Raw genomic sequence first — 57,671 nt, forward strand, 5'->3', positions numbered from 1 at the left:
ATGAAAGTGGGCGCATAGCTCAGCTGGATAGAGTACCTGGCTACGAACCAGGCGGTCGGAGGTTCGAATCCTCCTGCGCCCACCACTTTCAACTCTCACTTAGAGTTTAAATAAGTAAATATGAAAGTGGGCGCATAGCTCAGCTGGATAGAGTACCTGGCTACGAACCAGGCGGTCGGAGGTTCGAATCCTCCTGCGCCCACCATACTTTACTCTCTTTTAGAGAACGCTCTGCTTAGAGTTAAAACAAGCAAAATGAAAGTGGGCGCATAGCTCAGCTGGATAGAGTACCTGGCTACGAACCAGGCGGTCGGAGGTTCGAATCCTCCTGCGCCCACCACTTTCATAAATAAGCCGACATTAAGTCGGTTTTTTTATGTCTGAAATTTGAGAAAGCTTTCAGATATCAGTTAAACCTAATGATACATACTGCCAAATCTTCCATTCAGTCACTTCTCTAAAAGCGCAGCGCCTCTTAACCACTTTGTGAATAACGCCCTTAAAAACCTAAATGCACAAAGAGAAATGAAAGAGGAGTAAATGAGAAGTTCAAAATCACCATGAGTATTTAAACGCCTGTAAGCTACGGTCTATAAATAATATCACCACAACGTTTTAATGTAGACGAAGAGCTTGCTTGCTCACGTAGATGTACCGTTTCTTCTAGCTACGAATCAGGCAGTCACAGGTTCACCCTTACAAGAGATATCCTGCGTCTACCGCTTTTATAAATAAGCCGACACTAAGTCGGTTTTTTTTGTGTCTGAAATAGAGTCAAAAGGCTAAACTACGAGGAAAATATTTGAGGTTTATCTGGCTTTAGCTTCAAAAATTAGAAGGTGATTTCGGTTTGTATTATATCTAACTCGTCTTGGCGTATTTGACTAGTAATAAAAATAATCGATATGGATACTATGAGACTGTTAAATAAAAGTAACAAAGTTTAACGTTTACACACACATCCAAAAGGTCAAACATGCACACAATAAATAAAACAGCACTATCAATAGCCGTTGCGTTGGCTTGTTCAATGCCATTGAATGCTCAAGAAGCTTCTACGGATAAAGAGCAAGCGTCAGAAAAAGAAACAGTTTCATTAGAAATCATTTCGGTAACAGCAACTAAGCGCAAAACAAGATTAATGGAAACACCTGTTGCCATTACAGCATTAACTGAAGCTGAGCTGAAAAGAAACGGTGTTAATAGCGTTAAGGATATTGCTAACTTAGTCCCTGGCTTAGATATTTCAACTGCAACAGATCAAGCTGCGCCGGTTATTTCAATGCGAGGTGTACGCTCTACTAATATTACTGAGCTTGGCGATCCGGCTGTGGGTGTTCACCTTGATGGTATTTACTCACCACGTATGCAAGGTGCCCTTGCATTGATGTACGACATAGACAGGGTTGAAGCTCTAAGGGGTCCACAAGGCACCCTATTTGGTCGTAACTCAACGGTGGGTAGTATTAATGTTATTTCAGCAAAACCAGAGTTTACCGGTTTATATGGCAACGTCAGTATTGAAGCGGGAAACTTTAATAGTAAAAATATTGATGCAGTCTTAAATATTCCTATTAATGATGAATTTGCCGTTAGGTTTTCAGGAAAAGGCTTGAAACGGGATTCTTATTTAGAAGGGTATTACGATCCTAACCAATATGACTCAAGACGCTTAAGCGACGATATTCTTAATGCGCCAGTAATCTCTGAAGACTCTTATCAAGGCGTGGGTCAAACAATTACCCAACGAGAAAACTGGTGGATAGATGGCGCTGGCACAGATCCAGAAGCGCAAAAAGTTCGCGCGCTAACACCGGCTGATAAAAGCAATTTTTACAATAATGCTGATGAATATTCATTTAGAATTAGCACCTTGTGGGAGCCTTTGGACGGCAATTTTTCAAACCACACTGTTTTTCAAAAGTATGTAAATGACAGCAATAACAACCTAGATTTAGTTAACTGCGATAAAATTCGTGGCAGAAGTGCTGAACTAGGGGGAGACTGCACTAACTTTTTACCCAGCGATAATACTTATCAGGCGGTTGTAAATGTGCCCGGTAAGCTTAATTTAGATATCACGTACTTAAGAAACACCCTTAATTACAACATAAACGATGAATATTCACTTGTCTGGTTATTGGGCTATGAAGATATGGAACGCTCTTCAGCACAAGATAGTGAAGTAGGTTTAGACCCTTGGGATGGCGCAACTTACTTTTTAGACGGCACTGGCGCAGAGTCTTTTTCAACTGAGCTGCAAATACAATCTGATGAATATGGCGACTTTATCTGGATTGCAGGTATTAATTACTTTCATGAAAGAACAAAAACCTTAGGTTATTACGATAATCCTATGGATGACAAAGCGTTTTGGGATCAACCCGATCGTTCTACCGACGCCCTCGCATTATTTGGTCAAGGTACATACAACTTAACTGAAAAGTTACACCTAACACTTGGCTATCGATTTAGTGATGAAACAAAAGAAGATAAAGGCGGAAAAACCTATCGCTGTTCTAATGCTGATGGCTGCGCCGTAGGTTGGTTAAATAGAACTGATTTAAATAACCTTCCTGTTGACTACTACGAAGATCCTTCTATTTATGCGTCATACTTTGAAAACGACAATAAGGGAAGTTGGAAACACCATGATTTTCGTGTTGGTTTAGATTATGACATTTCACCTGAAACCATGGTTTATACCTATCTTGCCAGTGGCTTTAAAGCCGGTGGTATTGGTGATGTTTACGAAGTGGTAAATGACAGAACCGGTGACGTTACTCGTTTTGAAACCAAGTTCGACCCAGAAGAAGTACTAACATGGGAATTGGGTGCTAAATCGAGCTTTTTTGATAACTCATTAAACCTAAAAGCCGCATTTTTTTACACAGATTACACCGACATGCAATACGCATCAGTGGGCTCTATTGGTAACGTAGAGCGTTTATCTGTGGTAGAAGATGAAGATGGCTCTCCCGTTTTAGACGGTAATGGCGAGCCTGTACTCGATTTTCAAAACAAGCCAGTTATAGCTTACTACACACAAAATGTCCCTGGCTCAACAATAAAAGGGATTGAGCTTGAGTTTGATTGGAAGCCGTATCCAAATGGTCGAATTAGTGGTTACGTAACGTGGACTGATGCAAAAGTTACTGAAGATTGGAATACTAAATGGGATTACGACGCGGAGTATCTGTTTGATATTTCTTATGAAGAATCAAAAGATCCTGAAAATACCCTGTTAGCTACCAATCTTAAGGGGAATAATTTAGCAATGACCCCTGAGTTTACCGCCAATATCAGTTACACACATACACTCAACTTAGGAGAGTATGGTTTTGTTCACGCATGGTTAAATGCCAGTTGGAAAGATGAGTCGTACTCAACGGTATGGAATGTTGATAAACATTTAGATGACATGGATTTTCAAGTGCCAGATGAAGCAACAAAATATATCGATGATAGCCGCGATGCGTTTGCCGTATTTAATGCCTCTATTAAGTATGAGCCGCAAGGACAAAACTGGTTTGCAGAAGTGTTTGTTAATAATGCTTCAGATGAAACTATTCAATACTGGAATAATACTGGTAAGGGGATCCCAAAAGGCAGCTTTGGTATGCCGAGATACTACGGTATGAGAGCGGGTTTTTCATTCTAAATAACCGAGTAAAAGTTACCCTCCTACAGGCTAGAGTACTGTAGGAGGTGCTTGATTAAATAAGGATTTAATAATGAAAACGAAGTTAATTTCAAACTTAGTTGCTGGCCTTATAGTTATTTCACCCGCCACATACGCTAACTATTTTAAAGACGATTTTTCGTGGGGATTTGACACAACTCTTTGGAGTGCACGTAGTGGCGATAATGGCTCACCTTTTGGCTGCGAATTTGTCCCAAGAATGATTAACCCAAGTCAACACGGCATCACCCTTTCTCTGTCACAAGGTGCATGCGCTGAGCTGCAAAGTAATCACTTTTATAGTTTTGGTAAGGTACAAGGCAGTGTTAAGTCGGGCAATATCGCCGGTACCGTGTCTTCTATTTTTACTTATACCTCATGGTGGGATTCGCCAGGACGCGCATGGCAAGAAATAGATATCGAACTATTACCTTCTTTAGGCAATGTTGTTCATACCAATGTGATTTACCAGCCCCAAGGAGGCACGTATCAAAGTTGGGAAAAGGATATCGATTTAAGCCAGTTTGGGCTTGATTACAGAGAAAACTTATTAACCATTGGCTTTGATTGGTCAAGCTCATCAATTCGTTGGTATCTGTACGACTCACAAGGAAACGAGAAAACAATTAGAGTGATGTACAAAGACAATGGGGATGGCGTAATAGCCGATAATGAAATTCCCGGCTATGCATGGCCAATTGATAAAACAAAAATAATGATTAACCAGTGGAATGGTGACAACTCGACTCAAGGGAATTACTTTCCGGGTCAATACTACGACAGCCCTTCATGGGCATATTATGATTTTATTGAATATATTCCACACTAAATTAATCAGTCCGTATTTTATAAAACAGTATTTAATCTCGAAGGTTTTAAATGTCGAAAATAAAACACCCTAAATTATTACTTTGCTTATTGCCTGTTTTTGGCATGTTCAACTGTCAAAATGTATTGAGTGCAGACAATCAGCAAGTTAACTGGCCTTATGTGAATACGCAACTTAAGCGTGATCCAGCCGTTGAAAAACAGATTGATAAACTGCTCGCAACAATGACTTTAGAGCAAAAAGTTGCGCAAATGATCCAGCCAGAAATTGGTTATTTAAGTGTAGAGCAAATGAAAAAGTATGGATTTGGCTCTTATCTAAATGGCGGAAATACTGCCCCTTACGGAAATAAACGAGCGGATCAAGCTACTTGGTTAAAATACGCAGATGAAATGTACCTAGCCTCTATGGATTCGACCATAGATGGTATTGCGATCCCGACGGTATGGGGAACCGATGCCATGCATGGGCATAGTAATGTGTATGGCGCTACGTTATTTCCGCACAATATTGGCTTAGGAGCTGCGCATGATGCTGATTTAATTAAACGCATAGGCCAAGCAACAGCAAAGGAAGTATCTGCTACAGGGATTGAATGGAGTTTTGCGCCTACTGTTGCTGTAGTTAGAGATGATCGCTGGGGCAGAACTTATGAAAGTTACTCAGAAGACCCTGAATTAGTTAGGTTGTATGCAGGTAGTATGGTTACCGGTATTCAAGGTGACATAGGCGCTGACTTTTTAAAAGGCAGTAACCGTATTGCCACCGCTAAGCACTTTGTGGGTGATGGTGGCACTGAGCGAGGCGTTGATCGCGGAAATACGCTTATCGATGAAAAAGGATTAAGAGATATTCACAGCGCAGGTTATTTTTCTGCTATTAATGAAGGCGTGCAATCAGTGATGGCATCCTTTAATAGTTGGAATGGCAAACGTGTACATGGCGATAAGCATTTATTAACGGATGTACTTAAAAACCAACTTGGTTTTGATGGGTTTGTAGTAAGCGACTGGAATGCGCATAAGTTTGTAGAGGGCTGCGATTTAGAGCAATGCGCCCAAGCCATAAACGCAGGTGTTGATGTAATCATGGTGCCAGAGCATTTTGAAGCGTTTTATCATAATACTGTTAAGCAAGTGAAAGAGGGGGTAATAGCCGAATCAAGAATAAACGATGCGGTTAGACGCTTTTTAAGGGCTAAAATCCGCTGGGGGGTGTTTACAAAGGGTAAACCATCAGCACGACCTGAATCACAACACCCGCAGTGGTTAGGCGCTAATGAGCATCGCACTTTGGCAAGAGAAGCGGTTCGCAAGTCACTCGTTCTATTAAAAAACAACGAAAACGTTTTGCCAATTAAAGCGCATAGCCGCATCTTAGTTGCCGGTAAAGGCGCCAATGCAATCAATATGCAAGCAGGTGGCTGGAGCGTTTCTTGGCAGGGCACAGACAATACTAATAGCGACTTTCCAAATGCGACCTCTATTTATGCAGGTTTAAAGTCGCAAGTATTAAAAGCAGGCGGTGAAATAAGCTTAAGTGAGTCTGGTGACTATAAAACCAAGCCAGATGTAGCCATTGTTGTTATTGGTGAAGAACCTTATGCTGAGTGGTTTGGTGATATAGAAATGCTAGAGTTTCAGCATGAAAGCAAACACGCTCTTGCACTGCTGAAAAAACTTAAGGCAGACAATATTCCGGTAGTCACCGTATTTTTAAGTGGTCGCCCGCTTTGGGTCAATAAAGAGCTCAATGCATCAGATGCCTTTGTTGCTGCATGGTTACCAGGCTCTGAGGGTGAGGGAGTTGCAGACGTATTACTAACAGATAAAAACGGTAACAGTCAGTTTGATTTTAGCGGTAAGTTGAGTTTTTCGTGGCCTAAATACGACGACCAATTTAGCCTTAACTTAGGCGATGTAAATTACGACCCGCTCTTTGCCTATGGCTACGGGCTAACTTATCAAGATACAGTAAACATACCTGTTGTGAGTGAAACTACAAGCCCTAAAAAAATCGTTAAAAGCGATGCACACCCATTGTTTGTAAAAAGTTTAGCTAAAAATCTCACTTGGGCGTTAGCTGATATAACAGCAAAGGTTTTAACTAGTGGTTCATCGGCCACCAGTGGCGATAAAAAAAGTTTGTTAATGCAATCGGTTAATTTATCGTATCAAGAGGATGCAAGGCAGTTTAAGTGGCAATCTCAATCCTCAGATGCAACGCTTAGCCTAAGTTACTTAAAACCTACGCTACTCGAACGCAAATTTAAATCAGGTTACCTTGAACTAAAGATGCGATTAGATAAAGCTCCAGAGCAAGGTGCCCAGTTACAAGTAATGTGTAATTTAGATAACTGTTTAAGAAGTATTGATTTTTCATCGTTTGAAAAAACAATGGCAGATAAGCGCTGGCATACTTTATCAATCGCACTCAATTGCGCCGATAGCGAACTGATTGAACAATCTATGTCAGATGTAATTCGTATTTCAGCTCAGCGTTTAAGTTTAGCAGTTGCAGATATCGCGTTGACTGCAAAACCTAATAATGACGCATTATCAATCACGTGCTCAAAATAAATAAGGCAAAGGCAGTTGATAATAAGTAAGCTATTCAACTGCCTTTAAAGTTGGACGTATTAATTTGAATTCCAAAAATCCCAGAAGTCATCTTTTCTGGTTGTTTCAGAGCTGCGGTTGGATTGTGTATGCAATGCTGACCGAGCTAATGATAAAAATACCAAGCGACGAGCCATGGTCGATACATATTCCGCATTTAGTTATTGATGTAGCGTGTGGCTTTTTAATCACCTTGCTTTTAAGAAGGGCTTATAACTGCTCAAATAGGCAAGGGATTAAAGTTAAAATAGCACTGCACCTAGTGCTGCTGTTAACTGCCACATTAATTTGGACACAAATTAAATGGGCGTCTTTGCAGTGGTTATATGGCAATTGGTGGCTTTCAATGACATGGTTTGACTTTGGTACATGGACGTCTGCATCGTTAACTATGCTCTCAACGTGGACTGCTTTTTATTACGGGATCAAAATATATCTCGACAATTTAGAGCAAACTCAAAAAGCCGCAGAAGCGACACATCTAGCTAAAGAGTCGCAGCTTAAAATGCTTCGATATCAGCTTAATCCGCACTTTATGTTTAACAGCATTAATGCTATTTGCACCTTAATCTTAAAAAAAGAAAGTGTGCAGGCAGTGAATATGCTCGAAAAGCTTTGTGATCTTCTGCGCCATAGTTTGTATACCGATCCGCTTGAAAAAGTAGCGATTAAAGAAGAAATTGCCATTTTAAAAACCTACTTAGATATAGAGCAATGTCGATTTACTGACCGGTTAGAGGTTAATATTAACGTTGATGAACCATGCAACGATTTATTAATACCTTCTTTATTAATTCAACCATTGGTAGAAAACGCGTTAAAACATGGTATGCGAGCAGATCAAAAAATGGTGATCACAATTAAAGTTGAAAAAACAAAAACCGCATTGCTCATTAAAGTTGCAGATACTGGTAAAGGGTTTGACGATAATAAAAAATCGAAAAGGGGCATTGGCTTGGCTAATTGCGAGCAACGCTTAAAATTAATGTATGGAAATAGCCATCGCATTGAGAAAGGCAATGGCAAATCAGGCGGCGCATGGCTTTGTATTTCTCTTCCTATTAATGGTTTGCAATAATGATTCAATTAAAAACATTACTTGTTGACGATGAATACAGCGCTATTGAAGGGTTGCGTATTCGTTTAGAGGCCTTTGCTGAAATTGAAGTGATTGGCAGTGCACAAAGTGTTGATGAAGCTATTAACGTACTTAACAAACATGACGTTGATTTAGTGTTTCTAGATATAGAAATGCCAACAAAATCAGGCTTTGAACTAATTAAATATTTTCAACCAGAAAGCTGTCCAGCGGTTATTTTTGTTACTGCGTTTCACCAGCATGCCGTTAAAGCATTTGAGGTAAGAGCCCTTGACTACTTACTCAAGCCCGTTAAGTTAGCTCGCCTTGCAGAAGCCATAGAAAGAGTAGTAAAAACAGAGCAACTCCACAGAAAAAATACATTGATTGAAGTACACCAATCGCTGATAGAAAATGAACATCAAGAATTAGAAAGCTCAAAAAACTCAGAATATAAATTTGAAGCCGAAAACTTAGTCATCCAAGATGCTAAAAACCCAATTCAAATAATTCCGTTTAAAGATATTTTATGGATTGATGCCGCAGGCGATTATATGTGTGTTCATACACTGGCTGAAACCCATGTAATGCGTGCGCGTTTAAAAGATCTTGAAAAAAATACCTTACCAGAAGACTTCTTACGCATACATAAATCAACCATTGTTAATTTAAGCCATATCAAACAGCTCAACCCATTACGTAATTCTGAATATATGGCGGTGTTAGATAACGAAAAAACACTCAAGGTAAGTAGAACATATAGTAAAAACTTAAAGAGCTTAATAAAACAATAACGGTGGTTTTTTAGTCACATCATCGTCAACATTATCAATGTGGACGGAGAGCTTGCTTACGTTAGAAGCGCAGCTTCTGATTTATAATGTTTTAATCACTTCTCTAAAAGCGCAGCGCCTCTTAATCTCTTTGTGAATAACGCCCTTACAAACTTAAATGCACAAAAAGAAATGAATGAGGGGTAAATGAGACGTTCAAATCACCATGAGCATTTAAACGCCAGCAAGCTACATTCTACAAATAATATCATCGTCTATTTTCAATGTGGACGTAGAGCTTACTTACGTTAGAAACACAGCTTCTGATTTATAAAGTTTTAATCACTTCTCTAAAAGCGCAGCGCCTCTTAATCTCTTTGTGAATAACGCCCTTAAAAACTTAAATGCACAAAGAGAAGTGAATGAGGAGTAAATGAGACGTTCAAAATCACCATGAGCATTTAAACACCAGCAAGCTACATTCTACAAATAATATCACCGCAATTTTTCAATGTGGACGTAGAGCTTACTCACGTTAGAAACACAGTTTCTCATTGCTAAAACCTAAAACCTGCGCGAGGTAAACTCCCGCCTACAATATAAAAATTGCGCTTGCAAAAGGCTCGGTGTTTTATTTTTATTACCTGACCGCTGACCGCTGACCGCTGACCGCTAATTCTTAAAACCTAAGCTGCTCTTTAAACTTAGCTGTGTTATTTTAAATGCCTTGTTTAAAAGGATCTTGCTGTATGTTTAAAACCGTGTTTTTTACCTTCTTTTTTATACTAAGTGCACTTTTTACCGTTGCTACACATGCAAATGAGACTAAACATGCAATCGCCGTAGGTGCAGAGCGATTTGCTTTGTATGCACCCCAATTAAAAAACAAACGTGTAGGGCTGGTGGTTAACCAAACCTCTCTTGTGGGGCAAACGCATTTAGTTGATAGCTTGCTGGCTAAAAACATCAACATCACTAAAATTTTTGCACCTGAGCATGGCTTTCGAGGCGATCACGATGCCGGTGCTCATGTACGAAACGCCGTTGATAGCAAAACCGGTATTGCGCTTATTTCTATTTACGGTAAAAACAAAAAGCCAACCCCCGAGTCATTGCAAAATGTAGATGTAATTATTTTTGATATTCAAGACGTGGGCGTACGTTTTTATACCTACATAAGCTCTATGCATTACATGATGGAAGCCGCGGCCGAGCAGGGTGTTGAATTTATAGTACTCGATAGGCCAAACCCAAATATTGCTTATGTTGACGGCCCATTATTAGAACCAGAATTTAAATCGTTTGTGGGTATGCACCCAATCCCTGTACTGCATGGTATGACGGTAGGCGAGCTTGCTAACATGATCAAAGGTGAGGGGTGGATCAATCAGGCTCGTGATCTAAAGCTAAACGTGATCCCTGTTGCAGACTACACCCGCACAACGCCATACAGTTTGCCGGTAAAGCCAAGCCCTAATTTACCCAACGATCAATCAATTGCGCTTTATCCATCACTTTGCTTTTTTGAAGCCACTCCTATTAGTATAGGTAGGGGAACTGACTTTGCATTTCAGGTTATTGGTTATTCACCAGTATCACTTGGGGACTTTAGCTTTACCCCTCGTTCAATAAAAGGCGCAGCGCTTAATCCAAAGTTTAAAAACCAAATGGTGAAAGGGATTGATTTACGCCATAGTGATACCACAGGCTTAAACTTAAATTATTTAATTAATGCTTACCAGCAGCTTACACAGGCTAAACAGCTGTTTTTTGAACGTGCCGATTTTATGGATAAGCTCGCAGGTACCGATAAATTAAGGCTCGCCATAGAAGCAGGGCACTCAGTTGAGGAAATTAAACAAAGTTGGCAAGCCGGGCTTAAACAGTTTAAACAGCAAAGAGCGCCTTATTTGCTGTATTAATAAAAGGGATGCGTGCATTGGGCTTTAAAAATGATAAACAATAAAACGTACTATAAAGTAGTTATATTGCTGCTGAGCATTATTATTGCGGGCTGTAGTCGCTCTACAGCAATTAAATCAGAGCGCCCTTTAACGGTTAATCATATCAACGCGTTAGCTAATGTGCAGGTGATTGCTACCTTTCCTGAGCCAAATCCCAGCAGCAGAGAATATGTAAATAACCGCGGCACTTTTAAAGCCTACCGGGGCCGAGGACAACTATTGCTACAAAATGTCAGTGCGGTTAGCGCCGATATATACATCAATAATAAAAAGCTCTCACTTAATGAGCCTTTACGCGCTAACACCGAGTACGACTTTAATTTAGGGCACTATACGCATAACGGCGTGAACACCTTTAAGGTAGAGAATATTCAACCTGCTGGCGGCAGTTTAACCCTGCGCTTTGCATTTGCTACCTTAGAAAATAGCGCCACAAAAGAAATCGACTTTAGCCAAGTTGATACCTTAATTGAAAACGATATAAAAGCAGGCTTTCCAGGAGCGGTATTAGCGGTTGTTAAAGCGGGTAAGGTATTAAAATTAACTGCGTATGGCGATGCAAAACAATATCAGCAAAGTGATTTAATGCTTCTGCGCCCAGAGCCTATGCAAACCAATACCTTATTTGACTTAGCCTCAAATACTAAAATATTTGCTACTAACTTTGCATTAATGAAGTTGGTCAGCGAGGGGCAGTTAAACATAAATCATACGGTGCATTCATACCTAAAAGAGTATCAGGGTAATGGCCGAGAGCACCGCCAAGTAAAAGACTTACTAACTCATAGTGCCGGTTATCCGCCAGTGTTTGATTTTCATCGAAAAGACACCGCTTACGGCGATGCGTTTTTCTCACAAACAAGCGAAACCACGAAACAGCTATTATTAACAAGTGTGCCATTAACCGCTGAACCTACAGCGCCGCATGTTTACTCTGATATTGATTACATGATTTTAGGTGTTTTAATTGAGCGAATTAGCGGCCAACCACTCGATGAATACCTAGAGCAGCATATTTACGCGCCTTTAAAACTCAATAACACCTTATTTAACCCGCTTAAAAAAGGCTTTAATCGTCAGCAGTTTGCTGCCACGGAGCTTAGCGGTAATACTCGAGATGGGCGTATTCATTTTGATAATATTCGCACCAATGTACTGCAAGGGCAGGTGCATGACGAACGTGCTTATTATTCGCTTGATGGTGTTGCAGGCCATGCGGGGTTATTTAGTAACGCCCCCGATTTAGCTGTGCTGTGCCAAGTGCTGCTTAACAAAGGCGGATATGGCGATACGCAAATTTTTAACGCTAGTAGCTTAGCGCAATTTTTAACGCCACAAAGCAGTGATGAAACCTACGGGTTAGGCTTTCGTTTAGCGGGTAATAACCAAGCAAGGCGCTGGCACTTTGGCCCTTATGCCAGCGCTCAGGCCTATGGCCACACAGGGTGGACAGGCACAGTCACCGTTATTGATCCGGCTTACGATTTGGCCATTATTTTACTCACTAATGCGCGGCATACTCCTATTAAAGGCACTGAAAAGCGCTATCAATTTGTAGGGAAAAATTTTGAAACAGCGCAATACGGCTCTATTGTGTCGCTTGTTTATGAGGCATTGTTAAATCAATAAGCGTTAGTAAGTGACTTAAGTGCTTATATCTATTAAGTTAAGTAAAGCGTCGTCATTATAAAAAAATAAGGTTTGTTTATGCATTGGTATTCTATTTTACCGCCACTGATTGCCATTGCTATCGTGTTTTGGCGTAAAGAAGTGATTATGGCACTTTTGGTGGCAGTGGCTTCATCAGAGTTTTTACTGGCCATTCAGGGCGAAGGAAATAGCGTATTTAATACATTTTTAAATACCATAGAGCGCATTATTTCGGTAGCAAGCTCGCCAGGTAATACCCGTATACTCATATTTAGTATTTTAATAGGCGCATTACTGGCCTATATTCGCGAGTCTGGCGGTGTTGCTGCTACCGTTAATTTGCTGATGAACAAAGGCGTTGCTAAAAGTAAGCGCCAAGTGGGATTTTTAACTATGTTTACCGGCGTAGCGGTATTTATAGAGTCAAACTTAAGTGTGCTTACCTCGGGTATTTTATCTCGCGGCCTGTTCGACAAATTTAAAATGAGCCGCGCGCGGTTAGCCTACATAATCGATAGCACCAGCGCCCCTGTGTGTATTTTAATATTACTAAACGGCTGGGGTGCATTTGTACTGGGCTTGTTAGGTAATTATGAATTAGGTGAGTCGGCCGTATCGGTGCTGTGGGGCAGTGTAGGCTATAACTTTTACGCCATAATCACCTTGGTTATTGTTTTTTACACTATTGCCTTTGATAAAGTTCATGGCCCAATGAAAGTGGCTGAACAAAAACTAGAGCTACAAACAACCGAGCTAAAAGAAGAAGTAAAAGGCTCTAAAGCACGCTTTATGCTAGTGCCACTGTTAACGCTAATTGTTAGTATGGTTGGCTTTATGTTTTATACCGGTAACGGCGTACTTGCCGAGGGCAGCGGTTCAAAATCAGTATTGTACGCCACGGTACTGGCTATTGTTGTGGCCTATTGCTTAATGATTAGCTCACGCCAATTTACCCATCACCAACTTGTTGATACCGGCTTTAAAGGCATGGGCGAATTACTCCCACTGGTAAGTATTGTATTGCTCTCGCTGACCTTGGGCGCAAGCTTAAAAGAGCTAGGTACAGGCGTGTTTGTCGCATCTTTGGTTGGCGATTACTTACCAATATATTTAATAGTGCCAGTGCTATTTTTAACCGGTGCGGTTATGTCGTTTACTACGGGTACATCGTGGGGCACGTTTGCCATCCTCATCCCTATTGGCGTACCGCTTATTCAAGCGCTTGGTTTACCGCCATCGCTGGTGGTAGGCGCTATTTTAGGTGGCGGGATATTTGGCGATCATTGTTCCCCTATATCCGACACCAGCGCCGTATCGGCCATTGCATCAGGTTGTGATTTACTCACCCACGTTAAAACTCAATTACCCTATGCATTAGTAGGCGGTGGCCTAACGTTTGTAGCTTACTTAGTAACGAGCTTAATTGTGTTGTAGGTTGGGTAGAGCGTAGCGAAACCCAAAAAAGTGAGTGAATTAAAAGCCTGTAAATCTGCAGGCTTTTTTGTTTGTCATAGCAGCAATAACACTGCACTCACTGATGAATTAACTTTTTATATTTGGCGGGAGTTATTTGCAAAATTGCATTGAACTCATTATTTAGATGAGATTGATCAGCAAAACCGCATTCAAGAGCGAGTTGTGCCAAACTTAGCTGTGGGCTTTCTTTTATCAATTTTTTGGCCTGCCTGACTCTGTAAATACGTGCTAAGTGTTTGGCGGTAATACCGCAGGTATTTTTTACGTAACGCTCTAATTGCCGTTTGCCTTTTGGGCTATCATCGTAAGCAGTAGTAAGTGGGGTAAGATTGATTATTTTATGGATCAGTGTTTGTGTATGCTCAATAGTGTGATGATGTACTTCTGGTGCATTGAAGTGTGCTGATAATAAATCAATAAATGAATCTAAACTCGTATGTTGATTAAGTGCTTGTGCAATACCTGTTAAAGTGGTTGAGGCAACAAGGGAATGATTAACCTTTTTTAGGTGAGCAAGCCCTGCAGGCTTAAATCTAATCCCACAAAAAATGGAGCCTGCAGTAAATGTCACTTTTTCTGATTGAGTTGATATGGTTTGCATGGAATAGGGGAGGCTTAATGGTTTGCCAGCTAAGTTAAGCTGCCCAGAAATTAAAAATATCACCCCTTGGGCACCATCGCAGGGTAGCCAGCTCTCACCTGAAAATTGGGCGCGAGCAAACCAAAGTGCTTGTACATAATTTGCGATATTGCCCGTTGGACTATAAAGCTCAAGTAATAGTTTATCGTTCATTAAACTCAACAGTCGGTTTAAACATTTTCACCATGCGATTCCAGCTATTTATAGCATTGATTGCCACTGTGAGGGTAACTAAATTTGGTTGATCAAATAACTCGGCAAGAACAAGATAAAAGTCATCATCAATGTTCTGTGACAAGGTTAACTTTTCGCAAAACGCTAATGCAGCACGCTCTTTCTCGTTATAAAGAGGCGTGTCTTGCCACGCATTGAGGGCAATAATACGGTTAATACTTTCGCCATACTCCAGCGCTTGTTTGCTATGCATTGCCAAGCAATACGCACATTGGTTTAACTGTGATGTTCTTAGTTTTAGCAGCTCCCAAATTGTTAATCCAAAGCTCGCTTCGACTTTCCGTTTGATCAGTGCTTCTTGATTAATCAAGTAGGTCATTAACTCGGGTTCAACTGTATAGTAATTAGCTCTTTGCATAATCGTTCCTAATAGGTAAATAACAGCTATCTAGTTTAGTGACGAGTAAATAAAAATAATTGCAAAAAAGCGACTTTCGCTAATAAGTTAATGGTAAAAAAGCTCTGGTAATAGCAAGGATCAGTGTATTAGGTTTTAAAGCTTACCCTTTGGCTCTATACGGTAAATACCTATGGCGTCGATCCCAAGATACAAATCACCATTTGGGTGGCTAGAGTACAACGATAAAATCACTAGGGGATTGTTTAAATTGTAGAAGGAGTAAAAGCGAATTTCACCACTCAGGGCACAGAAGCGCTTCGCTGCACAGAGGTTAAATATTGGTAGTAGGAGATGGCTTTAGCCACTAAGGATTTATCACCTGTGATAGGTTAACCATCATAGGTACTGAGCTTTCTGGCACGTGTTACAAACTGTGTAAAAAACCTTATTCAAGGTTTTGTCGCGCTGGCGACCACAGCCAAAGAGGGGCTGCCGCTTGCCCCTCTCTGGACTCTCCCAGCGCCACCCGAGCATCACGCTTAATCCTTCAAAACATAATTGATGTGAACGTAAACGGCGAAGATAGGCCATCCATGGCCTAGTTTCGCCTTAACGCGCATCCATGCGCGATATTACTCATCAATTACTTATTTTCAGGGCGTGATGACGGGGGAAGGGTGTAAAGTGTGAGGCTAGTGTATTCGTTTGGTAAGAAACAAACTTTAGTCTATGTATTTTTACCAATAGGGTTAATATAGTGTAAAGAAAAAAGTTTTCAAAATGTAGAGGTAAACAAGTTAATTATAAAAAATTTACTCTTGAGTTTATTTATAATCATAAATTTTATGGTAGATTGGTTTTTAAACAAATACATAGAACTTTTTAATAAAGCACTGAAAAAAGGAATTTAAATGCCAAATAATCCTGGTAATAAGTCAACATCATTAATTTCGTATACAGGCAAAGACGGCGTAGATATGGGAGTGCTTAGTGATGGAACTCCATACTTAGGAACTCGTGGTTTAGCACTCTTATGTGGTACTACAGAAGCAGATATAACTAATTTGATTAAAAACTGGGATGAACAAAAACATACAACGAAAGGAAAAGTTATTAGGGAGTTAATTGAGTCCCAAGGTCAAAGTTCGGTAGGGTTATATATACCCACTCCAATAAATGGAGATATGTACGATGTCATAAATGATATTAATTGTATGGCTATACTTGAATATTACGCGTTTGAGGCTCCTTCGCCATTAGAACAAGCTAAAGCTAATTATAGAAATTTAGCAAGGTTAAGTCTTCGCACTTATATTTATCAACGTACGGGTTACTCACAAAATGATGGTGTGCCTGATTACTGGCAAACATTTCACGAGCGTATAACTCTGAACGAATTACCTTCCGGTTATTTTAGTGTCTTTTCCGAGATCGCGAATATTCTAATAACAAGCATTAGGAAGGGTATGCCATTGGATTCCCAAACGATGCCTGATATTAGTGTTGGACAAGCTTGGAGTAAAGAATGGATTGCCCAAGGTTATGATGAAAAGTTTGGTATAAGGATTAAATTTCAGCATAAGTTTCCCGACGATTTCCCTCAAAAAAATCCAGATGCTTGGATATACCCTATTGATTCTTTAGGAGAGTTTAGAAGGTGGTTGGATGATACCTATTTACGAACTAAATTCCCTAAATATCTCGCGGGAAAAATCAAGAGAGGGCAACTTCCAAATTTAGACCTCAAAAGTTTAATTGAAGAAATTCAACCTATAAGAATAGAAAGTAAAAAATAAAATCTTATTTATATTAAATTGATTAACTAAATCATCATTATTTTAATGGAATAAATATGAAGCTAATAAATAAAATTAATAAATTGAGGCCTAAAAGTGAACAGTCTTCATTAGCTAGCAGTCTTGAGAGTGATCGTGGTCGAATTATTAATAGCGCTGCATTAAGAAGGTTACAACAGAAGACTCAGGTTTTTCCACTTGAGCGTAATGCCGCAGTTCGCTCTCGTTTGACTCATTCACTCGAAGTGCAGCAAAATGGGCGCTTTATTTCTAAAACTATCATCAAACTACTTAAAGAAAATAGTTTAGGCGACATATTAAATTACGAAGAAAATGGAATTATTGAATCTTTAGCTGAGCCGCTTGTCACGTTAGTTGAAATGGCTTGTTTGATGCATGATATTGGTAACCCAGCGTTTGGCCACTTTGGTGAAGCTGCTATAAATGACTGGTTTACAAAATATTTACTAAACCATAAGGACTACGGGCATTTAGCGAAAACCTTTTGTGAAAATGAACAATTTACTTTAATTAAATTAGAAGAAAAATTACTATTTGATTTATGTAACTTTGAAGGGAATGCACAAGCAATTCGGATAATACATAATCTTTCAGCTTTAAATTTAACTTACAGTCAAACCGCCAGTATTTTAAAATATACTCGCTGTGCTACAGAAGTTAGACCCGAAAGCACAGATTCAAGAAGTTATCTAAAAAAGAAAGTTGGTTATTATTACAGTGAACAAGATTTTGTCATGGAGTTATATGGTAAGTTACAGATTAAAGTTGGAAACAGGCATATAGCTTCTTATATTATGGAGGCTGCTGATGATATTGCTTATTGTTTAGCTGACATGGAAGATGCTGTTGAGAAAGGTTTTATCAAAGTTGAAGTACTTAAAGATCTATTGATTAAAGAATACTCGAGCATTATTGATGGGTATAAGTTAACTAGTCAACAAGATGAAACTTTTATGGAAAAAAAGTGCGAATATGCGTACAAAAAGGCCATAGAGAACCCAACTAATCTTGAAAATGAATTTTTTATATGGCTTCGAGTTGGTTTAATACATCCTCTAGTTAATCACGCATCAACACGCTTTGTTGACAATCTCAATGAAATCTATAATGGTAGTTTTAATCAATCTCTTCTTGAAGATGGTGGATATCAACATGCTATTACGAAGTCACTGAAAAATGTTGCCTTTAAACATGTTTTTTGCCACCCTGAAGTGGAAAAGCTTGAGCTCCAAGGATATAAAATTACATCAGGAATCTTAAACGAGTATCAAAGATTACTAGATTTAAAAGCGGAAAGCTTTAGAAAGATTATAAATAAAGAAAAGATCTTACCTGTAGAAACTCGGTTGTTAAATAGGATATCAGATAAGTTCATAGAGGTTTATAAGCATACTGTCGATAATCTGAATAATGAAGAAAAGGCGCAACCAATATACGAGTTTTATTTCAGATGTCGTTTACTGCAAGACTTTGTTAGTGGTATGACAGATCAATTTGCTTATGACACATATAAAATACTCACGGTCTCTGAATAATAATTGAACAGGCTATCTAAAATCTCACAAATTCAAAGATAGCCCTATTAAATTGGTCTTGAAGTTTTTTAACTCCTACATGACTCCACCCCACTCCCTGCATGCTTAAGCGCTATAATCTGCCCTTTGCCGTTATGTGACATAGCGAGCATGTCACCCGTATTTATATTACTTTCAACTGCATGCTTCCCTTTTAAATCACTGAGCAGTGACTGCTTAATTTGTACGAGTACCTCGTCATTACAGCTGGCTATATACCAGTCGTTGTCGACCTTTACGAGCGTGCCGTATTCTATATGGTGTTGTTGATGGCGGCGTAAGTCGTTTGCTAGTTGGGTGTCGAGCGCGCGTTTTTGTTGCGTTATGGTACTTGCGTAGTTACCTGTTTGATCTATTTCATGCGTTGTTATAAACGAGTAGTCGTGTATGTCTATGGTGTTTAATACGGTTTTAGGGGCAGTATTTATCACGTTGTTACTGTCGAGCACTATAAAGGCCAGTAAGCCCAGTGCGCAGGTAAGGCTTGTGAGTTGCAGGGCAAAGCCAAGCTTTTTAGGTTGTTTTTGGATTACGGAGTGTTTTAACGCCTGTTGTTGAGCATGCGAAAGGCTGGTGCGCGCTTTTCGCTCGTTATAATGTTGTGTGAGCTTTTCATCAAACTGCTCATCAGGCTTATTCATTACATTCTCCTAATAATTGTTTTAGGTTTTGTTTGGCGTAGCGTAGCCTTGTTTTTATGGTTTGGGCGTTGCTTTGCGTTATAAGTTCTATGTCGGCAAGGCTAAAGCCTTCTTGTTGTAGGGTGATGGCTTCGCGCTGCACAAAGCTAAGTTGCTTGAGCGCAGTGTTAAATGCTTCGTAACTTATGTGTGTGTCACCTATATGCGAATCACTACTTGTTAATTCACTTTGATTGTCATTTTGTGCAAGCCGTTGGCTGTTTTCGTCAAGCCCGACAAAGTGTTGCTGTTTACGGTATTCGTCTATCAGAGTGTTACGTGCAAGTCGAAATAACCAGGCTTTAGGCGTAGTTTGTGCTTGGTAAAGGTGGCGCTTTTCAATAACCTTTAGCCATGTTTGTTGGCTTACGTCGTATGCTAAATGTGTATTAGATTGTGTAACTAGGTAGTGATATAAATCGTTACTGTATAAGGTAATAAGCTGCTCTAAGTGGCGGTTGTCGCCACTTTTTGCATACCGCGCCATGCAGTCTTTGCTTGGCGTTTCAAATAACCATGACTTAATACTCAATAGCATAGGCGCTTATTCCTTTACTGCGAACTGTCTAATTTAAAATCAAGCTGTACGGTTTGACCTGTTTGTAATTGTGCCACACCTTCAATTACTTTTGGGCGATATTTCCAGCGTTTAATGGCGCGAAGTGCTTCGCGATCAAATATGCGTTTTGGTTCGGCATTTACTACTGTGGCATCAATTACTTCACCTGTGGGTGAAATATTAAAGCTAAGTTGCACCCAGCCTTCTATGCCATCACGTGCTGCGGTAGTTGGGTATTTAGGATTTATACGTACAATGGGTGAAGCATCTCCCGTAGGGCGGGCAATTATTTGCTTCATATCGTCACCAAATCCGTCAATTACTATGGGTGGTGCTGTGCTTATTGCTGTTATTGGCTCATTACTAGGTGTGACACGTGGCGGTGCTTTAGGCGGCACTTTAGGTGTGGGTGGTGGCGGTATTCTTTTAATATGCGTGGTTTGTTTATCTTCTGGTGCTTGAAAAATCTCAACAGTAATATCATCACCCAATTTAATAGGTGCTCTTTGCTCGCCACTAATTAAGTATTGCATAAAGGCAAATGCGATAAAGGTCATCACAGCACCGCCAATAATAGCTGTTGATGTTTTGAACATGGGGTTTTTAGGGAATTCAAGTGTGTGCATAAGCCGCTCCAAATTAACTTATTATGTTGTTTCAGAGCTATAACGGCTGGCAAACAGAAAAAGGGTGAAATAGTTTTAAAATTTAATTTATAAAAAAGCTGAGTTAGTATTTAACTTATATAAAGGGTCTCTTAATTGTTTTGATTTTGTGATGGCTAAAAAGAATGTAGCTATCTTCAAATTTGACTGTTATTTTCTATTTTATTTGCTCTAGGTAGATGAAATTTAGAGCTTTAAGTTGCTTACCTGCTGTTGTTAAACTTTCGTTCTCAATAATGGCGGCAATATTCAGGCATGCTTATTAAAAAGGATTTTATAAATGAAAAAAACAATATTCGTTTTTTTATTATTAGTTAGTGCGTGTTCATATTTAGAAAGTGAAACAGAGCAAGCAAACCGTTTATCCAAAACATACCAAGTAGACATTCAAGCTGGTGAACCTCGTTTATTTTTTCCTGAACAATTTGCAGTCAGTGATGGAGAGACTCCAATTCTTGAAATGGAAATGACTACGCTTGCAGATGCTTCTGAGTCACTTGATGGTATTGAGGCCGCATTAACGACATACCCTCAAGGGTTTGTTGCTGAAGTAATTGACGCTATTTATCTCTCTGGACCTATGCTTATAGAGGGGGCTGCTGCTGGAGGAACTTATTCAAGTAACTCCATAATTCTAGTTAATCTCTCAGGGTGGAATGGCACGAATTTTAACTTCGAAAATTCGTTGAAAGGGGTTCATCATGAATTAAGCTCGTTAGTTTATGTACGTTCACCTTTCGTTATATTTGCATGGCAAGCTTTGCTGCCAAAAGACTGGAAACCCGCAGCATCTAATTTTGACGCGCTTACAAAGTATAAATCTGCACCCGATTATAACGCAGGTTTTTTGTCTGATTATGGTAAAACCTCTGTCGGAAACGACTTTAATATTTATGCTGAATTTGCCTTTGCTGAACCTGAAAAATTGCGGGAGCTTGCCGCAACCTATCCAATAATAGCTAAAAAGCTAAGTTTGTTTATTACCGCGTATACGCAGTTCTCGGCTAAATATCAGCAAGACTTTGAAAATTATTTTGCGAGAACGGGTTTAAGTGATGTTGCTGTACAGCCTGATAATTTTGAAATGACTATCCATTTAGATTTAAGCGATCTTAAGCCACAGATAAGCCAATAAAGTTTTGCTTTTTGAGCTGTTATCTCTGCTTAGCATTATGCTAGAATCGGGCTTATCATATAATAAATAAGGATATTTTTGTGGATATTATCATTGGTCAAAATGTGCTGAAGAAAAAAGCGCAGCTAACTCAACTTTCCGAGCGCGCTATTGGGCGAGCTTTTAAAGAGCAAGCCGCTTTGGCAATCCAAATGACACAGTGCAGTGCAGCCGTTTATCGCCGTTTACAACGCACCTATAAATCTACTGTAACTCCCAGGGATCAAAAGCGTGTTAAAGCCGGTGGCTTAACGACACAATCAGTTGTTTTTTCTACTAGTAATAGCAGTCAAAAATCTTTTAATAGCTTACTTCCAGCTATGCGAGGCGGAGCTTCAGCGCCTGGTAGTGTTTCCAAAACATCTAACGATGTTGCTATTGCCTCAAATCAGCCCCAAGCAATCAACTTATTAGCTTTATTACACCCAGTGATAAACGAAGATATTATGAAGACAGGTAATAGTGTTGAGAAAGCGGCAACCATTTTAGGCCTTGTTACCACAACAGTTGGTTTTGCTGTTCCTGGTGGTAGTGTTGCTTCTTCAATTGTGAGCTGGGTGGGTAGTGGCGCTACTTATTCTGGGTTTACCATGTCGAGAATTCGCCCTGATGCCCCTGATCGTGCATATCATCAACTAACAAACTATATTACTTGCTTGGCTGCATGGAATAAAAAGGCATGCGAGTTAATAGATATTGCAGATCCAAATGGCAAGTGGACTTTTCGAGATATTGAAACAGGGTTTGCTTAAAATCTAAAATAATTAAGGGAGTATAATGACTCCCTTAATTGATGTTTGCTTAGCGTGTTTTTTAAAACACTTAAAAGCAGTAAAAATTAATTTTTCACGTCATCTTCGTGAAGATCTTTAAACAGCTCCCCTTGGGGATGTTCAAAAAACGCATCATCTATTTCTTCGTCATCCACAACCAACATTTGATCTTGTGCGGTGGTTTCTTCAATACGGGGATCCATAGTGGCAGCCAGTGGCGAGTTAGTTACATCGGACGTACCGACCACATAATCACTGGGTTCAGGCTGCTCTACTTTTTGTTTAGAATTAATAAACGTGAGTAATAAATACATGGTTACGGTTAATAGCGAAATAGACGCATACAATGCTTGGTGACCAAAGTAGCTCATGATCTGTGCGTTAACTGTTGAGCCTATTGCCGCACCGGCGCCAAAAGCAACCAATAACGCTGATGACACGCCTACGCGTTCTTCGTCTTCAACTCGCGAATTGGCCAGTGCCGAACAAAGCGGATATAAAGTAAAGGCAAACAAACCAAATATAAAGGTGAGTATGTAAGCAATTAACTGTGAGCTTGGTAATAAAAACAATGCCAAACTCACAATGCCTATGGCTATGGCATTAGTACGAATTAATAAACTACGGCGAATACGATCAGAGAGCATTCCCATTGGCCACTGTGCTAGCAGGCCGGCTAAAATAGTTAGCGACATAAAAATAGCAATTTCAGCGGCGTCAAAGCCTGATAATTTGGCAAAAATAGGTGCTAGACCATAAAAGCTACCATTAATAATGCCTGCAAAGTGGACCGCGGTAAGCGATTGTGGCACTTTTTTAGCGTAATCAAATAGGCTCATTTTTATGGGTTTTAAGGGTTTTGGGTGAATTCTGCGGGTGATAGAAATAGGAATAATGCCGATTGCTAACGCCATGCACACCAAAAATAGCGGCGCATAACCTAGCTCAGGAAATTGTGCGAGCGCTAATTGCCCTAAAATCATCCCCAAGTATGAAGTGATCATATAAAACGAGAATACGCGGCCGCGTGATTCGGGGGCTGACTGTTCATTCAGCCAGCTTTCTAGCACCATGTAATTACACATCATACCTAAGCCAACAAAAAGCCTAAGGCCTAACCATATATAAAGATTATCACTCACGCCGTGAGCAGCCACACAGGCTGTCACTGCAGCAGTACTGGCGGCAAAGGTTCTGATGTGACCTACCGATTTAATAAGATGATAGCCAAGTTTTGAACCCAGTAATAAGCCAAGGTAATAACACGAGGTCATTAAGCCTATCCAAAATGTAGACGTGCCTTGTTTACCTAAATAAAGCGCTAAATAGGTAGTAAGTAAACCGGTACCAATAATTAAAAATAAATTGGCAAAGTACAGTGACGGAAATGATTTCATTAAAATGCAAATTATGAGCTAAGACAACTAGATACTAGAGCAAGCGAGAAGGTTTTCCAAGCTGTAAAAGGGAGTTTTATATGGCGCAACCCTATGCAGGCTTTAAATAGAGGTTAATGAATAAAATAATCATTTAATAATATTTTCATTTCACCGTTTTGCAGATATTCGGTAATTTTTTTGTTTATTTTTTCAAAGTCTTTTTTATAGCTTGGGTGGCAAATAATATTATCGTTAATGCTCACCGGTGAGTAGTTATTACTATAGGGTAGATGGGGGTGTATATTTAACTCTCTATAGGCAAAGTTAATATCGGGGTAAAACGCTAATATTAAGTCTACTCGCCCGAGTAATAAAAGTTGTAAGCTTTCCAATTCACTATTTACTTCAATCACTATTTTGGCCTTTTCTTTTATTTTATCTAACTCACGACTACTGGGCACCCCTCGAACAATGCTAATAATATCGCTGTTATTAATTTGGCCTACGTTTGAAATAACTCGCTTTGGGTTATTAGAAACCACTTTGATCAGTGCTTTGTTAAAAGGTGTGCTGTGTAAAATGTTTTTAGGTAATGTAATCCCTTCTGAGCCATCAAAGGTGTCCTCACCTGGTGCATAGCAAGCAACAGTTTGTTTTAAAAACTCAAGCTTAGCGCGTTTCATTGGCATGACTTCAATTATGTATTGATCACTCAGTTTTGTATCTGCGAGTGCTTTGGTTAATAACGCATGATAAACCCCTTGGTGTTGATTATTAGCAGCGTGTTGAAACAGTCCACTTAATTCGGCAACAGCAATAATTTGTTTGGCAGCGGCCTTTTGATGCACACAAACCATCAATAAAAATAACCAAAAGTACGATGTAGATAAATACTTACTACTGAGCATGACTTTAAACTAATTTATTTTTTGTAGCTTTAATATAGTCTTTGAGGGCTGAAAATACGACTGGTGATTTAATTAACGCCTCAATTTATACCTATATTACTGCAGAGTAAGCGCTACATAATAAAATAATATGACTAAGTGCCATGCTAGAATAGCGGGCTTATTGCGGGTATTATGCAAAGAAGCAATATTTAGCATTATTTATTCCACATTAGGGGAAATTAATGGCAGCAGTAATATTTTTTGGAACTAAAAATGACCAGTAATAATCAAGCTACAAATAAGCGTAAAAAAAATAATCCGCTTATCGAAATAGTCTTTAATATCATCATCCCTTCAGTCATTTTAATGAAGTTTTCTGGCCCTGAATATTTAGGCAGTGTGACTGGTTTAATTGTCGCGCTTATATTCCCTATTAGTTACGGTATTTATGATTTTATAAAAGCGGGCTCATTAAACTTCATCTCGCTTTTAGGCTTTTTAAGTACTTTGCTTACCGGTGGTATTGCCTTGTTTGAGCTAAACGTTGAGTGGTTAGCTATTAAAGAAGCAGCTATTCCGGCAATCATTGGTTTTACCGTGCTGATGTCGGGCTTTTTTGGTAAACCCCTGCTAGCCAAACTTTTATTAAACTCACTTTTATTTAAGCTAGATACTATTTATGATGCCTTAGATGCACGAGGCAATACACAAAGCTTTAAACAAAAAATCACCAATGCTAATTACCTCTTAGCGCTGACCTTTGTGTTTTCATCTACGATGAATTACATCCTTGCTAAATGGATTGTTACCAGCCCTGCAGGCTCCGTTGAATTTAACGAACAGCTTGGTGAAATGACGCTATTGAGTTATCCGGTAATTGCTATTCCGTCTATGCTCATGCTCATTGGTATTTTTGTTTATGTAATTAAAGTACTAACTAAATTAACCGGTATGAAGTTTGAAGACATGGTTAATGCTGAATAGGGTTATCCATAATCCATAATCTATAATAAAAAGCCGTTGTTTAATAACGGCTTTTTTTTTGATGTTTACTTATAAGTATTTATTTGTAATCAGAGTACTTCGTTCTGTGATAAGGAATAAGCTTATAATTTGGTTGTAAAAAGGTCACTAAATCAGTGAGTTCAGAAACGGTCATGGTGTCGTTAAATACCGTCATTTTAGATGCTCCATCGGGGGTTCTAGCATCAGCTCTGTAAGGCCTTGAAAAGCGGTGAGAAGGGTTAATAACCGATGTAACTAACTCAGCATAAGTGACTATTTTGGTTTTATTACCGCCTAGTCTGATAGAAATATCGTCATGTTTTTTTATACTGTCATCTTCTACGCCTGCAAGTGTATGGCATGCCAAACACTCATACTTTATAAAAACGGCTTTACCTTTTTCAGCATTTCCCTCTGGTAAGCTAAACCCCCTTGGAGAATCAACGCCTTTATCGCAACCTGCAAGTGCAATTAAGCATAAAATTATTAATGTATATTTCATGGTAGCTCCTTTGTCTTTCATTGGTTTAGTGTGCGGCAATTGATAAACCATAGCCATAAACAACTTATGGCTAATTAGCTAAAACTAAAAGCGACCGCATTAGCGACTAAACTATGTATTTACTGCGCTGTATGATATTTGCATCTGGCTATTGTTTGTATTTTTAAGGTTTAGTAAGTAGCAAGAAAAGTTAATAAGGCTACGCTTATTATTAAGTGTTGATTCATTAAAATGCTTGAACACTCTATTGTTTTTATAAAGAGTCATTCACAATAAATGACTCATCTAGGGTCTGTTGACCTTTCAAGGTTAAATTTGCAGCAGTCTGTTTGGTATTTAGGCAAGACAGAGCCTATGTGGTGTGGTTATTCCCCATAAATAGGCGATAACGTAGCATCAATGCCAAACAGGCGCTGCCCGAAGGGTTCTGCCTAGGGACGATTTACTCTTTGTTACTCGGTTTTTACTTAGCCCACTAGGTTACAAACCTCGCGCCGCGATTAAACCGCCCCTAGTTTGAACAAATTTTAATCCACAAAGGTCAACAGACCCTAGTGTAGTTGAGGAAAAATAATAACCCTAATTATTACCTGCATTTATCTCTTCGGAGTTTTGCGATTGAAACATCGTAACCTCGTCGACATGCTGACTGACGCTGTTTTTTTGTAAGGCAATGTATAAGTCTGAATGAATATAAATACCGTCTTTACCTGAGGCGATACCAGCGGTTTTAAACCAAGAAAGTAGCTGGCGTTTTCTTCCCGCTAGCTCTAATCGAATACCTCGTTTTTTAAATATCACATCTAGGTCTGCGAGCATGGCCATAACGCTTAAATCAAGATGAGTGAAGCAGGGCACAGCATCAATAATGACACATTGTGTGTCGTCTTTTTGTCTTGCATATTGCTCTAACAAGCGGCGTTTAAAATAACTGGCATTAAAATAGGTTAAAGGAGAATTAAAACGATATATAAAAACCCCTTGTACTGCTTTGGCTTTATCTGTTTCGTCTAAGCTTCTTACTACGCCTTTTATATCCACACCTAAAATGGTGTCTGATGGGCGCATAACAGTTCGAATAAATTGAAATAACCCTAGTAATACAGCAAGGGTAATTCCTGGTATAACCCCAATAAACAGCACAGCAAAAAGTGTGGCTGAGGCTAAGTAAAATGCCTGCTTATCTTTAAATTTTAATTGCCAGACTGCCTTTAAATCAAGCAGGTGAACAGAGGCAATTATTAATACAATCCCGAGTGCAGCACTGGGAATAAACTCAAGCGGCGCCGTTAGAAAAAGAGCGATAACGCCAATAATAGCGGCAGCTATAATCGAAACTAATTGGGTTTTTCCGCCAGAGTCGTCGTTTACGGCTGTGCGTGAGTCGGCACCACTAACGGCAAAGCCTTGTGATAATGCTGACGCTAAATTAGCGATGCCCAAGGCTCTAAATTCTTTATCGGCATCGATGTCGTAGCCATTCTTTGCTGCAAAGCTTCGCGCTGTTAGCATCATGCTGACAAAGCTAACTATGGCTAAGTTGAGTGCAGGTACAACAAGTTCTCGAATAATACCCACGTCAAATACTGGAGTGTTAAACACAGGCAAACCACCGGTTACTGTGCCTATGGTTTTTATTTCAAATTGCTCTAAATTAAACAACCAAACGAATACCGCACCTAGTGCAATGGCAAACATAGAGGCTGGCCATGTAGGTTTTAAGCGCTTTAACACAAAGTAAACGCCGAGGGTAAATAAAGCCATTAATAAGGTGGGAATATGAGTTTGCGATAAATACGTAGGGACGCCACCTAAACGCTCAAGCAAGTAGCGTTCATCAAAGGTAAAGCCAAATACTTTAGAAAACTGACCAACAATAATGGTAATAGCCACACCGTTTAGTAACCCCATTAAAATTGGTTTAGATAAAAAGTCGGCTAATACACCTAGCTTAAAGCGGCTGGCAATAAAGCACCAAAAACCGGTCATTGCGGTCATGGTGATCACTAATTGCCAATGTTTAAAGCTATCGCCTGCAGCAAGTGGAGTAACAACTGCAGCAATAACCGCACATGTTGCGGCATCAGGGCCAATAATAAGCTGTTTAGAGGTACCAAAAAGTGCATAAAGCATCATAGGTAATACGCAAGAATACAGGCCAACTGCAGCATTAACGCCTGTAAGTTGCGCATAAGCTATAGCAACAGGTAAAGCAACAGCTGCAACTGATAATGCCGCCCTCACATCATCAGAAAACCATTGACGTTGATAATTAAATAAGGTGTGTAAACCTGGCATAAAGCTATATAGACGCGACAACACTTCAAATTCCCTGCTAATAATTAGGAGTCGATAGTAAGTTCTCTTTAATAATAAGTATAGTAACTAAACGTGTTATATGCGCTAAATCGGGGGATTTCTAGTGTATTAATAAGAGGAATATAGTTTAAAAACAAAAAAGCCCAGCAAGTTACTGGGCTTTGTAAGTCAAATGACAGCTTTAAAAATTAGCTATTCAATTGACCAGTAGATGATTCTATGTGGGCGCGAACAAACCACTGATATTGCTCAAGCTCTGCAAGTTGCGCAATGATCATATCTTCAGATACCGGATCAAGCTCAGCAAGTGATTCTATGGCTTTACGGTGATCACCGTTAACGCCGTTATATACTTTATCTAATGCGGCTAAGTGTTCAGTTACTAAGCCTTTACCTATGGCATAATCTTCCCATGTACGACGCTCAACAATCGATTTTGGTGTGCCAACTGGGACGCCGCCTAAAGTGGCAATACGTTCTGCTATGGTGTCGGTCATTTCACGGACGGTTTCTACTTGTGGGTCTAGCATTTCATGTACGCCAATAAAGTTTGGACCTACTACATTCCAATGAATATGTTTTAAAGTTAGCTGTAAATCAATTAGCGCTACCATGCGATTTTCTAGTACAGATATTGCTTTATTTGCTGATTCGTTTTTTACACCGGGAGCGGTAAATTCAGCGACTTTATTTGCATTATTACTGTTACTCATGATTCCTCCTACTATTTCAAAAATAGTGCTCGCTTTACTCTAGTGAGTATTTAAATTGCGATAACGAACACCTCTTGTATTTATAGAAGCAATCGTCATGCCGATAGTGATATAGTTTTAACTAACTGAAAAATAGCAGTTTAATTTTTATTTATAGTACTTGATAAAGCAGTAAGATTAAGTGCATATGAAAAATATGCACTTTTTTGTAAATTCTGCAAAACAGCAGTACTTTAAAGTGTTAGCGAATAGCGTGCCCTTTATAGTGGTTATAATGAAGGTATTATCATTGTTGATTAATGTCCTGTTACATATACTCAACTTAAAGATTCATTAAAGGAGAAGTGTATGTTGAGATTTTTTTCCATCGAGCAAGGAGTGATCAAAGAGTTAGAGCCTTTACCTGATACCCCTGTTGAAGTATCCATAAAGAATGCACATTGGATTGATACTATTAATCCAACACCGCAGGAGCAAAATGCGCTTGCAAAAACGCTCAATATAACTTTTCCAGATTCGGTAGATGTAGAAGAGATTGAAACGTCGTCTAGGTGCTTTATCGATAATGAAGGTTTACATGTGCATGCATTGTTTATGTCACCTAATGAAGGGCGATTTAATACTGTAACGGTAGCTTGTTTGTTGCAAAACAATTGCTTACTTACTATTCGTGATGAGGAATTGGCTGATTTTAGACTACTGCGCTTAAGAGCGCGCAAAGGTCAGGTGGCATGCGATACAGCAAAACAATTATTAATCACTTTATTTGATCAAAAAGTTGAAAACCACGCGGATATGCTCGAAGACATGCATCATCAATTAGAGAAGCTCAGTGCTTATGTACTTGAAGAAGATAACTCAGACTTAGAAGAGGCGGTTGGTCGCATAGCTCGCTTAGAAGATGCTAATGGTAAAGTGCGTTTATGTTTAATGGATACGCGACGCAATATTTCGTTTTTAATACGCCGTATAGGCGCGCAAAATGACGAGCGCGAATCTCTTCGAGAAATTGTACTCGATATAGAAACTTTAATGTCGCACTGTACCTTTTTGTTCGACAAGGTGAACTTTTTGATGGATTCAACACAAGGCTTTATTAATATTGAACAAAATCAAATTATTAAAACCTTTTCTATTGCCTCAGTGGTTTTCTTACCGCCTACAGTAGTGGCTAGTGTGTATGGTATGAATTTTAATATAATGCCTGAGCTACAATGGGAATGGGGTTATCCTTTTGCAATTGGCATTATGTTGCTGTCGGGCTTTGCCCCTTATTTATTTTTTAAACATAAAGGGTGGTTATAATACTTAAATATTAGAAGCTGAGCGCTCAAATCATTACCCGGTATATTGATGTGCTTTTAATACTTCAAGGGGAATAATATCTAGCGCTTTTTGGTTTGTTGCTTCAAGTACAACAGGAGGAGCAACATTTGCAGCAATGGCATGATACCAACGAATCGCACATAAGCACCATTTATCGCCAGCTTTTAAGCCCGCAAAATCATACAAAGGATTAGGGCTAATTAAATCGTTACCTTGCGCCTTAGAAAATTGCAAAAATTCGTCGGTCATAATGGCGCACACACTGTGATTACCAAAGTCTGAATCTGGCACATAGCAAAACCCTTCGCGAGTATAGCCGCCATTGCCACAACATAGCTGTAGGCGAGTTCCCAATACATTTAATTGATTAGCCATATGACAAATTACCTTTTAGTAATAACTGCTGAAAAGAGCTGTTTACCATAACAGGCTGTTAGTGACTTAGCTATATACGAAGAGGCTTCTGGGTAGGTATTTGTTTATAAAAATAGCTGCGCTTTGAGTAAATTCAAAACGCAGGTTTTTTATTATGCTATTAATTAAGATAATAGCGCCGCAGCTAAGCGCACAAAATCAGAAGAGGTTAAAATACCTACCAGCTGACCTTGCTCGCTAACCACAGGCATACAGCCATGGCGATTCTCTACAAAAAACTTAACCACATCTGATAATGGCTGGGCTGGAGTGACACTAATAAAGTCACTCACCATAATATCTTCTACTTTTGTGAGTTTTTCTTTGCGTTGTAGTGCATTTGCGCCAAAAGTAGCCATGATCCCCATTACTTTGGCGACCATAATTTTTTGCGTAAGCATGCCAACAAATGCGCCATCTTCGTCGATAACGGGAATGTGACGAACATTTTTTTCTTTCATTAAATTATGTGCGTCGTGCAAAGTACTTTTTATATTCACTGAGAATGGGTTAGGTGTCATTAAGTCTGCAACGTTTTGACTCATGTTTATTCCTTTATAAAGCGTGTGGTATATCACATTATATTAGCGCGCTTTTTAAGCTTTGCACCTTATTGAGATCAAGGTTTTTGCAGATTTAATTCACAGGAGGGAAACAGGCATCACTTAATAAAACACCCTAAAGCGTTTTATTAAGTGATAAAAAATGACTATGGGTGAATGTTATTCGTAACCACGTTCTTTTTTAGTTTTAATAACCGCAATGTAACCGTGCCAACTAGCGTAACTAAGTAGTGGCATAATAATAATGAATCCAGCGGCACCCGCAGCAAAGCCCAGTGCGACAAGTACAAATATACAAATAGACCATACCAGCATGGCTGCAAAGTTTTCTTTAACTGCATGGATTGAAGAAACCACGGCAGTCATTATATCAACGCGTCTTTCCATCATAATTTGCGGGGTAAATGCCGAAATTGAAAACACGCTAACCAGTAAAATACCGCCAATAATACTGCCTATGGTTAAAAACGCCGAAAGCTCTTCAAATGTTGGGTTTGCATGGCTTGGGTACAATGCATGAACAATTGCGGCTAAGCGCATCCAAATAATCATAATTACCATAAGTAATACGGCAAAACCCCACTCACCTACAGGGTTACGAAACATCGATTTTAATGAATGGCTTAAAGTAGGTTTATGGCCTTTTTCAAGCTCCCAAGCCACATCGTACAAACCAACCGCAAACACAGGACCTATTAAGGCAAATGCAACCGTGGCTGGCAGTATGGCAAGGTGGCTGTCGGTAAGTACAACAGAGTAAACAATCGCTACGGGAATAAGTGTGAAGATTAAACCGTAAATTAAGCTCAGCATGGGCGCGCGCGCCATATCCTTAAACGCTAACGAAAGCCAATGAAAAGCGGCAAATGTATTTACTTTGTTGCACTCTAAACAACGTGCGAATTTGGTGTCTTTGTCTATTGTGTTTGTAGTTGGCATAAAGATGCTCCTTTTTTAGTCACCTTTTAGTTTTAGAACATAGATGTTTTATTTACAACTCATAAACAACTTATACGCAAGATTTAGTTGCATTGTTCATTTGTTAATCATTTTTATTGCGTGTTAGCGATTAGGTATATTTTTGAGCACGTACTTAAAAAAGTGGGTTCGTATTTCTTTTACACAGTGGTAATCTAAACGCTGTAGCTAATTTGAAGAGACCGTAATGAAGGAAAATAAACAACAATATCAAGGAGCTTTACTGAGCAGTAAACGGTTTTTACCTCTGTTTGTGACACAGTTTTTCTCCGCTTTAAATGACAATGTTTACAAGCAATCAATCCTCCTTATTTTAATTTTTCAGGCTGCTACGGTGGCCGATGGTGCTTTTTATTCTAACGTGGCTGCGGGATTATTTATTTTGCCGTTCTTTTTATTTTCGGGCATGGCTGGTCAAATTGCAGAAAAGTTGGAAAAATCAAAGTTGATCAGCATCGTAAAGTTTTGCGAAATTCCAATAATGCTGGTGGGCGTGGTATCTATTTTAACCGAGCAGGTTTGGTTAATGTTGGGTACTGTGTTTTTAATGGGTTTACAAAGCACTTTTTTTGGGCCACTTAAATACTCTATTTTACCGCAGCATGTGGCTCCTCATGAATTAACCAAAGCTAATGGGTTAGTTGAATCTGGCACCTTTGTGGCTATTTTATTGGGCACCGTATTTGGCACTTATTATATAACCCAAGCTGCAGGCCCTGTTTATATCAGTATTGCAATAGTGAGCCTGGCGGTTATTGGTTATTTGAGTAGTCGTTTTATACCAAAAAGTGCTGCGAATGATGCTAATTTAAAGGTATCGCTTAATCCTATTTCCTCGACCAAAAGTGTATTTAATGTGCTTAACGCACAAACCGAGTCAGTGGGTAAATCAGTATTGGGGATCAGCTGGTTTTGGCTGATTGGTGCAGTGATATTAACCGCGCTCCCTAACTATGTAAAACATGTAATGGGAGGCGATGAGCTGGTGGTTACCTCAGCTTTAGTGGTGTTTTCGTTGAGTATTGCATTGGGGTCTTTACTTTGTGAGAAGCTATCGCGCTCACGTATTGAGTTAGGCATTGTGCCTTTTGGGGCGCTTTTAATTAGCTTGTTTTTATATTTATTAAGCCAAGAGCCAAGCATTGAGTTTTATCGCCAAACTAATGAATCGCTGCTTACCCTTGAACAAGTGATTAATACCGGCGATATGCTCTGGCACTTTATTTGGATGGCTGGTATTGGTATAGCTGCGGGTTTTTATACGGTGCCACTGTATGCACTTATTCAGCAGCGTACTCACCCAGATAGCCGTTCACGAGTGATTGCTGCCAATAATGTACTAAACGCCTTATTTATGGTGGGCAGCGCTGTTTTAAGTATTGTTACCCTAACGCTTTTACACTGGGAGATTTCACAATTACTGTTGTTATTAGCAGGGCTTAATTTACTGATATCGCTGTACATATATAGCAAAGTGCCTGAGTTTTTCTTACGTTTTATTATTTATATTTTAGCGATTTGCATGTATCGAGTACGCACTAAGGGAACGCTTAATATGCCCGATGATGGGCCTGCCGTGGTGGTGAGTAACCATGTTAGCTTTGTTGATTGGATGTTTATTTTAGCCGCGTCACCTAGGCCAATTCGGTTTGTCGTGTTTGCCCCTATTTATTATTCACCAGCACTTAATTGGTTGTTTAAAATGGCCAAAGCCATTCCAATTGATAGTGAAAAAGCAAATCCTAAGGCGTTTAATAAAGCCTTTGACAACATAGCTCAGGCACTAGAGCGTGGAGAGCTGGTGGGAATTTTTCCTGAAGGCAAGCTCAGTGGAGATGGCGAGGTTGATGTATTTCGTCGTGGCATTGAAAAAATAATTCAGCGCACACCGGTGCCTGTTATTCCTGTTCATTTAGATGGACTATGGGGCAGTATGTTTAGTCGAAAAACCAAGTGGCGATTGCCTAGACCAAAGTGGTCGTTGGTCAGTGTGACTATTGGTGAAATGGTGGCTGCACAGAAGGTTAATGCTGATGATTTGCGCGAGCGAGTGGTTGCTTTAAAGTAGCTTAATAATAAAAAAGCGCTGCAATTAATTGCAGCGCTATGGTTGTATTACTTAATGGTAATTAACGGTCTAAGTTCATTACTTTAGTCCATGCCGCAACAAAGTCTTCTACAAACTTTTGCTTTGATGTATCAAAGGCATATACTTCGGCAACTGCACGCAATTCTGAATTTGAACCAAAAATCAGATCAACTGAAGTGGCTGTGTACTTTTGCTCACCTGATTGACGATCAAAGCCTTGATAAATCCCCGCATCTGATGACTTTTTCCAAACCGTCGACATATCTAATAAATTAACAAAGAAGTCGTTATTTAGAGTGCCTGGCTTGTCAGTAAATACGCCGTAATCAGTGCCTTTGTAGTTTGCATCAAGTGAACGTAAGCCACCGATTAATACAGTCATTTCTGGCACGGTTAGGTCAAGCTGATCGGCTTTATCTATTAGCATTTCAGTTGGCGACTTATAGCTTTTTTCTGCATCAAAGTAGTTTCTAAAGCCATCGGCAGGCAGCTCTAATAAACTAAATGCATTAACGTCAGTTTGCGCTTGCGTAGCATCGCCACGGCCAGCATTAAACGGTACATCTACTGTGTAACCTGCATCTTTGGCTGCTTTTTCAATCGCTACATTACCACCAAGCACAATTAAATCAGCAAGCGATACATGGCTTTTGCTAAATAAGCTGTCGTTAAAGTCAGCTTGAATCGCTTTTAATACGTTAAGTACTTTTGCGGTTTCTGCTGGATTATTTACTGCCCAATCCTTTTGTGGAGCAAGCGCAATACGTGCGCCGTTGGCACCGCCGCGCATATCTGAATCACGGTAGCTAGCAGCCGATGCCCAGGCTACACGTACTAACTCCGGTACACTTAGGTTTGAGTCTAAAATAGCGGCTTTAAGCTCTTTTACTGCACCAGCATCAATGTTTGATTGAGTTTCTGCTGAAATAGGGTCTTGCCAAATTAAGTCGTCTTTTGGTACTTCTTTACCTAAAAAGTTACGTGGTGGTCCCATATCTCTGTGAGTCAATTTGTACCATGCTTTAGCGAATGCAAGTTGATACTCTTTAGGGTCATTTAAAAAGCGTTCTGCAATTTTGCGGTATTCAGGATCAAATTTTAACGCTAAGTCGGCCGTGGTCATTACTGGTGCGTTAAACTTACCTTTAATATGAGCGTCAGGTACAGCGTTGTGTAACGATTCATCCGTTGGGATCCACTGAATGGCACCTGCAGGGCTGCGAGTTTGTTTCCACTCAAAGTTAAGAAGGTTGCTCAAGTACAGTGATGACCAGCGGGTAGGTGCTTGTGTCCATGCGCCTTCTAAACCACTAGATACGGTATCTTCAGAGTGGCCTTTACCACATTTGTTTTTCCAGCCTAAACCTTGCTCTTCAATACCGGCTGCAGCAGGCTCTGCACCTACACAGTCTTTAGGTTTGTGCGCACCATGCATTTTACCAAAGGTGTGACCACCGGCGATAAGTGCCAGGGTTTCTTCATCGTTCATCGCCATGCGAGAAAACGCAACGCGAATGTTCTTAGCTGACCCAATTGGATCAGGAACCCCTTTAGGGCCTTCAGGATTTACGTAAATTAAACCCATGTGCGTTGCACCTAATGGGCGTTCTAATTTGCCGCTAGCATCTTCACGGTCGCTGGCAAGCATTTCTACTTCTGGACCCCAGTAAACCATGTCTGGTTCCCAGTCGTCAGTTCGCCCGCCGGCAAAACCATAGGTTTCAAATCCCATGTTTTCTAGAGCAACGTTACCTGCTAATACGATTAAGTCTGACCATGAAAGTGCTTCTCCGTATTTTTGTTTAATTGGCCAAAGTAAACGGCGCGCTTTATCCAAGCTTACGTTATCTGGCCAGCTGTTAAGCGGCTCAAAACGTTGTTGACCACCGCCTGCGCCACCACGGCCATCAAGCGTACGGTAGGTGCCTGCGCTGTGCCATGTCATACGAATAAAAAATGGGCCATAGTTACCAAAATCCGCTGGCCACCAGTCTTGAGATTGCGTAAGTAGGGCGTCAATATCACTTTTTACTGTGTCTAAATCTAGGCTGTTAAATGCCTCTGCATAATTAAAGTCTGCACCATAAGGGTTTGAACGTAGATCATGATCACGAAGAGGAGATAGGTTTAGTTGATCTGGCCACCAAAATTGGTTTGTTCTGGTTGCGCCCATTTTAGCCTCACCCATGCCAACAGCACCTTGTGGCTTAGACATTTGTGGTTTTTCTTGGCTAAAAGCAGAGCCAGACATAAGTGCCATACTTATAAATCCAACAAGTGCTTTTTTAGTAAATGATCGGTTTTTCATTGTCAGCTTCCTTAAAGTTAACGAATTTCGTTATATACAAAGCGTATTACTATTATTAAAAATAGAATCTAATAATTTAAAAATTAGTGAGCTTTTACTCCATTCAAGTTGTTGTTTACCAAGCTTGAATGACTAAGCAGTGCGAATAGTATAGTAGAGGGGCTAAAAACCGTGTGCGAAATAAACCGATTGATACAATCTATAAAAATGATTTATTAAAGTTAAATGATTAAATAAACAAATCACTAAAGAGCATTGAAAGTGGCAGACGTAAAAAAGCCCAGCGTAGGCTGGGCTATTAGATTAAAATCTGTGTTATTGATTTTTCATTAATTTGCTGGTGATCACACCTGAGGTCATAGAGCCTGATACGTTGAGCGCAGTGCGTGCCATATCTATTAAGGGTTCAATAGAAATAAGTAAAGCCACAACCTCTATAGGTAATCCCATGGTAGGCAATACAACCAACGCTGCGAAGGTAGCACCACCACCAACACCTGCAATACCAAACGAGCTAATAACTACAATACCAATTAACGGTAAAATAAACTCAAATGTAAGTGGGTCTATCCCCACACTTGGCGCAACCATCATTGCGAGCATAGCAGGATAAATACCAGCACAGCCGTTTTGACCAATAGTGGCACCAAAAGAAGCCGATAAGTTAGCAATTGCTGGTGGTACTTTTAACTGGTTAATTTGCACATCGACATTCATAGGAATGGAGGCCGCTGAACTGCGCGAGCTAAATGCAAAGGTCAGTACTGGCCAGATTTTTTCAAAATAATGCTTTGGATTAACGCCTACAAAGCTAAGCAATAAGCCATGCACAACAAACATCAATAAAATAGCCACATATGAGGCAACAATAAAGGCGAGTAAATTTAAAATATCGTTACTGCTAGAGTTTGCCACAACGCTTGCCATTAATCCCGCAACACCATAAGGCGTGAGTGCAATCACCATACGTACTAGGCTCATTACCGTAGCTTGTAGGGCATTTACACCGTTACGAATTGGGCTGGCAAGTTCTGTTTTTTCCAGCATCACTTTGCGCGCAGCAATACCAACAAGGACACCAAAAATAACGGTAGCAATAATAGAGGTTGAACGTTGATTACTTAAATCAGCAAAGGGATTTTCAGGAATAAAGCTCAGTAGCATTTGCGGCACACTTAAATCGGCCACATTCGCAGCTTTGCTTTGTAGAGTGTCCATTCTAGCGGCTTCTCGAGTACCCGAAACAAGCCCTTCAATACTGAGGTCAAATCCATAGGTGACAGCAATACCCACCAAAGCGGCAATTGCTGTGGTAAAGAGTAAAACAGAAATACTAATAAATGATATTTTACCTAAAGAGCCTTGGTTTTCGAGCTTTACCACTGCGGCAATCATAAAAATTAATACCAATGGCATGATGATCATTTTTAATAAACCGACATAGCCTTTACCCACCACGCTTACCCAGCTGAGTATTTCTTTAATCGTCTCTGGAGAGTGGGCAAATAAAAACTGTAGGGCTAAGCCAAAGGTGCTACCAAGCACTAAGCCAAATAAAACGGTACGAGATAAAGAGCTGCTTTTTTGCGAAAAAAGATAAATCGCGAACAGCAAACCGACAAATAATGCCAACATTAATAATACAGCAAGCGACATAGTACCCTCTTTTATAGCTGTGAATTAGCGCGGCACTTTAACGCTTTGTAAGACGTTAACAAAATACGCTTTCGCTATGGTATAGAATTAAAATGAATATAGTAATAATATTAAAGTATAACGAATGAGCACATTGTTGAAAAAATTAACCCATATGATTGTATTTTCTTTAATTTATGGCGTTTACTAGATGAAAGTAAGATCTTAACTACAGTTAAAATCGTAACCTTAGTACGTAGTAATAAATTAATTTGTTCACTTTAGTTTTTATTTAAAAGAGGGAGTAGAGGTATGTTAAAGGCAATAATGGCACTGGTGATGGTTTTAGTGGTTAGTGGGTGTTCAACCCAATACCCAAACCAAGCACTACTTGGTAAGCAATTTCCTACTGTGACGGGAGAAAGCTTAGAGCAAAAGTCATTCACCATTCCTGAGGACTTTAACAACCCCAATACGTTGCTGTTAATTGGTTATAAACAAGATAGCCAGTTTGATATTGATCGTTGGCTTATTGGTTTAGATATGAGCGCAGTGAATGTGACCGCTTATGAGTTGCCCACTATTCAGGGGATGGTTCCTCGTATGTTTAGTACCTTAATCGATAGCGGTATGCGCAAAGGGATCCCAAAAGAGTTGTGGGGTGGGGTGATCACAATTTACAAAGATGGCGATAAAGTTCAAGCATTTACTGGTAACGAAAACCCTAACAACAGCCGCGTAATACTGCTTGATGAGAGTGGTAAAATTATTTACTTTTACGACCGTGGTTTTTCGGTCTCCGCGTTAAATAATTTAAAAGCGGTGATTGAAAAGCAATAGTTTGCAGATAAAATTAGTTGCCTTTGGGCACGCTATAACTAAACGTTAGCGTGCCACGTTACAAAATCATTATTCGCTTACGTTGTTTCTGCCTTTCTTTTTAGCTCTATAAAGCGCTAAATCAGCATTTTTTAAAGCCTCGTCAAAGCTTTGTTTTGCCGTTCTTTGTGCTAGGCCAATAGAAACAGTCACGTTCACCGTTTTATTGTCGCTTGGCTGTTTACCTTTTCGGGATTTTTTATCTGTGCGTTTTGGGTTTCTGATCACCATGTCGTAAGTTGCAATATTTTGACGCAGTGTTTCTAGTTCAGGAATTGACTGCTCAGCTGTTTTTCTTGGAAATACAACGGTAAATTCCTCTCCGCCATAACGGTAAATCTTGCCACCCCCTTTAACGCCACTCATTTTTGCTGCCACTAGCTTAAGTACTTGGTCGCCAATATCATGGCCATAGGTGTCGTTGAATTTTTTAAAGTGGTCAATATCGAGCATAGCAACAGTGTATTTTCGCCCTAATGATAGAGCAAGCTGATTAAGTGCGCGGCGCGTTGGTAAGCTCGTTAAATCGTCTCTGTAAGCTAAATAATAAGAGTCGGTACTCACCGCTAATAAATACAAAGAAGCCATAAGTACAGCAATGACAGACCAAGGAAAATCAATAACATGTTGTTGGTTAAGGCACCACACAATAAAAGTGATGAGTAACGCCGTTTGCGTCAGGTTATGTGTTCTTACGCTTTGCCAAATGAGTAAGCTGCCAATGAGCGACAGTGGTAAAGCTATGGGTAAATAAGGAAGCAGTTGAGTATAAACAGAAGGTTGTAATGATAGCCCTTGTAAGTGCAAACTCAGTGCCAGCCACGCAAATGCTGCGCCGCCACATAGAATAATTAATAAGGTTCGGGTCGCAGTGTGTATTGATAAAAGTGCGCGATCTTTTATCACGGCTAACAACATTAATAAACTTGCAGCGCATAGTAAAACCCAATCAGATTGCGCTTTAAGCCAACTTGACCAGGGCAAAGCATACTCAAGTGAACATAAATAAAGTAACCAAAACGCGCACAAAATAGCGACTCGACTTCGATTAAACTGAGTGGCAAATATAGCGGTAATAATCAGTAATGGATAAACAAGATTATTAATAAGAGAGAGCTTACTTTGCCATTGGGTTTGAAATTGAGTTAATAACAAAAATAATCCACACACGGCTAAAAGACTCAAAGAAGTTGATTTAACTCCTGCTAATTTTAACAACCCATGCTCCAAAGACCGATGCCTAAAAAAATAAAAGCTTATTGTATTGATATATAAAAAATATTACTACTTTAATGCTTGTTAATTATTTAAAAACAATACTTTAAAACTAATTTTACTGCTTTTTATCGACATTTTTTAACCAAATGTATGACATTTTAGTAAATGTAAAAATAGTGAGCAGATTAAATTCAACAAGCTGGGAGACGATGTAAAAAGCGTTTAAACATTGAATAAGGCCATCCATGGCCTATTAATTAATCGTTTTTGTAGTAAGGGTAGTCACTGTAACCTTGCTCAGTGCCGCCATACATAGTGGCTGCATCGGCTTCATTTAATGGCCATTGATTTTTTATGCGCGCTGGTAAATCAGGGTTTGCAATAAAAGGGCGACCAAAAGCAAATAAATCACCGTAGCCTTTAGCTAACATCGCCACCGCTTTTTCAACGGTGTACTTACCAGCGTAAATAATACGCCCAGAAAATTCAGCTCTAGCTGCTTGATAAAATAGCTCTGGTAAATCAGGGGCATTGTCCCAATCAGCTTCTGCAATTGAAAGGTAGGCAATACCGGCTTGTTCAAGTACTTTAATCGCTTCAATGTAGGTATGGTGTGGGTCTGATTCTACTAACCCTAAATAAACACGGGTTTCATCAGTACTGCTAAATAAGGGCGCAAATCTAACCCCTAAGCGCTCAGGGCCTACTACGTCACTTACTGCCGCGACAATTTCTTTTAAAAAGCGCAGGCGATTAGTAAGAGATCCGCCGTATTCATCATCTCGTTTATTGGTTTGCTCAGAAATAAACTGATTTACTAAATACCCATTAGCACAATGCAGTTCTACGCCATCAAACCCCGCTTCTAGCGCATTACGGGCAGCTTGTGCATACATGCCAACAAGCTCTTTTACTTCATCGGTTGTTAAAGCTTGTGGTTCACTTGGGTTGGCTAAAGCGCCTTGAGCCGGTCCTGTTTCAATAAAGACTTTAACGCTATCAGCTGTTAGAGCTGAGGGAGCAATAGGTTTGGCTTCATTAGGCTGTAAGCTGGTGTGTGAAACGCGGCCAACGTGCCAAAGTTGGGCAAAAATAATTCCACCTTCTGCATGTACTGCATCAGTTACTTTTTTCCAACCAGCTATTTGTTGATTAGAATGAATGCCTGGTGTCCAGGCATACCCTTGTCCTCTTGGTTCAATTTGAGTGCCTTCGGTAACTATAAAACCAGCACTAGCACGCTGTGCATAATATGTGGCCATCACCTCGTTGGGGATATTGCCAGGAACCGTGCTACGTGAACGTGTAAGTGGCGGCATTACAATACGGTTTTTAAGTGTGTATGGGCCTAAATTGATTGATGAAAATAGACTGTCGATATTTTTACTTGGTTGACTCATTTTAATACCTTTTAAATTAATAATGCTGTTTAGCGCCAATTACAATGCTGGTGAGCATAGGGATTAAAAGGTACAATTTGAAACAATGCTTTTTTGTTTAAGATACAATTATGAATGGTATATCTCGACTTGATATAAAACAATTACGAATATTGAGTGCATTACTTAAACTAAAAAATGTGTCGGATGTGGCCCGCAAAATGGGCTTAACCCAGCAGGCTATTAGTGAGCAGCTGCGAAAATTGCGTGACTTATTTGACGATCGGCTTTTTATTCGCCAAGGCAATACAATGGTTGCAACACCTAAAGCAATTGCACTAGAGAAGCCCATTAATCAAATATTAACTCAGGTAGAAGCGTTATTAATACCTAAACAATTTATCCCAAGTAGCTACAAGGGCGTATTTACAATAAGTGCGACTGATTACGCTATAGCAGCTCTTTTGCCACAATTATTAGAAATAACAAGACGCGAAGCGCCAGGATTAAAGCTGATTATTCGTGACTTTGCCTCTGATAATGTTAATCAATTAATAAGTGCAGGAGAGCTGGATTTATTAATTAGTTTTCCTGAATTTATCCCTGCAAACTTAATCTATGACACATTATTTGAAGAACAGCATATTTGTATTGCAGGGAAAAACACGGTGTTTTCTTCATCGACGTTGAGCCTTGCTGAAGTGGCGGCACACCCTCAATTAGTGGTTTCAGCGTCACGTGCTAACTTACGAGGCTCTCACGACCAATGGTTTGCTGATAAGGGCTATGCGCGCAATATTGTTATGTCAGTGCCTGGCTTTTCATTTGTCCCCGATTTGCTTTGCAGTACTGACTTAATTGCTTTTTACCCATCGCGTTTACTGCCAAACGCCAAAGTGAAACAGCTTGAAGTTGAATTATTACCACCGCCATTTAAGGTGATTGCAGCGTGGCATCCACGTTCAAATAACAGCGATATTCACCAGTGGTTAATAGCGCAATTAAAACGGATTTAGTGATTATTTAATTAGTTGACGAATATCGTTCCCTGTTGGTGCCTCATGGGCACGTAACGAAAAGGCGGATAATATCGCTAATATATGGTCAAATATATCTGACTGTATATTTTCATACTCACCCCAATTAGTTGTATTGGTAAATGCATAAATCTCAATGGGTAAGCCATTTTTAGTTGGCTCTAGCTGCCTTACCATCAGTGTCATTCCCTGATGAATATGTGGGTGATGTTTTAATAACGCGACTAAATAATGACGAAATGTGCCAACATTAGTGAGCCGACGACCATTTAACGTACAGCTCATATCTATTTTTTTCGTGGTATTTTGCTCGTTAATAGCCGGTAGGGTAATTTCGAGGTAGTGACTTAATAAATCTGCTTTTTTCAGCGCGGTGATCTCTTGCTCATCTAAAAAGCGCACACTGCTCATTTCTATATGAATACTCCGTTTTATGCGCCGCCCACCGGATTCTGACATACCGCGCCAGTTTTTAAATGAGTCAGAAATTAGCGCATAGGTTGGAATAGTGGTAATGGTTTTATCCCAATTTCTTACTTTAACTGTGGTCAAGGCTATATCAATCACATCGCCATCAGCGCCGTATTTGGGCATTTCTAACCAATCACCAACCGCAAGCATATTGTTTGCTGAGAGCTGAATACCGGCCACCAGCCCTAAAATAGCGTCTTTAAACACCAGTAGCAGTACAGCCGATAGCGCACCTAAACCACTGAGTAATATTAACGGGGATTTATTCATTAATAATGAAATCGCTAAAATACCGGTTAATACGCTGGCGATCAGTTTAATTGTTTGTAAAAAACCACGTAATGGAAAGTGAGCTGCAATGGGTTGCCTGTCAGATATTGCTTGAAAAATATTAAGCAAAGAGAACAGCGAGAGCAGTGCAAATAAAATGATCCACTGATCAGTAAACATCTCAATGATATGTAAAAAAGCCGTTCCTTCGGGAACCCAAAGCCTTGCTTGTATAACAACCACAGCACCTTGTAAAACAAAGGAAATATTACGTGTTAATTTAAGCGCTAAGTCGGCAGGCGTGTGGGTATCGGTTTGAACAACTTTATCACTAAAGCGGCCTTTAAGTAGTCGTTTTGAAACTGACCTTAAGATGAGGTGCAATATGAGCGCAAATAAGCCAACCCAGCACAGTACTAATATGTTGTACCATAAATGCGCACTCCCAGGAAAATAAAGACTAAACCATTGCAGTAAAAATTCTCGCAGCTGCGATCGTATTTCAGTCATTTATATTCCCAAGAGATTTATTTGCGTGAGTTTCATCTATTTAATGAAATCTAGTTAAGCAGATGGGGCGAGAAAAGTCTATTTAAGCCGCGCTTAAATAGACGTTTTAAAAATAATATTTATATTTTATTTTCAGCAAGTTGCAGAGTTAACTCCTCAAAAATACTCGGATCGTCAATGGTTGATGGAATTTGCAGTTCTTCACCATCAATAAGTTGACGTAAGTTTTTGCGTAAAATTTTACCTGAGCGTGTTTTTGGTAAGCGTTCTACACACATAATATTTTTAAGACACGCAATAGCGCCGATTTGATTACGTACGGTTTGCACCAATTGCTGCTCTACTTCTTTATGCGAGCCATGAAAATCATTTTTTAACACTACCATGGCCATGGGGTTTTGACCCTTGAGCGCATCATTAATACCAAATACGGCACACTCAGCAACCGCGGGATGAGCGGCTACAATTTCCTCCATTTCACCGGTTGATAAACGATGTCCCGCGACATTAATCACATCATCGGTGCGGCCCATAATAAATAGGTAGCCATCATCATCAATATAACCGCCGTCGCCAGAAAGATAATAGCCTTCATATTCACTTAAATAACCGGCTTTAAAGCGTTCGGTATTTTGCCAAATAGTGGGTAAACATCCTGGCGGTAAAGGCAGTTTAATAACGACTGCACCTTGTTCATTGGGGGCGCATTCGTCACCATTCATATCTAAAATACGTACGTCAAACCCAGGAGTCGCAACCGTTGAACTGCCTGCTTTTGTAGGTAGATGCTCAATGCCGACAGGATTACAGGCTATCGCCCAACCAGTTTCGGTTTGCCACCAATGATCAAGCACAGGTAGGCCTGTTTTTTCTTTGAGCCAATCGTAGGTGGGGGGATCTAAGCGCTCGCCTGCTAAAAACAAGCGTTTCAGACTTGAAGTATCGTATTGTTTAAACCCATCGGCATTGGGATCTTCTTTTTTTATCGCTCTAAAGGCTGTCGGTGCGCTAAATAAAGCCGTTACTTTATACTGTTCAACCACTCGCCAAAATGCACTGGCATCTGGGGTTCTAACTGGTTTACCTTCAAATAAAATAGTGGCGCAGCGGTACACAAGCGGGGCATACACTATGTACGAATGGCCTACAACCCAACCAATATCCGAAGCGGCCCAAAACACGTCACCGGGTTTCATTCCGTATACGGTTTCCATGCTGTAATGCATGGCAACGGCATGGCCGCCATTTTCACGAACAACTCCCTTGGGAGTACCCGTTGTGCCTGACGTGTATAAAATATAAAGCGGGTGATCGCCATTTACCGGAACAGGATCAACGCCAGTAGCTGTTTGCATTGCAACAGCCCAGTCAATATCACGCTCAGGCATAAGTGGTGCAGTTACTTGTTCACGCTGATAAATAATACAATGTTCTACTTTATAAGAGGCTGATTCGAGGGCGTTATCAAGTAACTCTTTGTATTCAATTACGGTATTCACTTCCACACCGCAAGAAGCACTGAGTACTAACTTAGGCTTGGCGTCATCAATACGTACCGCTAATTCATGTGCTGCAAACCCGCCAAATACGACCGAATGAATAGCGCCGATGCGGGCGCAGGCTAACATACCAATTACGGCCTCGGGGATCATGGGCATATAAATAACCACGCGGTCGCCTTTTGTTACGCCTAAAGACTGCATTACTCCTGCGAATTTAGCGACCTCTTGTTGTAGTTCAAAGTAGCTGTAGCTGCGCGCGGTATTGGTTACGGGTGAGTCATAAATTAACGCTGTTTCATCACCATGGCCGGCAATAACATGCTGATCTACCGCTAAAAAGCAGCTATTAAGTTGGCCGTCGGTATACCAGTGATATAAACCGTTTTCATCTTGTGTGTAAGCTGTTTCGGGAGCCTGGTACCAAGGGAGACGTTTACTTTGCGATAACCAAAACGCTGCCGGGTTTTGTTTAAACTCGTTGTAGTGTTGTTTGTATTCACCTGACATAAAGGCTCCTGAGCAAAATTTAATATAACTTTATTTAAAACTAAGCGCTTTTTATCAGGAGTGATATTCGACTATGGTCGGTTAAATAACGAACGGATTGTGTGGTTTTTAGCTAACGCTATGGTTTATAACGAACTAACGACTAGTTTGATGATTTAAATGAGGTAACATATAAAAATGATGAACTATTTAATGTGGTAATAATGAGTCAAGTTGTCAGAGTAGGCGTTGCAGTGATAGTAATGCATGATAATAAAATTTTACTCGGTGAGCGAATAGGCGCACATGGTGCAAATACCTGGGCAACCCCAGGGGGGCATTTAGAATTTGGTGAAACGATTGAGCAATGTGCAGTGCGCGAAGTCGCAGAAGAGACAGGGCTTACTGTTACTAATATTCGTAAACTCGATTTTACCAACGATATATTTAGCGCCGAGAACAAGCACTATATTACTTTATATGTACGGGCAAAGTATGAAGGTGGCGAGCCTGTGAATAAAGAGCCTAACAAATGTTTACAGTGGCGTTGGTGCGATATTAATAACTTACCTTCACCTTTATTTACTTCATTGAAAAATTACTTAACGCAAGGCGTTTTACCTACTCAATACTAAAGGCGCGTTGGAATAGGGAGTTGCCATTTATTTAAAATTTGTTGGTATTCACCGCTTTCTTTTATCGCGTTTAATCTATCAGTAATAATTTTCGCTGTTTGCGGGTTAAGCTGCTTACTTGCTGCAAAGTGAAGAGAAGAAGGTAGCTCATCTAAATGTATACGCTTAGTAATTAAGTTTGGGTCGAGCCCTGCTCGCTTTAACTCGTTTTCAAGGGTGAGGGTGTTAGTCACCACAAAATCGATACGATTTTTATACAGCATTCTCCATAGCTGCTGGTAGTAACTGACTAAGACTAAATTCTCACTTTCAGTAAAGCCTTGAGCTTCTAAATAAGCTTGTGCAGAATAACCGCGAATAGTGGCTACTTTGTATTCTTTGGCAAAGTTTAAGTGAATCACTTCATCGTTATGACTGCGTAAACTTACTAGGTATGCATCTGCAAAATACACTTTTCCCAGCCACTTAAACTGGCTGTTTCTGTTTGGCGTTTTTAACAGTGACAGCATGATGGCATTAGGATTGGCTTGTTGTTGTTGAAACATACGCGCCATCGGCATTATTTCAAACGTTGCTGTTAAAGCCGTGCCTTTTAATACTGCTTTAGCGATATCTACTAAGGCACCCTGCGCTTCACCTTGAGGGTTTTTAAAATGATAAGGGGGCAAATCTTCAGCGATGAAGGTAACCGGGTTTGCGTGACAGACCGCACTATAAAAAACCAATACAAAAACAGTTAACATCATACGCAAACGCATAAATAATTGTCTTTAAAGCAATACATGAGGCTAGTGTAAATAAAATCAATAAAAAGGTACACGTTAAATGTGTGTTTTAGGTAATCAAATTGTTTAATTATTGTTTTTTATAAATTGACGAGGTGAGCATTGATACCAGCGCTTAAAGGCGCGATTAAAAGAGCTTTGATCATTAAACCCCAACATAGTTGCAATACTGCTTAGCGAATAATGAGGAATATATGTTAACAAACGGCGCTTTTGCTCTTGCTCAAGAAGAGCGGCAAAATTGGTGTTTTCTTGCTTTAGATGACGTTGCACTGTGCGCGGGGTCATATTTAAAGCACTAGCCGTTCTGATCAGTGAGCAGTCCTGCAAATCATATTTAGCCATTAAAATATGATTAATTTTTTCTGTTAATAATTGCTGACTTTTAAACTGGGATAGCTGTTGCTCTGACATTTGCTTTAGCACAGCGTTAATCTGGGAGTTATCGGTTTTAAAAGGAAGGGTTAAGTAACTACTTGGAAACTCTACTTGATTAAAGTTAGCGCCAGCTTTTACTGGGCAATTAAACCATTGCGCTAATTGTTGTAACTCACTGTCTGAAAAATGTGCTGTAAAATAAACGCAACTAGGCGAAAGCTGAGGATTAAGCAGTTGGCGTATAACACTTACCCACGCGGTCATATTTCGTAATACGGCTTGTGGACTGCACTGTGGGTCTGCTAACCAGGTTACCTTGCAAAGTGTTTGTTGCTGTTCAAACTCAGCACGCCCTATGTTAGCCACTAAACTGTCGTAGCTCAGTAATGCAGTAATGGCACTGGCTAGATTAGTACTCGATTCAATTAAATACCCAAGTACACCAAAATCAGCGGTACGTATTTGTTTTCCTAATTCAAACCCGAATAAGGAGTCATTTAGCGTTTGCTGTGCATAACTAAGCAGCGCATTATAGCTTTTTAAGCTAATACGAGGCGCTAATTGTTGTGTTTGCTTATTTGTATATTCATCAAATTCAATGGCAGTTAGTATCTCTTTGCTATCTAATCCTGTGCTTTGAAGATAATCCAAACAGCTAGAAAAGTAATGATCGGCTAAGGTTTTCATTTGTCGCCTAAAGCTAAAAAATAGTCATCTAATCGCAAGTTTGCCATGCAATATTTTTATATGCTAGAGATCTATAAAAATAATAGGGGGCACACAATGATTGAGATAAACGTTAAACATAGTGTGGCAGCAACGCCTGAACAATTACGCACCTTATTATTAGCGCATGCTGATTTGGGGCGCTTTTTTAATGCGCAGTTTGAAGTGTTAACACCGCAAGACAGGGGTGAAATAAGTGGTGGAAAAGGCACCATTAGACAAATAAAAATGCAAGGTACAACATTTAAAGAGCAAATAATAACGGCCGATAATAGCCACATTTGTTACCGCATTTTAGGGGATAAACCCGTTGCACAGCACCGTGGTGATATTTACTTAAAAGCCAATAATACTCAGCCATCACTCACCGAGATCAGCTACCATATTCGTTGTATTGCGCCTTTGTGGTTACCCGACTTTATACTGGCTTTTTTTATAAAAAAAGATGTTAGCCAAGCACTTAAAAAAATAGCCAGCTATTTTCAGGAGAAACGTCATGAGCATTGAAATTATTTTATTGGCACTGAGCCCTATTTTTTTGCTGTTTGTAGGGGTTGAGTTTATAAAATTTAGACGTTACTACGATATAAAAGACAGCTTAGCCAACGCGTTACTTGCTTTATTACATCAAGGCGCTGATGCCATTACGTTATTATTATTAATGCCGTTTTTTTATTGGTTGTATCAGTTTCGGCTATTTGATATTGAATTGACGCTATTTACCGTATTAGGCGCTTTTTTACTGCAAGACTTTTTATACTATTGGTTTCATCGTGCATCACATCATATTCATTGGTTATGGGCCGCTCATGTAGTGCATCATAGTTCTACTAAAATGAACTTTACCACGGCATTTAGGCAAAGTTTAATGTATCCGCTGGCGGGAATGTGGCTATTTTGGTTGCCGATGATATTAATAGGCTTTGAGCCTGTGATTGTTTTTGCGGTGGTGGCACTTAATTTGGCTTATCAATTTTTTGTACACACGCAAGTGGTAAAAAAGCTCGGTTGGTTTGAAGCATTATTTAATACCCCATCGCATCATCGGGTGCACCACGCTATAAATAATGGCTACTTAGATAAAAACTTCGCTGGCGTTTTAATTATTTGGGATAAATTATTTGGCACTTATGTAGAAGAGGATGAAAACAAGCCCTGTAAATACGGCATTATTGGTCAATTAAACAGTAATAACCCGATCAAAATCACCTTTCATCAGTGGCAGTATTTATTTAAAAGTACTTACCAAGCTAAAGGGTTAAAAGCCAAGTTAAACGTGTTGTTTGGCTACCCAACAAGCTCTCAAAGTAGTAATAAGTAAGCCCATTTTTATATAAAAAAAGCCAGGAGCAAATAGCATCACTCCTGGCTTATCTCACAGTAAAATTTAGTTATTTGGCCGTTGTGATCACTGTATCAATTAAGTGTACAACGCCATTACTAGTGTAAATATCAGTGGTTGTTACATTGCTGCCAGCTACTTGTAGTGATGTAGCCGGTAAGCTTACTTGCCACCAAATATCGTTCACAGCTTGACCATTATTCTGACCAGCTGCCGTATCACCTGAGAAGGTATATAAAGGGCGGCCAAGGTAAGCGACTTGCATGCTGTCATCTGAGCGAGCAATCAATGATAAACCCGGAATATTTTCGATAGACGCCGCAGTGCCTAACACGGGTGGCCACGTTGTTGCACAAGCTGCTTCACATACGCTCATTGCCTCACCTAAGTCGTTATCAAATACATACACTGTTTTACCAGGCATTGCATCGGCCATACCCGTTACTAAACGATTATTTGTTGCATCATAAGCTACGCTGTCTGTTGCTGTATTTTCGGTGCTGGTAAAATCTACCACGTTTACGCTTAGCATATTATCAGCAAGTGTAGTGACCATTTTACCATTGGCTGCAAATGCATCGGTACTTCCAACTTGAGCGCCTAATACATGTTGAGTCAAAACACCTGTTAGTGCAGCGGTGTCAGCCAATAAGGCATCTAAATCAGCGGAAGGGATTTTACTAAATGCCGCATTTGTTGGTGCAAATACAGTAAATGATTGAGTGGTATCGTTAAACGTATCAACTAACCCTGCTGCTTGCAGTGCAGTTACTAATGTAGATAATGCAGGCGTTTCTGTGGCAACTGTTGCAATAGTTTTAGTCGGTGTGCCGACTTCAGCCGGTGGCATAATCACTTTATTTAATACATGAATAACGCCGTTGCTAGCGGTTACATTTGCCTCTGTGATTGCCGAATCATTGATAAATAGCGAGCTATTTACATAAGAAATAGCAGCCATGTCGCCATTGGCCATTTCTACTTTGTTACTATTGCTATTAGCAATGGCTACAGCGTCATCAGATAAAACAGTGGCGTCAGGGAATACATGGTAAAGCAAGATATCACGAAGTGTATCTGTATCAGCTAACAGCGCATTAATTGTATCCTGACCGAGCGCTGCAAATGCATCATCCGTAGGAGCAAATACACTAAAAGTGTTATCTGGATCAGCAACTAACGTATCTAAGCCTGTTGCCGTTAGCGCAGCAAGAAGTGTAGTAAAATTACCATTTGCACTGGCTATATCAGCAATTGTTCCTGCGCTTTGCGGTAAGGTTACATCAGAAATAATAACCGAATCGATTACATGGATAACACCGTTAGAAGTCATAATATCTTTAACAATGATGTTTGCACCGCCAAACGACAACATATTTGTATCTGCGTTTATCGCAATTGGAAGTGTATTGCCTAATAGCGTTTCAGCTGATTGGCCGTTTAAAGACATTGCAGTGACTGAATCAACTGACCCAACAAGCACATGCTGCTTTAAAACATCCGCTAAAACGGTAGGGTTTGCCAGCAGTGTATTTAAAAAACCACTACCAATTGCTTCAAATGCAGCGTCGGTAGGCGCAAAAACGGTGAACTCTTTCGACGTATCCGCCAGTGCCGATGTTAAGCCTGCAGCGTCAAGTGCGGCAAGCAAAGTACTAAAGTCGCCTGCTTGTTGAGCTGTTTCAACAATATTGTTGGTTGGCGGTGTTTCTGACACTGTTTTGGGTGTGAGTACTGCGTCAATAACATGAATAATACCGTTGTCGGTTTTAATGTCGGTCATTGTTACCGTGCTGGTATTAACTAATAAGCTTTCACCATTTAAAGACAGTGCAATACTTTGTCCGTTTACCGTTTCAACGGTTGACCCAGCCAAACCAATTGCTGCTTGCGCATCTACTCTGCCAGAGATCACATGGTAAGTTAAAATTGAGCTTAAAGTATCAGGATCAGCTAATAAATTATTGATAGTTTCTTCACCTAATAACGCAAATGCATCATCAGTAGGAGCAAAAACGGTATAGCTGTTAGTTAAATCGTCTAGTGTTTCATCTAGACCTGTTGCTTCTAAAGCTGCAACAAGGGTAGTGAATTCTCCAGAGTCCTGTGCGGCATCAAAAACAGAAACGGCTGGTTGTGGATCTACAGTGACAGGGGCGTTGTTATCATCGTCGCTACTACAACCTTGAATGAGTAACAAGGGAAGTATGATAGCACCGAGCTTAAATACTTTATTCATAATTTTTCCTTTAATTGAATGTTACAGTGTTACAGCTTTGTGAACTCTACGTAGCCAAACTCTGTATTGATCAAAAAAAGGAGCGTTATTTTTGTACGATTTAATAGGTGTAAGATTTAATTGAACTTTTATTCAAGTAAGTCTTAAATTTTAGTTTTTTTACTGCGAGGCGCACCCAGCAAAATAAAAAGGTGGCAAATACACACGGATAAAAATGCACTAATTCCCAAAGCGCCACCAAAGCCATCAAGAATGGGGACCAAATAGGCAAAAAACAGTGAAAATATAATTGCTGAACTGGCAAGCGTATAAACACCAAAGCGGTGAGGGGCGCTCATGCCAATAAAGGTGCCGCCAAAAAAGACGATACTATAGAGTTCTGCGTTGAGGCTCAGCTGTGCAAAAATCAAATAGGCAATAATTGAGAGTGCAGCTGAGGCTCTTATAGCATCAAAGCGGTTATGCTTTGCTAAATAAAAGGTAAAAAAAGCACCAGCCAAGGCTAATACTGGGTATGTAATAGTCATATCAGCAATCCTTTAGCTAAAACAAACAGGGCTACACTGGCAAATGCAATACTGCCTAATCGTCCGCCAAATCCTGCAAATACATTAAGTGTTAGTGTATATAAAACAGCGCCAATGGCAGAAATAATAGCGATTTCCCAATAGTTGCTAATTAAGTTGGTGGAACACATACCGGCAAAACTACCTGCATAAATGGAGGCATAAGGGTGGTTTTGATAACGTGCAGGAAACGGAATAAATGAGCCGATGAGGCCTGTTAAAGCAGCAGACACAACAATAGGTAATGCCAATGTGGTATGCATTATAAAGCACGACAAGCAGCCGATAAAAAAGGTGATGAATTTTAAAAGTATGAATTTAGTCATAAGGCGCACATCATAAAGGTTCAGTTTTAGCTTTAATAGTTAAAATCGACAATTTAAGACTAAAAGCGATATATGGCTCCCAAAAGAGCAAATAACCGTGGCTTTAAATTAAATGTACGCAATGAATGACTAAAAATAATGCCGTTAATGTTCTATAAATTACAAATTATGTATAATGCAGCATATTTCATATATTAAAAGTTATAACCTAAGGTAATTTATGTCTAACTGTTTGCATTTGGCTATTCCAGCTGGTGATCTTGAAAAAGCGAAAGCGTTTTATTGTGACGTGCTTGGTTGTAAAACGGGTAATAGTGAAGCTGGGCGATGGGTAGACATTGATTTTTGGGGTAACGAGTTAACGCTTCATCAAAGCACAGAGCGCTTACCAACAGTGCGTCATGATGTTGATATGGGCGCAGTAGCTGTACCGCATTTTGGTATTCACTTATCTGAAGATGAATTTCAGGCGTTAAAAACTCGGATTGCGGCTGCTGGTCTCGAATATTTAGATAAGCCTTACCGCCGTTTTGTAGGTGATGAATTTGAGCAAGAAACGTTTTTTATTGAAGATCCAAATGGTAACGTTTTAGAAATGAAAACTATGGTAAACCCAGAAGTATTATTCAAAAAAGACGAGTAATGATTATGCGCCTAAACGATTACTTTAGGCGTTTTCTCTAGTGTAGGTTTGCTTAGCCCGCGCTTTTCGTAATGACTTTTTTTGATACATTGCTTCATCACCGGCTTTTAAAACCTCATCTAAATTTTTAGGCGCTTCGCTATAGTTTATTTGCCCTACGCTTGCGTAAATAGCGATGGTGTTGCCTTGGTGTTCTAAGCTAAGCGCATTTAATTTTTGTTCAAGGGTCGCAACTCGCTGGTTAATTTTATCTTTGCTGGTAAATAATGCCATAGCCACAAACTCATCTCCGCCTAAGCGGCCAACTGCGTCTTCACTGCGCATATGCTGACTAATTGACTCTGCCACCGTACAGAGTACTTTATCGCCAACATCATGGCCGTAGGTATCATTTATTGCTTTAAATCGGTCTAAATCGATATATAAAAAACACAACACGCCACCACGTTGAGCGTGTTTTTTTAATAACTCATTGGCTTTTAAACTCCAGCCTCGGCGGTTATAAATATGACAAAGATGATCGTAATTAGCGTGCTGTTCAGCCTGTTTTTTAGCATAACTGAGTCGTTGAATTCGCCTACCAACTGCAATAGCAAGAAGCAGAGATTCAATCGTAAAAGCAATCACAAACCCATAACGCTGTATAAAAGGACTGTATTCGGTTAGTAACACTCTAAATATCATGCTGATAAATACACAGCTTAAGGCAATAAATACCAAGCTGGCTTCGTTAACGCCTTGTTTAGCTTGCACAGCTGAGAGTATAAAAATGGTCATCACAATCAGTAGTGACAAATAGCCAGTAACGATTGTGGTGATATTAGTAATAGCGGGTAAATCTAAAGCTATTTTTTGTAAGCACAAAGTCAGTACACATAACGCGGTAATTTTTAATGCATAACTTAATTTGCGCCAATACTCAGGTAGCTCTAATAGTGCGCTCATAAACCAAGTAGCACTGACTATAGTTAAACCAATGCTTAATGTATAAAGGTGGCTGATATATGCAGAAAAGTAGCCATTGGTAAATAAATAGGGCTGGCCTTCTTGTAAAAAAATAAAGCTAGCGATACAAAAAAGATAGATGCCATACAGTTTAAAAATAGCGTCTTTAATGCCATAACCTATTATTAAAGCATAAAAAATAAGCGTTGCGCATAATCCATAAAACACCCCAAATATTAAATTGTACAATTGCACCTTTTCAATAAATTGCTGTGAGTCTAGCCAAGTAAACCGGGGGTTATAGCTGGCAGTAGTGGTTAAAGTTAGCTTTGCATTAAAGCTGCCTTGTTCCATTAAAATAGCCATTTGATTTGTTTTTAAAGGGGCTTTTAATTGGTTATTTTGTTGCCACGAAAAACTTTCAAGTGCAGGGCGAGTAAACGTAAAAACACCGCTTTGGTTTAGCGTACATACCAACTCAAATTGGTTAATGCCTTTTTCTAGTTTTATGTCTGCAGCAATACCTTGCGATAAGGGAATGGATACACTGTTTGCGATAGATTTTAAATTGCAGCTATCTTTTGCAATAGCTGTATTGCAGATAAGAAAAATAAAAATGACAAATAAAGCACCGCAAAATTTAATACATAAGGAGGTGGTTGTATGTAAGTGCTTCCTTATTGTTACGGTGTTATTGAGCATAGTAGGGTTATAAAAATGGCAGTTACCCTATATTAACAAAGCGTGTTATCTTTGCTAGTAAAAGTTAATAATAAAGTTTGATATAGCGCATGAATGGGTAAATCTTATTTTTATAACTGTATTTCACTCGGAGTTTTATTAAAGTGGCGTTTAAACTCACGGCTAAACTGTGATGCACTGGTGTAACCTACCTTAAAAGCAGCTTCATTTGCTTTGCTGCCCGCTGTGGTAATTAACTCTTTTGCTTTAGCTAAACGTACTTTTTTTAAGTATTGTAAGGGAGATTCAAACGTTACCTGTCTAAATGCGCGATGAAAAGAGGATACGCTCATATTTACCTCTTCTGCTAAACCTTCAACAGTAATAGGGTTTGCATAGTCCTGATGCATCGTTGCTAGTGTGCGAGCTATACGCGCATAATGGCCATCATGCATAGCTAGGCCTATTAAAGTATTCCCTTGGGGGCCGCAAAGGACACGATACACTAGCTCTTTTACTATATCTTCGCCGAATACCTCAGCCTCAAGTGGATTATTTAAAACCGTTAGTAACCTACATGTCACCTGCTCCATTGCGCAATCTAGCTTTGCTGATTGTACTGCGCCAATGTGCGCGATGGAGACAGATAAAGGCTGGTGCTGCATCATCTGATTAACCAGTTTGTGCAACATGACAGGGTTTATATCTATAGCTATGCCCATAACCGGTAAGTCATTATCGGTAAACGCTTCACACTCTAATGGGACCGGTACACCTAGTACCAAGTAATCACCTTCGCCGTATTTTATTTGATGTTCTGGGAAATGAATTATTTTATGGCCTTGGCCAACCACGATTATGCCTGAATTATAAATAAGCGGCTGGCGCGGTGAACTTTTGGTAGCGCGATGAAAATACACCCCAGGAATAATTGTTTCCATGGTGCCCTCAAAGCTTAGTAAATTATTGTGCTCGGCGTATTGTTGCAACATTTTGGCTATGATGGGCATAAAAGTATCTGTAATTAAAATATTTTGCGTAAAATAACAGTGCTGGTAGTTTTAGGCAAGCTTTAGGCAGTTATTGGGCTTTTTATATATTAACTTTGCTACTAATATGCATCCATCAAAGCTTTACTTGATATGCGACTAAGTAAAGCATTATGAAATTAACCGTCACCTAGGAGCAAAATAATGAAATTTAGCTACGTAAATCCCACTCTCATCCAATTTGGCCAACAGCAAATTGCCGCGCTTAGCGACTTGATCGCAAAAGATCAAAAAGTATTGGTTGTTTATGGCGGCGGCTCAATTAAAAAGAACGGCGTGTATGACCAAGTTGCTGCTGCACTTGAAGGTTTTAATTGGGTCGAATTCTCGGGTGTGGGTGCTAACCCAACAATTGAAGTACTTGACCAAGCGGTTAAAATTTGTAAAGAACAAGATATCGACTTTGTATTAGGTGTCGGCGGCGGCTCTGTAATAGACGGCGTTAAATACATTGCGGCTTCTGCAGTATACGACGGCGAAGGTTGGGACATTCCTACTGGTAAGCATACAATTACCAGCGCATTACCAATTGGTGCCGTATTAACGCTACCAGCTACAGGTTCTGAATCTAACCAAAACTCAGTGGTAAGCAAAGAAGCGACTAAGCAAAAATTGCCGTTTGCTTCACCAGAAGTACTGCCTAAATTTGCGATTATGGATCCTGATGTAATGAAAACATTACCACAGCGCCAGCTTGTAAATGGCTTAGTTGATGCGTGGGTGCATACTTGTGAGCAATACCTTACGTTCCCTGAAGGCGCATTGGTACAAGAAGGATACGCAGAGGCACTGTTAAAAACGCTCAAAACACTGGGCGATAACTTTGAAAACCAAGACGATGCATGGCGTGCAAACCTTATGTGGGCAGCTAACCAAGCACTTAATGGCTTAATTGGTTCAGGCGTATCGCAAGATTGGGCAACCCACATGATTGGTCATGAGCTTACTGCCGCCTAT

At 39.8% G+C, this 57,671-nt stretch carries 48 protein-coding genes and 3 tRNA genes (1 of these 51 cut by a window edge); 25 read left to right on the forward strand and 26 right to left on the reverse strand.

Going from position 1 to position 57,671, the window contains the following annotated elements; translation table 11 throughout:
- Window positions 1-8: 8 nt before the first annotated feature.
- From N523_RS0101330 to N523_RS0101380, 11 genes are all read left to right on the forward strand, one after another.
- Window positions 9-85: transfer RNA gene (locus tag N523_RS0101330), tRNA-Arg, on the forward strand.
- 43 nt (window positions 86-128) lie between these two features.
- Window positions 129-205: transfer RNA gene (locus N523_RS0101335), tRNA-Arg, on the forward strand.
- A gap of 58 nt (window positions 206-263) precedes the next feature.
- Window positions 264-340, forward strand: a tRNA-Arg gene (locus tag N523_RS0101340).
- Window positions 341-976: 636 nt separating this feature from the next.
- On the forward strand, window positions 977-3,661 hold the full coding sequence (locus N523_RS0101345; RefSeq protein ID WP_028835671.1) for a TonB-dependent receptor: 2,685 nt from the start codon (window positions 977-979) through the stop codon (window positions 3,659-3,661).
- Between the two features lie 73 nt (window positions 3,662-3,734).
- Complete coding sequence (locus N523_RS0101350; protein ID WP_028835672.1) at window positions 3,735-4,511, forward strand: family 16 glycosylhydrolase; 777 nt, start codon at window positions 3,735-3,737, stop codon at window positions 4,509-4,511.
- Between the two features lie 50 nt (window positions 4,512-4,561).
- Window positions 4,562-7,090 (forward strand): glycoside hydrolase family 3 protein, encoded by a 2,529-nt coding sequence (locus N523_RS0101355; RefSeq protein WP_028835673.1) that lies wholly within the window; start codon window positions 4,562-4,564, stop codon window positions 7,088-7,090.
- A gap of 133 nt (window positions 7,091-7,223) precedes the next feature.
- Complete coding sequence (locus N523_RS0101360; RefSeq protein ID WP_016900527.1) at window positions 7,224-8,207, forward strand: sensor histidine kinase; 984 nt, start codon at window positions 7,224-7,226, stop codon at window positions 8,205-8,207.
- The gene (locus tag N523_RS0101365; RefSeq protein WP_016900525.1) at window positions 8,207-9,001 is read left to right on the forward strand and encodes a LytR/AlgR family response regulator transcription factor; all 795 of its coding nucleotides are present in this window, start codon (window positions 8,207-8,209) and stop codon (window positions 8,999-9,001) included. The genes N523_RS0101360 and N523_RS0101365 overlap by 1 nt, the downstream gene beginning before the upstream one ends.
- A gap of 728 nt (window positions 9,002-9,729) precedes the next feature.
- A complete protein-coding gene (locus N523_RS0101370) occupies window positions 9,730-10,902 on the forward strand; it encodes an exo-beta-N-acetylmuramidase NamZ family protein (protein WP_028835674.1) in 1,173 nt (390 codons plus the stop codon).
- Window positions 10,903-10,932: 30 nt separating this feature from the next.
- Entirely contained in the window at window positions 10,933-12,573 is a 1,641-nt protein-coding gene (pbp4b, locus tag N523_RS0101375; RefSeq protein WP_036950852.1) for a penicillin binding protein PBP4B, read from the forward strand.
- 78 nt (window positions 12,574-12,651) lie between these two features.
- Window positions 12,652-14,028: a Na+/H+ antiporter NhaC family protein gene (locus tag N523_RS0101380; RefSeq protein WP_028835676.1), complete on the forward strand. Its 1,377-nt coding sequence runs from the start codon at window positions 12,652-12,654 to the stop codon at window positions 14,026-14,028.
- Window positions 14,029-14,125: 97 nt separating this feature from the next.
- Here N523_RS0101380 and N523_RS0101385 read toward each other — a convergent pair whose 3' ends face one another.
- Entirely contained in the window at window positions 14,126-14,863 is a 738-nt protein-coding gene (locus N523_RS0101385; RefSeq protein WP_028835677.1) for a helix-turn-helix domain-containing protein, read from the reverse strand.
- Window positions 14,853-15,302 (reverse strand): carboxymuconolactone decarboxylase family protein, encoded by a 450-nt coding sequence (locus tag N523_RS0101390; RefSeq protein ID WP_028835678.1) that lies wholly within the window; start codon window positions 15,300-15,302, stop codon window positions 14,853-14,855. Before N523_RS0101390 ends, N523_RS0101385 begins: the two co-directional genes overlap by 11 nt.
- An 893-nt stretch (window positions 15,303-16,195) precedes the next feature.
- Here N523_RS0101390 and N523_RS18835 point away from each other — a divergent pair.
- Together N523_RS18835 and dgt are read left to right on the forward strand one after the other, a co-directional pair.
- The gene (locus N523_RS18835; protein ID WP_051440297.1) at window positions 16,196-17,080 is read left to right on the forward strand and encodes a hypothetical protein; all 885 of its coding nucleotides are present in this window, start codon (window positions 16,196-16,198) and stop codon (window positions 17,078-17,080) included.
- 56 nt (window positions 17,081-17,136) lie between these two features.
- A complete protein-coding gene (gene dgt / locus N523_RS0101400; RefSeq protein WP_036950817.1) occupies window positions 17,137-18,636 on the forward strand; it encodes a dGTPase in 1,500 nt (499 codons plus the stop codon).
- Between the two features lie 68 nt (window positions 18,637-18,704).
- Here dgt and N523_RS0101405 read toward each other — a convergent pair whose 3' ends face one another.
- Genes N523_RS0101405 through N523_RS0101415 form a run of 3 tightly spaced genes read right to left on the reverse strand, consistent with a single transcriptional unit; the run spans window position 18,705 to window position 20,540 of the window.
- A complete protein-coding gene (locus N523_RS0101405) occupies window positions 18,705-19,316 on the reverse strand; it encodes a hypothetical protein (RefSeq protein ID WP_028835680.1) in 612 nt (203 codons plus the stop codon).
- A complete protein-coding gene (locus N523_RS0101410; RefSeq protein ID WP_028835681.1) occupies window positions 19,309-19,893 on the reverse strand; it encodes a sigma-70 family RNA polymerase sigma factor in 585 nt (194 codons plus the stop codon). Before N523_RS0101410 ends, N523_RS0101405 begins: the two co-directional genes overlap by 8 nt.
- Window positions 19,894-19,907: 14 nt before the next feature.
- On the reverse strand, window positions 19,908-20,540 hold the full coding sequence (locus N523_RS0101415) for an energy transducer TonB (RefSeq protein ID WP_028835682.1): 633 nt from the start codon (window positions 20,538-20,540) through the stop codon (window positions 19,908-19,910).
- 319 nt (window positions 20,541-20,859) lie between these two features.
- On the opposite strand from N523_RS0101415, the gene N523_RS0101420 reads away from it, so the two are divergent.
- Window positions 20,860-21,714: a hypothetical protein gene (locus tag N523_RS0101420; RefSeq protein WP_028835683.1), complete on the forward strand. Its 855-nt coding sequence runs from the start codon at window positions 20,860-20,862 to the stop codon at window positions 21,712-21,714.
- An 80-nt stretch (window positions 21,715-21,794) separates the two neighbouring features.
- Entirely contained in the window at window positions 21,795-22,505 is a 711-nt protein-coding gene (locus N523_RS0101425) for a hypothetical protein (protein WP_028835684.1), read from the forward strand.
- An 86-nt stretch (window positions 22,506-22,591) separates the two neighbouring features.
- On the opposite strand, the gene N523_RS0101430 is transcribed toward N523_RS0101425, so the two are convergent.
- Together N523_RS0101430 and N523_RS0101435 are read right to left on the reverse strand one after the other, a co-directional pair.
- Window positions 22,592-23,923 carry an MFS transporter gene (locus N523_RS0101430; RefSeq protein ID WP_028835685.1) on the reverse strand — a complete coding sequence of 444 codons (1,332 nt, stop codon included), beginning with the start codon at window positions 23,921-23,923 and terminating at the stop codon, window positions 22,592-22,594.
- Window positions 23,924-24,036: 113 nt separating this feature from the next.
- Window positions 24,037-24,813, reverse strand: a complete 777-nt coding sequence (locus N523_RS0101435; RefSeq protein WP_028835686.1) for a hypothetical protein — start codon at window positions 24,811-24,813, stop codon at window positions 24,037-24,039.
- 255 nt (window positions 24,814-25,068) lie between these two features.
- On the opposite strand from N523_RS0101435, the gene N523_RS0101440 reads away from it, so the two are divergent.
- The gene (locus tag N523_RS0101440; protein WP_028835687.1) at window positions 25,069-25,779 is read left to right on the forward strand and encodes a VC0807 family protein; all 711 of its coding nucleotides are present in this window, start codon (window positions 25,069-25,071) and stop codon (window positions 25,777-25,779) included.
- Between the two features lie 79 nt (window positions 25,780-25,858).
- On the opposite strand, the gene N523_RS0101445 is transcribed toward N523_RS0101440, so the two are convergent.
- The 3 genes from N523_RS0101445 to dps form a co-directional block, all read right to left on the reverse strand.
- Window positions 25,859-26,302: a c-type cytochrome gene (locus N523_RS0101445; protein ID WP_028835688.1), complete on the reverse strand. Its 444-nt coding sequence runs from the start codon at window positions 26,300-26,302 to the stop codon at window positions 25,859-25,861.
- Window positions 26,303-26,881: 579 nt separating this feature from the next.
- Window positions 26,882-28,624, reverse strand: a complete 1,743-nt coding sequence (locus N523_RS0101450) for a SulP family inorganic anion transporter (RefSeq protein WP_028835689.1) — start codon at window positions 28,622-28,624, stop codon at window positions 26,882-26,884.
- A gap of 185 nt (window positions 28,625-28,809) precedes the next feature.
- Entirely contained in the window at window positions 28,810-29,334 is a 525-nt protein-coding gene (gene dps / locus N523_RS0101455; protein WP_013465787.1) for a DNA starvation/stationary phase protection protein Dps, read from the reverse strand.
- A gap of 348 nt (window positions 29,335-29,682) precedes the next feature.
- Here dps and corA point away from each other — a divergent pair, with 348 nt between their 5' ends.
- On the forward strand, window positions 29,683-30,639 hold the full coding sequence (gene corA / locus N523_RS0101460; protein ID WP_024601436.1) for a magnesium/cobalt transporter CorA: 957 nt from the start codon (window positions 29,683-29,685) through the stop codon (window positions 30,637-30,639).
- A 33-nt stretch (window positions 30,640-30,672) separates the two neighbouring features.
- Here corA and N523_RS0101465 read toward each other — a convergent pair whose 3' ends face one another.
- The 3 genes from N523_RS0101465 to N523_RS0101475 all read right to left on the reverse strand — a co-directional run bounded on the left by N523_RS0101465 (window position 30,673) and on the right by N523_RS0101475 (window position 32,576).
- On the reverse strand, window positions 30,673-31,035 hold the full coding sequence (locus tag N523_RS0101465) for a DUF2237 family protein (RefSeq protein WP_016900500.1): 363 nt from the start codon (window positions 31,033-31,035) through the stop codon (window positions 30,673-30,675).
- 164 nt (window positions 31,036-31,199) lie between these two features.
- The gene (locus tag N523_RS0101470; protein WP_016900499.1) at window positions 31,200-31,619 is read right to left on the reverse strand and encodes a CBS domain-containing protein; all 420 of its coding nucleotides are present in this window, start codon (window positions 31,617-31,619) and stop codon (window positions 31,200-31,202) included.
- Window positions 31,620-31,796: 177 nt separating this feature from the next.
- Window positions 31,797-32,576, reverse strand: a complete 780-nt coding sequence (locus tag N523_RS0101475) for a DUF2189 domain-containing protein (protein WP_013465783.1) — start codon at window positions 32,574-32,576, stop codon at window positions 31,797-31,799.
- 226 nt (window positions 32,577-32,802) lie between these two features.
- Between N523_RS0101475 and N523_RS0101480 the strand changes: the two genes are divergently transcribed.
- The gene (locus tag N523_RS0101480) at window positions 32,803-34,683 is read left to right on the forward strand and encodes an MFS transporter (protein WP_028835690.1); all 1,881 of its coding nucleotides are present in this window, start codon (window positions 32,803-32,805) and stop codon (window positions 34,681-34,683) included.
- A gap of 61 nt (window positions 34,684-34,744) precedes the next feature.
- Here N523_RS0101480 and katG read toward each other — a convergent pair whose 3' ends face one another.
- Both katG and N523_RS0101490 read right to left on the reverse strand, forming a co-directional pair.
- Window positions 34,745-37,012: a catalase/peroxidase HPI gene (gene katG / locus N523_RS0101485; protein ID WP_028835691.1), complete on the reverse strand. Its 2,268-nt coding sequence runs from the start codon at window positions 37,010-37,012 to the stop codon at window positions 34,745-34,747.
- Between the two features lie 315 nt (window positions 37,013-37,327).
- Window positions 37,328-38,668: an L-cystine transporter gene (locus N523_RS0101490; protein WP_024601432.1), complete on the reverse strand. Its 1,341-nt coding sequence runs from the start codon at window positions 38,666-38,668 to the stop codon at window positions 37,328-37,330.
- 291 nt (window positions 38,669-38,959) lie between these two features.
- Between N523_RS0101490 and N523_RS0101495 the strand changes: the two genes are divergently transcribed.
- Complete coding sequence (locus N523_RS0101495; protein ID WP_008111407.1) at window positions 38,960-39,487, forward strand: hypothetical protein; 528 nt, start codon at window positions 38,960-38,962, stop codon at window positions 39,485-39,487.
- Between the two features lie 69 nt (window positions 39,488-39,556).
- Here the strand turns inward: N523_RS0101495 and N523_RS0101500 are convergent, their stop codons facing one another.
- Together N523_RS0101500 and N523_RS0101505 are read right to left on the reverse strand one after the other, a co-directional pair.
- A complete protein-coding gene (locus N523_RS0101500; RefSeq protein ID WP_231485738.1) occupies window positions 39,557-40,744 on the reverse strand; it encodes a GGDEF domain-containing protein in 1,188 nt (395 codons plus the stop codon).
- A 257-nt stretch (window positions 40,745-41,001) separates the two neighbouring features.
- On the reverse strand, window positions 41,002-42,144 hold the full coding sequence (locus tag N523_RS0101505; protein WP_028835693.1) for an alkene reductase: 1,143 nt from the start codon (window positions 42,142-42,144) through the stop codon (window positions 41,002-41,004).
- Between the two features lie 110 nt (window positions 42,145-42,254).
- Between N523_RS0101505 and N523_RS0101510 the strand changes: the two genes are divergently transcribed.
- Complete coding sequence (locus N523_RS0101510) at window positions 42,255-43,139, forward strand: LysR family transcriptional regulator (protein WP_024601320.1); 885 nt, start codon at window positions 42,255-42,257, stop codon at window positions 43,137-43,139.
- A gap of 3 nt (window positions 43,140-43,142) precedes the next feature.
- Here N523_RS0101510 and N523_RS0101515 read toward each other — a convergent pair whose 3' ends face one another.
- On the reverse strand, window positions 43,143-44,411 hold the full coding sequence (locus N523_RS0101515) for a mechanosensitive ion channel family protein (RefSeq protein WP_028835694.1): 1,269 nt from the start codon (window positions 44,409-44,411) through the stop codon (window positions 43,143-43,145).
- 119 nt (window positions 44,412-44,530) lie between these two features.
- On the reverse strand, window positions 44,531-46,420 hold the full coding sequence (locus tag N523_RS0101520; protein ID WP_028835695.1) for an AMP-binding protein: 1,890 nt from the start codon (window positions 46,418-46,420) through the stop codon (window positions 44,531-44,533).
- 203 nt (window positions 46,421-46,623) lie between these two features.
- Between N523_RS0101520 and N523_RS0101525 the strand changes: the two genes are divergently transcribed.
- Window positions 46,624-47,034 carry a nucleotide triphosphate diphosphatase NUDT15 gene (locus tag N523_RS0101525; RefSeq protein WP_028835696.1) on the forward strand — a complete coding sequence of 137 codons (411 nt, stop codon included), beginning with the start codon at window positions 46,624-46,626 and terminating at the stop codon, window positions 47,032-47,034.
- Here N523_RS0101525 and N523_RS0101530 read toward each other — a convergent pair.
- Together N523_RS0101530 and N523_RS0101535 are read right to left on the reverse strand one after the other, a co-directional pair.
- Window positions 47,031-47,792, reverse strand: a complete 762-nt coding sequence (locus N523_RS0101530) for a substrate-binding periplasmic protein (RefSeq protein WP_024601316.1) — start codon at window positions 47,790-47,792, stop codon at window positions 47,031-47,033. The genes N523_RS0101525 and N523_RS0101530 overlap by 4 nt on opposite strands.
- A 93-nt stretch (window positions 47,793-47,885) precedes the next feature.
- Entirely contained in the window at window positions 47,886-48,884 is a 999-nt protein-coding gene (locus tag N523_RS0101535) for an AraC family transcriptional regulator (RefSeq protein ID WP_028835697.1), read from the reverse strand.
- A 96-nt stretch (window positions 48,885-48,980) separates the two neighbouring features.
- On the opposite strand from N523_RS0101535, the gene N523_RS0101540 reads away from it, so the two are divergent.
- Window positions 48,981-49,430, forward strand: coding sequence for an SRPBCC family protein (locus N523_RS0101540; protein ID WP_028835698.1), 450 nt, complete (start codon window positions 48,981-48,983; stop codon window positions 49,428-49,430).
- The gene (locus N523_RS0101545) at window positions 49,420-50,244 is read left to right on the forward strand and encodes a sterol desaturase family protein (protein WP_028835699.1); all 825 of its coding nucleotides are present in this window, start codon (window positions 49,420-49,422) and stop codon (window positions 50,242-50,244) included. The genes N523_RS0101540 and N523_RS0101545 overlap by 11 nt, the downstream gene beginning before the upstream one ends.
- A 70-nt stretch (window positions 50,245-50,314) precedes the next feature.
- Here N523_RS0101545 and N523_RS0101550 read toward each other — a convergent pair whose 3' ends face one another.
- The 3 genes from N523_RS0101550 to N523_RS0101560 all read right to left on the reverse strand — a co-directional run bounded on the left by N523_RS0101550 (window position 50,315) and on the right by N523_RS0101560 (window position 53,333).
- Entirely contained in the window at window positions 50,315-52,504 is a 2,190-nt protein-coding gene (locus N523_RS0101550; RefSeq protein ID WP_028835700.1) for a fasciclin domain-containing protein, read from the reverse strand.
- Between the two features lie 143 nt (window positions 52,505-52,647).
- A complete protein-coding gene (locus tag N523_RS0101555) occupies window positions 52,648-53,031 on the reverse strand; it encodes a hypothetical protein (RefSeq protein ID WP_008111424.1) in 384 nt (127 codons plus the stop codon).
- A complete protein-coding gene (locus N523_RS0101560) occupies window positions 53,028-53,333 on the reverse strand; it encodes a hypothetical protein (RefSeq protein ID WP_028835701.1) in 306 nt (101 codons plus the stop codon). Before N523_RS0101560 ends, N523_RS0101555 begins: the two co-directional genes overlap by 4 nt.
- Window positions 53,334-53,616: 283 nt before the next feature.
- Between N523_RS0101560 and N523_RS0101565 the strand changes: the two genes are divergently transcribed.
- Window positions 53,617-54,039: a VOC family protein gene (locus N523_RS0101565; protein ID WP_013465768.1), complete on the forward strand. Its 423-nt coding sequence runs from the start codon at window positions 53,617-53,619 to the stop codon at window positions 54,037-54,039.
- Between the two features lie 24 nt (window positions 54,040-54,063).
- On the opposite strand, the gene N523_RS0101570 is transcribed toward N523_RS0101565, so the two are convergent.
- Entirely contained in the window at window positions 54,064-55,686 is a 1,623-nt protein-coding gene (locus N523_RS0101570; RefSeq protein ID WP_028835702.1) for a sensor domain-containing diguanylate cyclase, read from the reverse strand.
- 110 nt (window positions 55,687-55,796) lie between these two features.
- Window positions 55,797-56,675: an AraC family transcriptional regulator gene (locus N523_RS0101575; protein ID WP_028835703.1), complete on the reverse strand. Its 879-nt coding sequence runs from the start codon at window positions 56,673-56,675 to the stop codon at window positions 55,797-55,799.
- 183 nt (window positions 56,676-56,858) lie between these two features.
- On the opposite strand from N523_RS0101575, the gene N523_RS0101580 reads away from it, so the two are divergent.
- A protein-coding gene (locus N523_RS0101580) for an iron-containing alcohol dehydrogenase (protein WP_028835704.1) crosses the window boundary here: on the forward strand, window positions 56,859-57,671 show its 5' portion. It continues 333 nt past the right edge of the window; 813 of the gene's 1,146 nt are visible here — the first part of the coding sequence; its start codon is at window positions 56,859-56,861; the stop codon falls past the right edge of the window.

The organism is Pseudoalteromonas sp. 23_GOM-1509m (assembly GCF_000518425.1).
Taxonomy (GTDB): Bacteria; Pseudomonadota; Gammaproteobacteria; order Enterobacterales; family Alteromonadaceae; genus Pseudoalteromonas; species Pseudoalteromonas tetraodonis.

What these genes read in the sequence shown, in the direction of transcription:
- N523_RS0101345 (WP_028835671.1), top strand. Translation starts at nt 977, where the DNA reads ATGCACACAATAAATAAAACAGCACTATCAATAGCCGTTGCGTTGGCT.
- N523_RS0101350 (WP_028835672.1), top strand. Translation starts at nt 3,735, where the DNA reads ATGAAAACGAAGTTAATTTCAAACTTAGTTGCTGGCCTTATAGTTATT.
- N523_RS0101355 (WP_028835673.1), top strand. Translation starts at nt 4,562, where the DNA reads ATGTCGAAAATAAAACACCCTAAATTATTACTTTGCTTATTGCCTGTT.
- N523_RS0101360 (WP_016900527.1), top strand. Translation starts at nt 7,224, where the DNA reads ATGCTGACCGAGCTAATGATAAAAATACCAAGCGACGAGCCATGGTCG.
- N523_RS0101365 (WP_016900525.1), top strand. Translation starts at nt 8,207, where the DNA reads ATGATTCAATTAAAAACATTACTTGTTGACGATGAATACAGCGCTATT.
- N523_RS0101370 (WP_028835674.1), top strand. Translation starts at nt 9,730, where the DNA reads ATGTTTAAAACCGTGTTTTTTACCTTCTTTTTTATACTAAGTGCACTT.
- pbp4b (WP_036950852.1), top strand. Translation starts at nt 10,933, where the DNA reads ATGATAAACAATAAAACGTACTATAAAGTAGTTATATTGCTGCTGAGC.
- N523_RS0101380 (WP_028835676.1), top strand. Translation starts at nt 12,652, where the DNA reads ATGCATTGGTATTCTATTTTACCGCCACTGATTGCCATTGCTATCGTG.
- N523_RS0101385 (WP_028835677.1), bottom strand. Translation starts at nt 14,863, where the DNA reads ATGAACGATAAACTATTACTTGAGCTTTATAGTCCAACGGGCAATATC.
- N523_RS0101390 (WP_028835678.1), bottom strand. Translation starts at nt 15,302, where the DNA reads ATGCAAAGAGCTAATTACTATACAGTTGAACCCGAGTTAATGACCTAC.
- N523_RS18835 (WP_051440297.1), top strand. Translation starts at nt 16,196, where the DNA reads ATGCCAAATAATCCTGGTAATAAGTCAACATCATTAATTTCGTATACA.
- dgt (WP_036950817.1), top strand. Translation starts at nt 17,137, where the DNA reads ATGAAGCTAATAAATAAAATTAATAAATTGAGGCCTAAAAGTGAACAG.
- N523_RS0101405 (WP_028835680.1), bottom strand. Translation starts at nt 19,316, where the DNA reads ATGAATAAGCCTGATGAGCAGTTTGATGAAAAGCTCACACAACATTAT.
- N523_RS0101410 (WP_028835681.1), bottom strand. Translation starts at nt 19,893, where the DNA reads ATGCTATTGAGTATTAAGTCATGGTTATTTGAAACGCCAAGCAAAGAC.
- N523_RS0101415 (WP_028835682.1), bottom strand. Translation starts at nt 20,540, where the DNA reads ATGCACACACTTGAATTCCCTAAAAACCCCATGTTCAAAACATCAACA.
- N523_RS0101420 (WP_028835683.1), top strand. Translation starts at nt 20,860, where the DNA reads ATGAAAAAAACAATATTCGTTTTTTTATTATTAGTTAGTGCGTGTTCA.
- N523_RS0101430 (WP_028835685.1), bottom strand. Translation starts at nt 23,923, where the DNA reads ATGAAATCATTTCCGTCACTGTACTTTGCCAATTTATTTTTAATTATT.
- N523_RS0101435 (WP_028835686.1), bottom strand. Translation starts at nt 24,813, where the DNA reads ATGCTCAGTAGTAAGTATTTATCTACATCGTACTTTTGGTTATTTTTA.
- N523_RS0101440 (WP_028835687.1), top strand. Translation starts at nt 25,069, where the DNA reads ATGACCAGTAATAATCAAGCTACAAATAAGCGTAAAAAAAATAATCCG.
- N523_RS0101445 (WP_028835688.1), bottom strand. Translation starts at nt 26,302, where the DNA reads ATGAAATATACATTAATAATTTTATGCTTAATTGCACTTGCAGGTTGC.
- dps (WP_013465787.1), bottom strand. Translation starts at nt 29,334, where the DNA reads ATGAGTAACAGTAATAATGCAAATAAAGTCGCTGAATTTACCGCTCCC.
- corA (WP_024601436.1), top strand. Translation starts at nt 29,683, where the DNA reads ATGTTGAGATTTTTTTCCATCGAGCAAGGAGTGATCAAAGAGTTAGAG.
- N523_RS0101465 (WP_016900500.1), bottom strand. Translation starts at nt 31,035, where the DNA reads ATGGCTAATCAATTAAATGTATTGGGAACTCGCCTACAGCTATGTTGT.
- N523_RS0101470 (WP_016900499.1), bottom strand. Translation starts at nt 31,619, where the DNA reads ATGAGTCAAAACGTTGCAGACTTAATGACACCTAACCCATTCTCAGTG.
- N523_RS0101475 (WP_013465783.1), bottom strand. Translation starts at nt 32,576, where the DNA reads ATGCCAACTACAAACACAATAGACAAAGACACCAAATTCGCACGTTGT.
- N523_RS0101480 (WP_028835690.1), top strand. Translation starts at nt 32,803, where the DNA reads ATGAAGGAAAATAAACAACAATATCAAGGAGCTTTACTGAGCAGTAAA.
- katG (WP_028835691.1), bottom strand. Translation starts at nt 37,012, where the DNA reads ATGAAAAACCGATCATTTACTAAAAAAGCACTTGTTGGATTTATAAGT.
- N523_RS0101490 (WP_024601432.1), bottom strand. Translation starts at nt 38,668, where the DNA reads ATGTCGCTTGCTGTATTATTAATGTTGGCATTATTTGTCGGTTTGCTG.
- N523_RS0101495 (WP_008111407.1), top strand. Translation starts at nt 38,960, where the DNA reads ATGTTAAAGGCAATAATGGCACTGGTGATGGTTTTAGTGGTTAGTGGG.
- N523_RS0101505 (WP_028835693.1), bottom strand. Translation starts at nt 42,144, where the DNA reads ATGAGTCAACCAAGTAAAAATATCGACAGTCTATTTTCATCAATCAAT.
- N523_RS0101510 (WP_024601320.1), top strand. Translation starts at nt 42,255, where the DNA reads ATGAATGGTATATCTCGACTTGATATAAAACAATTACGAATATTGAGT.
- N523_RS0101515 (WP_028835694.1), bottom strand. Translation starts at nt 44,411, where the DNA reads ATGACTGAAATACGATCGCAGCTGCGAGAATTTTTACTGCAATGGTTT.
- N523_RS0101520 (WP_028835695.1), bottom strand. Translation starts at nt 46,420, where the DNA reads ATGTCAGGTGAATACAAACAACACTACAACGAGTTTAAACAAAACCCG.
- N523_RS0101525 (WP_028835696.1), top strand. Translation starts at nt 46,624, where the DNA reads ATGAGTCAAGTTGTCAGAGTAGGCGTTGCAGTGATAGTAATGCATGAT.
- N523_RS0101530 (WP_024601316.1), bottom strand. Translation starts at nt 47,792, where the DNA reads ATGCGTTTGCGTATGATGTTAACTGTTTTTGTATTGGTTTTTTATAGT.
- N523_RS0101535 (WP_028835697.1), bottom strand. Translation starts at nt 48,884, where the DNA reads ATGAAAACCTTAGCCGATCATTACTTTTCTAGCTGTTTGGATTATCTT.
- N523_RS0101540 (WP_028835698.1), top strand. Translation starts at nt 48,981, where the DNA reads ATGATTGAGATAAACGTTAAACATAGTGTGGCAGCAACGCCTGAACAA.
- N523_RS0101545 (WP_028835699.1), top strand. Translation starts at nt 49,420, where the DNA reads ATGAGCATTGAAATTATTTTATTGGCACTGAGCCCTATTTTTTTGCTG.
- N523_RS0101550 (WP_028835700.1), bottom strand. Translation starts at nt 52,504, where the DNA reads ATGAATAAAGTATTTAAGCTCGGTGCTATCATACTTCCCTTGTTACTC.
- N523_RS0101555 (WP_008111424.1), bottom strand. Translation starts at nt 53,031, where the DNA reads ATGACTATTACATACCCAGTATTAGCCTTGGCTGGTGCTTTTTTTACC.
- N523_RS0101560 (WP_028835701.1), bottom strand. Translation starts at nt 53,333, where the DNA reads ATGCATACCACATTGGCATTACCTATTGTTGTGTCTGCTGCTTTAACA.
- N523_RS0101565 (WP_013465768.1), top strand. Translation starts at nt 53,617, where the DNA reads ATGTCTAACTGTTTGCATTTGGCTATTCCAGCTGGTGATCTTGAAAAA.
- N523_RS0101570 (WP_028835702.1), bottom strand. Translation starts at nt 55,686, where the DNA reads ATGCTCAATAACACCGTAACAATAAGGAAGCACTTACATACAACCACC.
- N523_RS0101575 (WP_028835703.1), bottom strand. Translation starts at nt 56,675, where the DNA reads ATGCCCATCATAGCCAAAATGTTGCAACAATACGCCGAGCACAATAAT.